Genomic DNA, 55,002 nt, shown 5'->3' with positions numbered 1-55,002 from the left:
ACGTCGTTGGCGGAGGCGTCGTCGATCGGGGTGCCCAGGAAGATGATCCGCTCGCTGAGCAGCTTCGAGTACGGGTCCATGGTGCGCGTGCCGTCGGAGGTGCGCTCGGTGAACTCCGGAAGGACATAGCGGGCCGTCGGTTGCGGCATGACCGCTCCTCTCCTCTGTTCTCCTCTGTAAAAAATGTACAGGACGTACATCCCGTTAGAATGGGAGCATGGCCTACGAAATTCCGGTGACGCAAGCCCGTGCGGAGCTGGCGGATCTGATCAACCGCGTCGTCTACGGCAGCGAGCGGGTGGTCGTCACCCGGCACGGCAAGCCGCTGGTGGCCCTGGTGTCCGCTGCTGACCTGCAGCTTCTTGAGGAGCTGGGGCGGCGGGAGCAGGGTGCGGAGGGCGAGCAGGTGATCAGCACGGTGTCGTCCGTGCGGCCGCTGTCGTCCGCTCCGGGCGAACGGCGGCGGTTCGGCATCGCCGCGGAACACCGCGACCCGGCCGCCGGGGACCGGCGACCGGGTCGGGAGAGGTGAGGCGCGGTCCGCGCTGACGATGTGTCAGCCCGGGCCGGCCGTACGGGCGGCCCGCTCAGGAGCTGAGCTCCCACACGGCGTGGGCGATGGCGTCGGTGTTGGTGTCCAGCGCCTTCTCGTCGATGTTCTTCGCGGTGTCGCAGGACTGGTGGTAGCAGGGGTCGAACGGCTTGCCCGCCTCGCCACCCCAGTTCTTCGCCTGCTCGGGGGTCTTGGTGTAGTCGGCCCCGGAGAAGAGGCCGCCGACCGGGATCCCGGCGTCCTTGAAGGACGCGTGGTCCGAGCGGCCGTCGCCCTCGGTCTCGATCTCGGTGGCGATGTTCTTTGCGGCGTACCAGTCCTTGAAGACCTTCTCCAGGCGGGTGTCGTCGTCGTAGACGAAGTAACCCGGGTTCGGCGAGCCGATCATGTCGAAGTTCAGGTACGAGTCGATCTTCGACTTCTCGGCGCCGAGGCCGCTGACGTAGTGCTGCGAGCCGACCATGCCGTCCTCTTCGTCGCCCCACCAGGCGAAGCGCAGGTGCTTGGCGGGCTTGAGGTCCGCCTTGGCGACCGCGAGGGCGACCTCCAGGATGCCGGCCGAGCCGGAACCGTTGTCGTTGATGCCGGGGCCCGAGTCGACCGAGTCCACATGGGCCCCGGCCATCACGGTCTTGTTCTCGTCGCCGCCCTTCCAGTCGGCGATGAGGTTGTAGCCCTTGGCGCCGTTGTTGTCGAACTCCTGGACCTGGGTGGTGAATCCGGCCTGGTCCAGCTTGCCCTTGATGAAGTCGACGGACGCCTTGTGGCCCGGCTGTCCATGGGCGCGGTTGCCGCCGTTGGCGTCGGCGATCGACTGCAGCTGGTCCAGGTCGGCCTGGACGGCCTTGACGTCGATGTCCGGTGCGGCGGCCGGTGCGGGGCCGGCATGGGCGCCGGCCGCGGTGAGCAGGGTGGCGGCCACGGCGGCGACCGTACCTGCGGCGAGCGAGGCCCGGCGTATGCGGGGGGAACGGGACACGGTGAGGCTCCGATACTTGTGTGGGGGGTCGGCGCGGAGCTGATGAACGCGCCGTTTTGACGCGCCCATGAGGATCGCGATCACCTGCGAGATCGTCAAGAGCGCATACCGGACAGGTGTGTTCGCGGAGCGGCGCGTGCAGCGATTGCGGAGGGCTTGAGGTGGTTTGCCCCTCGGTCGTGTCGCCCGTTTCCCGGGCCCGGGTGTACCGCCGGGGTGCGGAATGCGCCACGCGCTGCCGTGCGCGGCCGGGGAGTCGCGGCCGTTACGGCGATTCCGGAGTGTGTATTTCCACGCGGTAACAGGCGGTGGTGCTGTTGTGTTACGCGGGGCGCGGGTCAGGGTGCCGAAGCGCCCCCGGGCGTAACGTCGTGGAAATCCCGCCGAACTAGCCTCCGGGTGTGGGGCTTTTTGATGGCCAACTGCTGGAAGTCGGTTTGCTCCTCCTTTAATTACTGCGTGGTACACCTGCTCTTACGGGTGTGCTCACGCCCGTGACCTGGGTGGATGCGTCCCAGGCGGGAAAACTGTGAGGTGGAACGTATGCAACTGACCCCGCATGAACAAGAGCGGCTGATGATTCATGTGGCGGCAGACGTGGCCGAGAAACGGCGCTCCCGCGGACTGAAGCTGAACCACCCGGAATCCCTCGCCCTGTTGACCGTGCACATCCTCGAAGGCGCCCGCGACGGCTCTTCCGTCGCCGAACTCATGTCCTCCGGCCGCAAGGTCCTCACCCGCGACGAGGTGATGGAGGGGGTGCCGGAAATGCTGCACGACGTACAGGTCGAGGCCACCTTCCCCGACGGCACCAAGCTCGTCACCGTTCACGAACCCATCAACTGACCGCGGGGGAGCCCACGATGATCCCGGGACAGATCTTCCACGCCGACGAGCCGGTGCGCCTCAACGAAGGCCTGCCCCGTACGCGTCTGACCGTCCTCAACGCCGCCGACCGCCCCGTCCAGGTCGGCTCCCACTACCACTTCGCCGAGGCCAACCCCGGCCTCGACTTCGACCGTGCGGCCGCGCACGGCAAGCGGCTGAACGTCGCGGCCGGCTCCGCCGTACGCTTCGAACCCGGCATTCCCGCCGAGGTCGAACTCGTCCCCATCGGGGGCGAACGGATCGTCCCGGGCCTGCGCGGCGAGACCGGAGGTCCGCTCGATGGCTGAGCTGACCCGCCAGGCCTACGCCGGTCTCTTCGGCCCGACCGCCGGCGACCGGATCCGGCTCGCCGACACCGACCTGGTCGTCGAGATCACCGAGGACCGTTCGGGCGGGCCCGGCCGGGCCGGTGACGAGGCGGTGTTCGGCGGCGGCAAGGTGATCCGCGAATCGATGGGCCAGTCCCGCGTCACCCGCGCCGAGGGCGCCCCCGACACCGTGATCACCGGCGCCGTCGTGCTCGACCACTGGGGCATCGTCAAGGCCGACGTCGGCATCCGCGACGGCCGGATCACCGCCCTCGGCAAGGCGGGCAACCCGGACACCATGGACGGTGTCCACCCCGGCCTGGTCATCGGCCCGGAGACCGAGATCATCGCCGGCAACGGCAAGATCCTCACCGCCGGCGCCATCGACACCCACGTCCACTTCATCTGCCCCCAGCAGGCGGACGAGGCGCTGGCCTCCGGCCTCCGGCGTCACCACGATGATCGGCGGCGGCACCGGACCGGCCGAGGGCAGCAAGGCGACCACCATCACCCCCGGCGCCTGGCACGTCGCCCGGATGCTGGAGTCGATGGACTCCCTGCCGGTCAACGTCGGACTCCTCGGCAAGGGCAACACCACCTCCCTCGCCTCGATGCGCGACCAGCTGCGGGCCGGCGTCCTCGGCTTCAAGATCCACGAGGACTGGGGCGCCACCCCCGCGGTGCTCGACGCCTGCCTGACCGTCTGTGAGGAGAGCGGCGCCCAGCTGGCCATCCACACCGACACCCTCAACGAGGCCGGCTTCCTCGGCGACACCCTCGCCGCCATCGCCGGCCGCTCGCTGCACGCCTTCCACGTCGAGGGCGCCGGCGGCGGCCACGCCCCCGACATGATCGCGATGGTCTCCCAGCCGCACGTGCTGCCCGCGTCCACCAACCCCACCCGGCCGCACACCGTCAACACCGTCGAGGAACACCTCGACATGCTGATGGTCTGTCACCACCTCAACCCGGCCGTCCCCGAGGACCTGGCCTTCGCCGAGTCCCGGATCCGGCCCTCCACCATCGCCGCCGAGGACATCCTGCACGACCTCGGCGCCATCTCGATCATGGCGTCCGACGCCCAGGCCATGGGCCGGATCGGCGAGGTCGTCCTGCGCACCTGGCAGACCGCGCACGTCATGAAGCGGCGCCGCGGCGCGCTGCCCGGCGACGGTGACGCGGACAACCACCGCGCCCGCCGCTATGTCGCCAAATACACCATCAACGCGGCCGCCGCCCAGGGCATCGACCACCTCGTCGGCTCCGTAGAGGACGGCAAGCTCGCCGATCTGGTGCTGTGGGACCCGGCGTTCTTCGGCGTCCGGCCGCAGCTGGTCATCAAGGGCGGCCAGATCGCCTACGCGCAGATGGGCGACGCCAACGCCTCCATTCCCACCCCGCAGCCGGTCCTGCCCCGCCCCATGTTCGGCGCCACCGGCCGGGCACCGGGCAGCAACTCGGTCAACTTCGTCGCCCCGCAGGCCCTCGCGGACGGCCTCCCCGAGCGCCTGCCGCTGGCGAAGCCATACGAGGCGATCCGCAGCACCCGCGGCGTCACCAAGGCCGATATGCGCAACAACGACGCCCTGCCGCGGGTCCAGGTCGACCCCGACACCTTCACGGTGACCATCGACGGTGAGGTGGTCGAACCCCGGCCCGCCGCCCAACTCCCCATGACCCAGCGGTACTTCCTCTTCTGACCGGCCGCCATGAGACCCCCGGAACCGCCGACCACCCCGACAACCCCGAAACCCCCGCCACCCCCGACGCACACCACGGACCACTGATGACCCGCGCAGCGCTGCTCGTCCTCGCCGACGGCCGGTTCCCCGCCGGAGGGCACGCCCACTCGGGCGGCGCCGAACCGGCCGTCGCCGCGGGACGCATCACGGACGCCGCCACCCTGGAGACCTTCTGCCAGGGCCGGCTGCACTCCGCCGGCCTGGTCGCCGCCGGGCTCGCGGCCGCGGCCGCGGCCGGCTGCGATCCGCTCCTCCTGGACGACGCCGCCGACGCCCGCACACCCGTACCGGCACTCCGCCAGGCCGCCCGGCGGCTCGGCCGGCAGATGATGCGGGCGGCCCGCGCCGCCTGGCCCGGCGCCGCCCTCGACGCGCTCGCCGCCGCCCGCCCGCGCGGGGCGCACCAGCCCGTCGTCCTGGGCCTGACCGCCCGGTCCGCGGGCCTGACGCCGCTCGATGCCGCGTACGCCGTGGCGTACGAGACCCTCAGCGGCCCGGCCACCGCGGCCGTCCGGCTGCTCGGCCTGGACCCCTTCGACGCCACCGCCGTGCTCGCCCGCCTCGCCCCCGACCTCGAACAGGTCGCACAACAGGGCGCCGAGGCCGCGGCGCGCGTCGCCACCGAAGGGGCCGACGCCCTGCCCGCCGCCTCCGCGCCGCTGCTCGACATCACCGCGCAGGCGCACGCCGCCTGGCCGGTACGGCTCTTCGCCTCCTGACCCGCCCGGCACCCCGCCGGACCCCGGGCCGCCCCCCCCGGGCGGCCGTACGACCGACATACCGGAGTTGACCCATGCACCTCGACCACCACGAGACCTTCCCCGAGCGCTACAGCTACAGCGCGGCGGCCGTACGCTCCGACGGGTCCCGCCGCGCGCTGCGCATCGGCCTCGGCGGCCCGGTCGGCACCGGCAAGACCGCCACCGTCGCCGCGCTCTGCCGCGCCCTGCGCGACGAGCTGTCCATCGCCGTCGTCACCAACGACATCTACACCCGCGAGGACGCCGAATTCCTGCTCCGCGAGGCGGTGCTGCCGCCGGAGCGGATCGCGGCGGTGGAGACCGGGGCCTGTCCGCACACCGCGATCCGCGACGACATCTCCGCCAATCTGGAGGCGGTGGAGGACCTGGAAGAGGAGCTCGGGGCGCTGGACCTGGTGCTGGTGGAGTCGGGCGGCGACAACCTCACCGCCACCTTCTCCAGGGGCCTGGTCGACGCGCAGATCTTCGTCATCGACGTGGCCGGCGGCGACGACATCCCGCGCAAGGGCGGCCCCGGCGTGACCACCTCCGATCTGCTGGTCATCAACAAGACCGACCTCGCGCCGTACGTCGGCGTCGACCTGGACGTCATGGCCCGGGACGCCGAGGCGCAGCGCGGTGCACTGCCGGTCGTCTTCACCGCGCTGAAGTCGGAGAACGGCGTCAAGCCGGTGTCGGACTGGGTCCGGACCCGGCTGGCGGAGTGGACCGCGGTCCCGGCGTGACCCCCGCGCCGCCCCCGCGGACCGCGCCGCCCCGGCAGACCGCGCCGCCCCCGCAGACGGCATCGCCGCGGCGGACCGCGCCGCCGCGGACCACGGCCGGGCGGACCGTGCCGGCGCCGGCCGCCGCCGTACCCCCGGTCGCGGGCCTGCGCGCCACCGCCCGCATCCTCGCCCGGGCCGGCGTGCACAGCGGAACCCGGCTGCCGGTGCTCGACGGCGACGGCCCGCTCGCCCTGCGCCGCGTCCGTTCGGGCACCGGCGAGGCCCGGGTCTGCGTGGTGGGCGCCATGAGCGCCCCGCTCGGCGGCGACCGGCTGGCCATCGAGGCCACCGCCGAGGCGGGCGCCGCGCTGCACATCACATCCGCCGCGGCGACCGTGGCGCTGCCCGGCCGCACGGCCGTACCCGCGGCCTACGACGTGCGCCTGACGGCCGGCGACGGAGCGCGGCTGGACTGGCTGCCGGAGCCGCTGATCTCCGCCGCGGGCAGCGACCTGCGGATGACCACCACCGTCGAACTGGCTCCCACCGCCCGCCTGGTGCTGCGCGAGGAGCAGGTCCTGGGCCGCAGCGGCGAGCGGACCGGAGCGCTGCGCAGCCGGCTCACCGTCCGCCGCGCCGGCCGTACCCTGCTCGACCAGGAGACGGCGTACGGGCCCGGCGTCCCCGGCTGGGACACTTCGGCCGTCCTGGGCGGCCACCGCGCGGTCGGCCAGCTGCTGATCGTGGACCCGGAGCTGGCGGCGAGACCGGCCGAGGTGCGGCTGCTCGGCGACGCGGCGGCCGGGCGGCCGGACGGCGGTGCCGGGCAGGGCGTGCTGGCCCCGCTCGCCGGCCCCGCCGTGCTGGCCACCGTCGTGGCCCCGGACGCGCTGCGGCTGCGGCGGCTCCTCGACGAGGCGGCCGCCCGGAGCGGCACCGCCGGCTGAGCCCTACACCTCCAGATCGGGTTCGAGCCGGGCCAGCCGGTGGCGGGCCATGGCGAGATTGGCGCGCTTGCGGTCCAGCACCAGGTACAGGAAGAGCCCGTTGCCGCTCTTGCCGGTGAGCGGGCGGATGATGTGGTACTGCGTGGACAGGGTGATGAGCATGTCCTCGACGGTGCCCTGGAGTTCGAGCAGCTCCATGGTGCGCATCTTCGCGCGGATCACATCGGTGTTGCCGGCCGCGGCGACGTTGAGGTCCACTACCTGGTTGTCACCGAGGGTGGCGAGCGCCATCCCGCTGGTGTAGTCGACGAGCGCGACACCTATGGCGCCCTCGATGGTCGACATCGCCTCGGCGAGCGCGGATTCCATATGCGTCATGGGAGGTTCAGCCCTTTCGGTTCTTTTCTTGGACAGTGTTCCGGTATGCCCGCTACGGCGGTTGTGGCCGGCGCTGTGGCCGCGCCCGGCGCTGGTCGTCGTGCCGGGTCCGTCGCGCGGCGGGTGCCTCCCGGAGGCGGGCGGGCGCCGCGTCATCGCGGTGCGTCCGAGTCGACCAGCGCGCCGATGCGTTCGGCGGCCCGCCTCGCCTCCAAGTGGAGCCGTCCCACGTTGGTGTCCGGGCCGGCGACGGCGGTGAGGACCGCCCGGCGGCCGGCCGCGTAGGCCGCGACATAGCCACCGGTGCCCCGCGTCAGGGACTCCTCGAAGCCGCCCTGCCCGGTCGCCTCGGTGAGGCGCTTGGCGACCCCGATGGCCGCGGCGGTCAGCGCGGCGAGACCCTCCGGTTCGATGTCCGCCAGCTCGTGGGCGATCACCATGCCGTCGGCGCTCGCCACCATCCCGCCCTGGAAGTGCCGCACCTGATCGCGCAGCGCCAGTAGTTCGTCCCGTAACCGGGGCTCGATCGTCATCAGTCTCCTTCTCACGGCACGCCGCACGATGGCGCGCCTCATGCGGTGCGGGGTCCTCGGTCGCGAGGGTTCACAGGTTCTCCTCCAGAGCCGTGCGCAGCCGGACGAGGAGGGCGATGTCCGGATCGGTGATACGCGTGAGGTCGGGCAGCTCCGGTACCGAGGGGTGCCAGGCCACCGGACGGGGCTGACCGGCGGCGGGCGGCGACTGCTCCCGCAGCCCCGCACCGGGCCGCCGCCGGGGGAGCGGCCGTGCCGCCTCCGGCATACGGACCAGCCCGGCCGCCGCGAGCCGGCGGACGTCCAGCAGCGTCACGAACGCGGACTGGCCCAGCGCACCGGCGAGTTCGCAGGGGGTGCGCCGGCCGTCGGCGCGGTCCAGCAGCCGTCGCTGCCGGCCCGTGGCAGGGACGTCACCGGGCGGGCGCACGGGGACCACGGGCGCGGTGTCGGCCGCCGCCCAGGGACGCAGCTGGTCCAGCAGGGCCCGGCGGCGGGCCGTGGCCCGCAGCAGGGCGGCGGCGCTGATCCGGCGGACGACGCCCAGCCAGTGCCCGGTTCCCGGGGTGAACGACGTGTCCTCCGGCGGCAGCGGCAACGCGAAGAAGGCCGCGTCGAGCAGCGCCGCGAGGTGGCAGATCTCCAGTTCCCCCTGGGTCAGCCAGCCCTCGCTGACCAGGAACCGGCCGCCGCACCGCTGCGGGCCCGCGGTCTCGGCGGCATGCTGCCAGCCCTGCGGCGGCACCTTGCCGGCCGCGGTGAGCCGTACGCCGAGCCCCGGCGCGGCGGCGTCCTCGACGTAGGTGACCGCGCCGTCGAGGAGGTAGACACAGCCGTGCGGGCCGCGCAGGGCGCCGGTGACGCGCTCGGCGGCGCACCGGTCGAGCAGCCCGCCCGGCGCGGGCCGGCGGGAGAAGGCGGGTGCGGGCCGGAGGGGGGAGGCCGGTGCGGGCGGGCGGGAGAAGGCCGGTGCGGGCGGGCGGGAGAAGGGGGGCAGGCCCATGGCTGGTTCCTTAACCGTTGGTGCGAGGTGGCGGAGCGCGGCGGTCAGGAGGTGACCAGCTCCGCCGCCAGATCGCGCAGCCGCAGCCGGGCGACGGCGAGATTCGCCTGCGCCCGGTCCAGCCAGAGGTAAAGGTAGGTCTGGCTGTCGAAGGCGGTGTGCACGAAACGGATCAGGTGGTAGCTGCCGGCGGCCGTGATGATGAGGTCCTCCAGTGCCGGGCCGGTGGTGCCCGCGGTGTCGAACGTGGCGTTGCGCGCCACGGCCTGCACGACCTCGGCGGTCTCCGCGGCGGCCGCGTCGGGATCGCCGTGCGGTGCCTGGCCGACCGTGCCGAGCGTCAGGCCGCTGGTCCAGTCGATCAGGCCGGCGCCCAGGACGCCCGGAATCCGCATCGCCTGGGACAACACCTGATCGATACCCGGCACTGCGGAGCTCCTTCGCGACGGCCTGAACGGGCGCTTGAACGGGCGCGAAAACGCCGAAGCCCTCCCCGCGGCGGTGTGTGGGAGAGCCTTCACGGAAGGTTACTGAAGGGGTGCGTTTGGCACATGCCTCCGGGACGAGTCCGGTGCAATTGACGTGTTCTCGCCCCTCCTTGGCGCTCCGGCGGCCAACACACCGTGCTCCGGCCCGCCCGCCGGCCGCCCGTCGACGGGCGGCCGGGCCCGGTGGCGCACCCACTCCGCCTTCCTCAACTGACTGGTGTCACTGGCGAGTTGGATATTCCGCAGGTGCGGTACGCGTCATGTGGCACCGCGCACCGTCGTCCGCGCGGCTTGGCCGGAATCTGCGGGCTCGGCCCGCCATCTCCGGCCGTTCCGCACGGGCCACCGGCGAACCGAAAACCTACAGCTTGGTAAAGAATTGCCGTCCGAACCTGTTCAGAAGGGGAGGCCGGAGGCCAGGATTCCCCCGTAGGCCGTGATCAACACAGCCACAAGTGGCCACCGAGCAGGGGGAAACCACCACGTGAGAAGAACAGCAGCGCTCGGCGCCGCCGGCACCCTGGTGACCGGCGCGCTCCTCACCGGAGCGATAGCCGCCCCGCCCGCCAGCGCGGGCCAGCACCCGAAGAACGGAACGGCCGAAGCGCGCGGCGTACAGACCGCCGCCGCCCGCGCGGCCGAGAAGGGCATCGACTGGCAGGACTGCCCCGCCGACTGGGGCCTGAAGTCTCCCGTCCAGTGCGGCTATGTCACCGTCCCGGTCGACTACGCCCGGCCCGACGGCCGCACCATCAAGATCGCCGTGGACCGGGCGGTCAGCACCGGCGGCAAGAAGGAGCGCCAGGGCTCCCTCCTCTACAACCCCGGCGGCCCCGGCGGTTCGGGCATGAGGTTCCCCAACCGCATCACCACCAAGAGCCCGGTGTGGGCCAAGATCGCCAAGGCGTACGACTTCGTCGGCTTCGACCCGCGCGGTGTGGGCCACTCCGCGCCGATCTCCTGCGTCGATCCACAGGAGTTCGTGAAGGCCCCGAAGGCCGACCCGGTGCCGGACACCGAGGCCGACAAGCGCGCCCAGCGCAAGCTCGCCAAGGAGTACGCGAACGGCTGCCTGGAGCGCAGCGGCGACCTCCTGCCGTACATGACGACCGAGAACACCGCCCGCGACCTGGACGTGATCCGCGCCGCGCTGGGCGAGCGGAAGCTCAACTACCTGGGCGTCTCCTACGGCACCTACCTGGGCGCCGTCTACGCCACGCTCTTCCCCGACCACGTCCGCCGGATGCTGTTCGACAGCGTCGTCAACCCGGCCCGTCACAAGATCTGGTACCAGGCCAACCTCGACCAGGACATCGCCTTCGAGACCCGCTGGGGCGACTGGAAGAAGTGGGTCGCCCGGCATGACGCCACGTACCACATCGGTGACACCCCCGAGAAGGTCCAGGCGGCCTGGGAGCAGCTGCGCGCCACCGCCAAGAAGCACCCCATCGGCGGTGTCGTCGGCCCCGCCGAGCTGACCGGGTACTTCCAGAACGCGCCGTACTACGACTCCATGTGGGCCCCGGTCGCCGAGGCCTGGAGCGCCTACCGCGCCGGCGACAGCAAGCCGCTGGTGGAGAACGCCGGACCGGACCTCAAGGACACCGCCGGCAACATCGCGGCGGAGAACGGCAACGCCGTCTACACCGCCGTCGAGTGCACCGACACCAAGTGGCCCACCAGCTGGCGCAAGTGGGACCGTGACAACACCCGCATCCACCAGCGGGCGCCGTTCATGACCTGGTCCAACGCCTGGATGAACCTGCCCTGCGCCACCTGGCCGGTCAAGCAGCAGCGCCCGGTCGAGGTCAGGACGGGCAAGGGCCTGCCGAGCGTGCTGATCGTGCAGAGCGAGCGGGACGCGGCCACGCCGTACGACGGTGCCGTCGAGTTGCACAAGCGGTTTGCGGGCTCCCGTCTGATCACCGAGCGGGACGCCGGATCGCACGGCGTCACCGGAGAGGCCAACTCCTGCATCAACAAGCGGGTCGACGCCTACTTCGTCGGAGGGAGGACCGACGCCGCGGACGTGACCTGCGCTCCGCACGCGACGCCGGAACCGTCCAAGGACAAGGACAAGGCCAAGGGCAAGACCGCAGCCAAGGTGACCGCCAAGGCCGCCGCCGGTCTGCCGGCCGTGCCGTGACGTCCCGGTGGTGACCCGCCGTCGCGCCCGGCGGTGACACCGGGGGCGTGATGGCGGAGAGGAATGGAAGGGGCGGCCGGAATGCCCTCGCGGGCACACCGGCCGCCCCTTCGCCTGTGCGACGGGTCAGGGCCCGGTACCGCGCGTCAGGCCGTCAGACCCTCGGCATGCGCCGGTGCCTGAGCCTGACCCTGACCCTGGGCCTGCGCCCTGGCGTCGACCGCGTAGATGTCGACGTACTCCTGGCCGGACAGGGTGAGGATGGCGTACATGATCTCGTCCGTGGCGGCGCGCAGGACGAAGCGGTCGTCCGCCATGCCCTCGTACCGCGAGAAGCCGAGCGGTGCGCCGAAGCGGATGGTGATCCGCATGAACCGCGGCAGCAGCCGGCCGGTCGGCTGCGCCTCGAACGTGCCGATCATCGCGCACGGGATGACCGGCACCCCCGTCCGGATGGCCATCGACGCGACCCCGGTGCGGCCCTTGTAGAGCTGGCCGTCGTGCGAGCGGGTGCCTTCCGGGTAGATCCCCAGGAGCTGGCCGTCGCGCAGGACGGAGAGGCCCGAAGAGATCGCGGCCTGGGAGGCGCGGCCGCCGGAACGGTCCACCGGAATCTGTCCCAGCCCGCGGAAGAACGCCGCGGTCAGCCGCCCCTTCAGCCCGGACCCGGTGAAGTACTCGGATTTGGCGAGGAACGTCACCCGGCGCGGCACGACCACCGCCAGGACGAAGTGGTCCGCGAACGAGAGGTGGTTGCCCGCGATGATCGCGGCCCCGTCCTCCGGCAGATGCTCCAGCCCCTCGATCCGCGGCCGGAATATCAGTCGCAGCAGCGGCAGGAGGACGTACTTCACAACCTGGTAGAACACGGGGGGCGACTCCCTCTTCCGTCGGATCGTTCGGTGGCTACGTCGTTCCAGGTCACGAGGGCTCTCGGGACGGGCGTGAGGCTATGGGCAACCCTCGCGGCCGGTCACCACCTCCAGTCGGATTCCGGCACCTCGGCTCCACTGCCGGTGCGCTCCCTTCGCCACTCCTGAATGACCTTGAACTGCCCCTGAAAGAACCTGAGTTGGGGCGTGCGCCGAGCAGCGGAGACGCCCGGCGCCAGGGTGTCCGGGGCCCGGGGCGGGGGCGATGACATGGCTCGAAAGAGCGGACCGGCCCGCTGGTGGGGGGCGTCGGCGGCTCCCTCGCCCGGCCGAGTCCGTACGGGCGACAGCGCGGCGTGGCCGCTTGCGCCCCGGGGACGGGCGAGGTGGCCTGAATTCACCGAGCTTTCCCCAGGGCCTCTCCGACGGGTCGGAGCCGGAACGGCCCTGGGGGGCAAAGGCCCTGGGGCAGAGCCGGACAGGCCCTGGGGCCGACGTTCTCAGGGCCGAGCGTTCTGAAGGAGACATCGATGCCCGTCAGCCGCCGACGCCGAGCCGTCCGTGCCACCGTGCCCACCGCGGTGTCCGTCACCGTGTCCGCGGCGCTGGCCGGCACGTTCTGCGCCGCCCCGGCCGCCGCCGTCCCGCCTCCGCGGCCCGACGCCACGGGACAGGAGGCGCTTCAGGCACAGGCCGCGGCCGCCTTCGCACCCCAGCCGCCCGGCACCGACCAGGGACTGCTGCTGACCGTGTCCGGGGACAGCAGCACCTGGATCCGGGGCGTACGGCTCGGCTGCCCCGACACCTATGGCAGGCATCCGCACGCCCTCGCCGCCTGTAACGCGCTGACCTGGGCGCGCGGGGACATGGACGCGCTGCCCGGCGAGCCGCACCCCTGCACCAAGCAGTACGACCCGGTCACCGTCAGCGCGACCGGCAGCTGGCGCGGCGGCCCGGTGAACTGGCGCAAGGAGTTCTCCAACGCCTGCATGATGGACGCCGCGACCGGCGCCGTCTTCCGCTTCTGAGCCCGCTTCCGAGCACGGACGGCAGGCCCGTCATCCTGCCGCCCCGTCGTCGTCCTGCCGCCCGTCCGTCCGGCCGTCCTGTTCGCCGGTCCGTTCCTACGAGCCCACCGGGCGGTCAGACCGGTCTCGCCGCGACGACCCCGAGCGTCACCAGCGCCAGCACCACCCACGAGAACCAGACCCAGCCGTTGGCGCCCATCGCCACGGTGTACGCGGTGGCCACCACCAGCCCGCTCACCGTGAGTACGGCCATCGTCCTGGCAGATCCGGGCATACCCGCCACCTCCTCACGGCAGCCCGCGGCGCATATGCCACGGGCCGCGGCCATGGGGGACCATCGTCCCCGGCCGCGGCCCGTACCGCCAGACGGTCGCCCCGCCGTGAGAAGCGCCCTACCGCCCCCGGGCGTGCAGGGAGGCGAGGTAGGCGTTGTATTCGGCCAGTTCCTGGTCGCCGTTGCGGTCGGCGGCCCGGTCGGCGCGCCGTGACACCCGCTCCTCGGACTTGCGCCACTGGTAGATCAGCGCGATCAGCACCACGACGGACGGGATCTCGCTGAACGCCCAGGCGATGCCGCCGGCCGCCTGCTGGTCGGCGAGCGCCTCGATGCCGAGCGAGGCCGGCGGGTTCACGAAGGTGTCGACCATCGGCTCCGACGCCATCATCAGCGCGATGCCGAAGAAGGCGTGGAACGGCATCCCGGCGAACAGCTCCAGGATCCGCATCACATAGCCCGGCCGGTGCGGTCCCGGGTCGACGCCCATGATCGGCCAGAAGAAGACCAGTCCGACCGCGAGGAAGTGCACCATCATCCCGATGTGCCCGGCCCGGGACTCCATCAGGAGGTCGAACAGCGGGGTGAAGTACAGGGCGTAGAGGCTGGCGATGAACATGGGGATGGTGAACGCGGGGTGGGTGATCACCCGCATGTACCGGCTGTGCAGCAGCGCCACCAGCAGTTCGCGCGGGCCCCGGCGGCCGCGCCCGGCGGTCGGCAGGGCGCGCAGCGCCAGCGTCATCGGCCCCCCGAGCAGCAGCAGGATCGGCGAGAGCATGCTGACGATCATGTGCTGGACCATGTGCACGCTGAACATCGCCATGCCGTAGTCGTTGAGCTTGGTGCACATCGCCAGCGCCACCGTCACCACGCCCAGGACCCAGGCCACGGTCCGGCCCACCGGCCAGCTGTCCCCGCGCCGCCGCAGCCGGACCACCGCCCAGCCGTAGAGTCCGAGCCCCAGCAGGCAGCCGACGAGGAAGACCGGATCACCCCCGAACTCCAGGCCCCGCGTCAGCGTGAACGGCGGCAGATCCATGTTCATGCCGTGCCCGCTGTGATCCATCCGCTCACTCCCGATTCGTACCGATGCTCCGGCCACAAGAGTAGAACCGCCCCCGCCCGGGCCACGCGGCAGGGGCTGCCTGCCGGTGCCGTGGCCAGGAGCGGCGGGCACGCGTACGCCCGCGGTGCGGGACCGCGGGCGTACGGCGAGGCGAGGGCAGGCGCCGGGGAGGGGTCAGGCGGGCTGGGTCGCGGCGGCGATCCGCTCCTGGCGCAGCGCGTCGTACCAGTGGTCGTCCACCGGCGGCAGCGCGTTGACGTCCAGTGCCAGCTTGATGAGAAGGTCGGCGATGTGCGGGTTACGGGCCATCACCGGGCCGTGCATGTACGTCCCGAAGACCGTGTCGTTGTACGCGCCCTCGTAGCCGTCACCGACGCCGTTGCCGTTGCCGAACCGCACCTTGGCGAACGGCCGGGCGGTCCGGCCCAGATGCGTCACGCCCTGGTGGTTCTCGAAACCGGTCAGCGGCGGCAGCCCCAACTGCGGGTCGATATCGGCGAGTACGTCGCCGACGCAGCGCTCGCCCTCGCCGCGGGTGCTGACCACGTCCAGCAGCCCCAGGCCCTGCTGCCGCTCGCCCAGGTCGTTGATGAACTCATGGCCCAGGATCTGGTAGCCGGCGCACACCGAGAACACGATCGCGCCGTTGGCGACCGCGCGGGACAGGCCGCCGTCCCGGATCAGCCGCTCGGAGGCCAGCCGCTGCGGCCGGTCCTCGCCGCCGCCGATCAGGTAGATGTCACCCGAGGTGGGGATCTGCTGGTCGGAGCGTACGTCCAGGCGCTGTACGTCCAGTCCGCGCTGGCGCGCCCGCCGCTCCACCACCAGGGCGTTCCCCTGGTCGCCGTAGGTGCTCAGCAGGTCCGGGTAGATCCACACCAGGCGCAGGCTGTTGTCACTCATGCTTGCTCGTCCTTGTCCGTGAAGGTCGGTGGATCCCGGTCAGTTGCCCACGCGGCGGCGCAGGTCCTGGAAGGCGGTGTAGTTGGCGATGACCTCGATCCGGCCGGGCGGTGCCAGCTGCACCGCCTCGTCGAGGCTGTCGCACACCCGGAAGTCCAGGCCCGCGACCTCCAGCCGCACCGCCAGGTCCAGCTTGCGGTCGCCGAGCACGTAGATCGGGTGCCCCGCCAGCCGGGTGTAGTCGACGTCCCACAGCCAGGAGGTGTCCGTGCCGTCCGCGCCGCGCGCGTTCACCGACATGATCACCGGGGTCGGCGGCGGGTCGATCAGCGAGAACGTCTCCAGCCAGCCGGCCGGGTTCTTCGCCAGCAGCAGCCGCAGCTCCCGCTGCTGGAACGTGACCACGTCGTAGCGGCCGGCCACCGCCTGCACGGAGAACATCCGCTCCAGCGCGACCTGCGGCGGCACCCCGAAGGCGGCGGCCACCGCGGCGGAGGTGGTGGCGTTGGCCTTGTTGGCGCGGCCCGGCAGCTGCAGCTTGATCGGCCAGGCGCTGCCGTGCGGGTCGAGGACGTGGTCGCCGGAGAGCGCCCAGCTGGGCGTGGGGCGGCGGAAGCCGCACTCGCCGCAGAACCAGTCCTCGCCCGGCCGCTGCATCACCCCGCCGCACGACGGGCAGGACCAGGCGTCGTCCTTCCACTCCTGCCCGGCCGCCACCCACACCACGTTCGCGGACCCCGAGGCGGCCCAGACGATCAGCGGGTCGTCGGCGTTGGCGATGATCAGCGCCTTGGAGCCGGACAGGCCCTCGCGCCACTTCTCCGCCAGCATCCGGGTCTCGGCGGCGCGGTCGAGCTGGTCGCGCGAGAGGTTCAGCAGCGCTATGGCCTTCGGCGTCACATCGCGTGCCACCCCCGCGAGGTACTTCTCGTCGACCTCGATGACGCCGTACTTGGCGTCCGAGCCGCCGGCCAGCGCGGAGGTGATGCCCGCCGGCATATTGGCGCCGAGCGCGTTGGAGACCACCGGTCCGCTGGCCCGCAGCGCCTCCGCGATCAGCCGGGTCGTGGTCGTCTTGCCGTTGGTCGCCGACACCAGTACGACGTCCAGGTGCCGTGCCAGCCGTGCCAGCAGGTCGGGGTCGAGCCTCAGTGCCACCCGGCCACCGATCACCGATCCGCTGCCGCGGCCCGCCGCGCGCGACACCGCTGCCGCGGCCTTGCCCGCCGTCACGGCCAGCTTGGCCCGCGGCGACAGCGGCTCCGTGTTGCCTGCCATCGTCCTTGATCCTCCTTGCGTCCGGCGCCCGCCCGTCGTGCGGCCGCCGGTGGAACGCCCCCTCCGAAGCCGATGACCTGACCGGCCGGAGGCATCGGTCGGGGATCAGCCTATCGAGATCCGGCCGTGGGCCCGAACCCCGCCACCCGTGAGGCGACAACTACGGCCGGTACCGGACGCCGAGCGTCCCGTCCTCCGGGCGGACGACGGGACTTCCGGCACCGGCCCATCGGGTGCGGGACCGTACGCTGGAGCCCATGCGTCCCCGCACCATTCCCGGCAGTTCCGGCCGTATCCGCCCCCTGCGCCTCCTCGGCGACCCCGCGCTGAGCGGCCCCTGCCAGGAGGTCACCGCCTTCGACGGCGAGCTGGCCCGGCTGATCGAGGACATGTACGCGACGATGTACGCCGCGCGCGGTGTCGGCCTGGCCGCCAACCAGATCGGCGTCCCGCTGCGGGTGTTCGTCTACGACTGCCCCGACGACGAGGACCGCCGTCACCTGGGGCACCTGGTCAACCCCCGGCTCGTCGAGGCCGACGGCCCGGTCGTCCGCGGGCCCGAGGGCTGCCTCTCGCTCCCCGGCCTTGAGGCCGGCACCCCGCGTCACGACCGTGCCGTGGTGAGCGGATTCAGCGCGTCCGGCGAGCCGCGGACGGTGACCGGCACCGGGTTCTTCGCCCGCTGCCTGCAGCACGAGTGCGACCACCTCGACGGCGGTCTGTACATCGACCGCCTCACCGGACTGCGCCGCCGCCGGGCGCTGCGCGCGGCGGCCAGGGCCCCGTGGGCGGCGGACGGTGGCCGGGCGGCGGCGGTCGGCGGCTGAGCGGCCGGGCCGCCGTGCCGGGGGCGGAGGGGGCGGCTTGCCGGAGACGGCCGCCGCCTGACCGCCGCCGGCCGGGCCGGTACGTCCGCCGCCGGCCGCTCAGGATCCGGCGCCGCCCGTGCGGTCCTCGACCGAGGCCAGCTGCCCCCAGAGCAGATCGGTGAGCTGCCGGACCAACTCCTCGCGGGAGCACGGCCGTTCGCGCAGCCACCAGTCGCCGGCGCCGTGCATCATGCCGACGATGCCGTGCCCCCAGACGCGCGCCTTCAGCTCGGCGTCCGCTCCCAGGTCGAGCCGGTCGGTGATCACCTTGGCCAGCTCCTCGCCGAGCCGGCGCAGCAGCGGGGCGGAGTGCCGTCCGACGTCGAAACCGGACTCCGAGGGGTTGTCCTCCTCGGAGGGGTGCATCAGGAAGCGGTACACCTGCGGACGGGCCTCGATGGCGAGCAGATAGGCGTCGAGGGTGGCCTCGACCCGCTCCCGGCGCAGGACCGGTGCGTCCAGTGCGGTCCGCAGGTTGGCCAGCAGGGCGTCGGTGTGCCGTACGGCGAGGGCGCGGTAGAGCCCGCCCTTGTCGCCGAAGTGCCGGTAGAGGATCGGCTTGGTGATGCCCGCCTCGGCGGCGATGGCGTTCATCGACGCGTCCGGGCCGTCGCGCAGCACAATCCGCTCGGCGGCCTCCAGCAGCTCCCGCCGCCTGCGCTCGGCCGCCGCCTGCCGGGCGCTGTCGTGCTCTGTGCTCTCCATGATCGTGCTCCCCACCCATTGTGAATCCGTGGCGCTGGCGCAACGTAACACCCGATCTTCCCCCCGAATCCGCCGCAGGGGGAGTTGACATCCCTTACTGGCGAGTAACACACTTCACGTTACCGCTAGTAACACCTGTACCGCCCGCAGCGCTGGAGGGGACATGGCCGAGTTCACCATGGAGCTCAACGACGAGCAGAAGGAAGTCCGTGACTGGATTCACGGCTTCGCCGCGGACGTCATGCGCCCCGCCGCCGCGGAGTGGGACGAGCGCGAGGAGACCCCCTGGCCGGTGATCCAGGAAGCCGCCAAGATCGGTCTGTACTCACTCGACTTCTACGCCCAGCAGTTCTTCGACCCGACCGGCCTCGGCATCCCGATGGCCATGGAGGAACTCTTCTGGGGGGACGCGGGCATCGCCCTGTCCATCGTCGGCACCGGCCTGGCCGCGGTCGGTGTGCTCGCCAACGGCACCGAGGAGCAGATCGGCACCTGGGTCCCGCAGATGTACGGGGACGCCGACGACGTCAAGGTCGCCGCCTTCTGCTCCTCCGAACCCGACGCCGGCTCCGATGTCTCCGCCATGCGCACCCGCGCCGTGTACGACGAGGCCGGTGACGCGTGGGTGCTCAACGGCACCAAGACCTGGGCGACCAACGGCGGTATCGCCGACGTCCATGTCGTGGTCGCGGTCGTCGCCCCCGAGCTGGGTTCCAAGGGCCACGCCTCCTTCATCGTCCCGCCGGACACCCCGGGGCTCACCCAGGGCCAGAAGTTCAGGAAGCACGGCATCCGCGCCTCGCACACCGCCGAGGTCGTCCTGGAGGACGTCCGGGTGCCCGGCCACTGCCTGCTCGGCGGCAAGGAGAAGCTCGACGAGCGCCTCGCCCGGGCCCGGGAGAAGGCCGAGGCGGGGGGCGAGAGGGTGAAGAACGCCGCGATGGCGACGTTCGAGGCGTCCCGTCCGGCCGTCGGCGCCATGGCGGTCGGCACCGCCCGCGCCGCCTATGAGGAGGCGCTGGAGTACGCCAGGACCCGTGAGCAGTTCGGCCGCCCGATCATCGGCAACCAGGGCGTCGCCTTCCAGCTCGCGGACATGCGGACGCAGATCGACGCGGCGCGGCTGCTGGTGTGGCGCGCCTCCTGGATGGCCGCCGCCGGCAAGAAGTTCGAGAGCGCCGAGGGCTCGATGTCCAAGCTCTTCGCCGGCGAGGTCGCCAAGAAGGTCACCGCGCAGGCCGTTCAGATCCTCGGCGGCAACGGCTTCACCCGCGAGTACCCGGTCGAGCGGATGCACCGCGACGCCGCCATCTACACGATCTTCGAAGGCACGAGTGAGATCCAGCGGCTGGTGATCGCCCGGGCGCTGTCGGGCATGCCGATCCGGTAGGGCGTCCGCTCCGGCCGCCCTGCGGGCGCGTCCCCGGGGAGCGGCAGCCGGAACCGTGTCCCCGCAGGTCAGAGGGTGAGACGTCCCAGCATTTCACCATTCGCCGGGCAGGCCTGGCAGACGTGACCGCCCACCCCGCACTCTCGGGTTGCCGGTCCGGAGACACGGCCCCGCGGACGGCTCGGCCGTCCCGCACCCGCCGTGGCCCGGGCGGACCGGATCGGCACCTGTGCGCCGGCCGCGCCAGGTGCCGTCCTACGACCCTGAAGGGGAACACATGCGACCGAACACTGTCATGAGGGCACTCGTCGGCGTCACCGCGGTGGCCGGGATCGCCGCCGGGAGCCTGACGGATGCGGGCGCCGCCTTCGCGGCATCCGCGCCGGCCTCGCCGCCGGCGGTGAGTTCCGAGGCCGCCCACCCGCTCGCGGTGGTCAACCTCGGTCTGAACGCCAAGCAGGCCAAGAAGGTCCAGGGCTGGCTGAAGAAGTACTGGGGCTACCGGGGTGCGATCGACGGGCAGCTGGGCACCAACAGCTGGAAGGCGTTCCAGCGCAACCTCAAGGCGCACTGGGGCTACAAGGGCAAGATCGACGGAGCCGTCGGGCGCGAGACGGTAAAGGCGCTGCAGCGCCTGCTGAAGAACAGCTGGGGTTACAAGGGCAAGATCGACGGAATCGCGGGAGCGGGAACCAAGGCCGCGTTCAAGCGTTTCGCCAACGCCGCCTAGGCACGTCCGGCGCAGGGCCCGGCGCCCTCGTCCTCCGTGGTTTCCGGTAAGCCACCGAAGTCTTCCGTAAGTCGTAAGCCACTGAACGGCCGCCGAGCCGCGCACCGGGCACTCGCCTGGTGCGCGGCTCTTCGCATGTCCGTCCGCGTGCGCCCGGCAGCCCCTCGCCGGCCCGTCACCCCTTGACGGGGCATGGGGTGCACTCTACCTTCTGCTTCCATAAAGCAAAATTTTAATTCCGAGATGTGGAATTACTGGAGTGTGTGCAGTGCAGTGCGGTGCAGTGCCTCCGGCTCTTCGCCGGAACCAGCCCGTGACAGGTCGACGCAGGAGTACTCGATGCCCCGAATGACAGCCGCCCGTGCCGCGGTGGAGATCCTCAAACGCGAAGGCGTCACCCACGCCTTCGGAGTGCCCGGCGCCGCGATCAACCCCTTCTACGCCGCGCTCGAGAGCGCGGGCGGGATCGATCACACGCTGGCCCGCCACGTCGAGGGCGCCTCGCACATGGCCGAGGGCTACACCCGCGCCCGTCCGGGCAACATCGGTGTCTGCGTCGGCACGTCCGGTCCGGCCGGCACGGACATGATCACCGGTCTCTACTCCGCGACCGGTGATTCGATCCCCATCCTGTGCATCACCGGCCAGGCGCCGACCGCGGTGATCCAGAAGGAGGACTTCCAGGCCGTCGACATCGCCTCGATCGCCAGGCCGGTCACCAAGGCGGCGACCACGGTGATGGAGGCGGCGCAGGTGCCCGGCGTCCTCCAGCAGGCCTTCCACCTCATGCGGTCCGGACGCCCCGGCCCGGTCCTGGTCGACCTCCCGCTCGATGTCCAGCTGACCGAGATCGACTTCGACCCCGACACCTACCAGCCGCTGCCGGCCTTCAAACCGGCCGCGACCCGGGCCCAGATCGACAAGGCGGTCCGGCTCCTGCTGGAGTCCGAGCGTCCGCTGATCGTCGCCGGCGGCGGTGTCATCAACGCCGACGCCTCCGAGCTGCTGGTCGAGTTCGCCGAGCTCACCGGAGTACCGGTCATCCCCACCCTGATGGGCTGGGGCGCCATCCCGGATGATCACGAGCTGAACGCCGGCATGGTCGGCCTGCAGACCTCGCACCGCTACGGCAACGCGACCTTCCTGGAGTCCGATTTCGTGCTGGGCATCGGCAACCGCTGGGCCAACCGCCACACCGGCCAACTGGACCTGTACACCCAGGGCCGGAAGTTCGTCCACGTCGATATCGAGCCGACCCAGATCGGCAGGATCTTCGCCCCGGACTACGGCATCGCCTCGGACGCCAGGGCCGCGCTGGAGCTGTTCGTCGAGGCGGCCGAGGAGCTGCGGGCCGCCGGGAAGCTGCCCGACCGCAGCGCGTGGGCCGCTTCCGCCCAGGAGCGCAGGGCCCGGCTGCAGCGCCGTACGCACTTCGACGACATCCCGATGAAACCGCAGCGGGTCTACGAGGAGATGAACAAGGCCTTCGGTCCGCAGACCCGCTACGTCACCACCATCGGCCTCTCCCAGATCGCCGGCGCGCAGATGCTGCACGTCTACCGGCCGCGCCACTGGATCAACTGCGGTCAGGCCGGCCCGCTCGGCTGGACGATCCCGGCCGCGCTGGGGGCCGCCACCGCCGACCCCGAGGTGCCGGTCGTCGCGCTCTCCGGCGACTACGACTTCCAGTTCATGATCGAGGAGCTGGCCGTCGGGGCCCAGCACAAGATCCCCTACGTCCATGTCCTGGTGAACAACGCGTACTTGGGCCTGATCCGCCAGGCACAGCGCAACCTCGACATCGACTTCCAGGTCAACCTGGAGTTCGAGAACATCAACTCGCCGGAGATCGGCGTCTACGGCGTGGACCACGTCAAGGTCGCCGAGGGGCTGGGCTGCAAAGCCATCCGGGTCACCGACCCCAACGAGCTGGGCGCCGCCTTCGAGGAGGCCGGGAGGCTGGCCGCCGAGCACCGTGTCCCGGTCGTCGTCGAGGCCGTCCTGGAGCGGATCACCAATATCTCGATGGCCGCCGGGGAGATCGACAAGGTGAACGAGTGGGAGGAGCTCGCGACCGAACCGGGCCACGCGCCCACCGCGATCCTGCCGCTCAAGTCCTGACACCGGGGCCGGTCCGGATCGCGGGGTGGGCGGAGTGACGACCGTCACGCCGGCGCCATGGAACGGACACTCGTCGTTCACCGTTCAAATGGGTGAGGGCGTTGCGGAACATCCTCACCCGAGCAGCCCCGGCCGGTTCCCCCCGTCTGGCCGGGGCTTCCGCATACCCGGATGCGCCACGCCGCCCGCGGCGGTACCCGAGGTGCGCGAGGGCGGAGCCCGGCGCACGCTGGAGGCATGACCGCGCATCCGCCTGTCATCGTGCACCCCCCGACGCCGTCGGGCGGCCGCCGGGTGACCGTGCACGGGCAGATCGTCGGCCTCGCCCACGGCCGTGGCGATGTCGCCGAATTCCTCCGCCGCGCGGGATTCGCCCAGCCGGCCGAGGACATCCGGCTCGACGACCCCGCCCTCGTCGAATGGCGGGGCGGCTCACTGGACGACTGGCCGATGCCCTAGTAGGTCGTGTCGCGGGGCAGGCGGGCTCAGAGCACCGAACCGCCGGTGACGTCGATGCGCTGGCCGGTGATCCAGCGGGAGTCGTCGGAGGCGAGGAAGGCGGCGACATCGGCGATATCGGCGGGCCGGCCGATGCGGTTGAACACCGAAGTGGCCGCCAGCGCCGCCCGCCCCTCGGGCGTCGCCCGGTGGGACTCGGTCACATGGGTCTCGACCCAGCCGGGGGCGAGGGTGTTCACCGTGATCCCGCGCCCGCCGAGGTCCTTGGCGAGGGTGAGCGTGAGGGTGTCCACCGCGCCCTTGGAAACGCTGTAGGCGACGTTCGACGGGTGCGCTCTGCTCGTCACCGCCGACGAGATGTTGATGATGCGTCCGCCGTCCCGCATCCGGCGCAGACCGTGCTGGATGATGAAGAACGGTGCCTTGGTGTTGATCGCGATGGTGCGGTCGAACTCTTCCTCCGTGGCCTCGCCGATGCGCCCGGAAAACCGGGTCGCCGCGTTGTTCACGAGTATGTCGAGACCGGGTCCGGCGCCGTACGCGGCGAGTTCGGCGTCAAAGGCGGTGAACAGCGCTTCGGCGTCACCGGGTACCCCCAGTTCCGCTTTTACCGTGAATGCCCGTCCGCCGGCGGCTTTGATGCTCGCGAGCGTTTCCCCGGCCTCGGTGTCGCTGTTGTTGTAGTGAATGGCGACCAGTGCACCGTCCTGAGCGAGGCGCTGGGCGATGGCCCGGCCGATGCCCCGGCTGGATCCCGTTACCAGCGCGGTCTTTCCGTTGAGGTCACCCATGATGGTGCGTCGGCCTTTCGTTGTCCGCGGCGGGCGTGCTGCCGCCGGTCACTGTCGATGAAGTGGTGGTCGTGATGCAACGCGGCACGAACCGGCGCGCGCCGGGTGCCGCGGAGAAGGAGGGGGTGGTGCGGTGCGTCGCGGAGAAGGAGGCGGTGCGGTGCGTGCGGCGGGCGTTCAGCCGCGTCCGGCCGGCGCCGTGAGGGTGGACACGAACACCGGCTCGCCGTCCTGAAGGCCGGTGACCTCCACCGTCGTGGTGCCGGGCGACGCGGACGGCACGCGGCGGGCCTCGATGACGCAGGGGGTGCCGTGCTCGGCGTAGCGGTGGAACTCGGTGCCCAGGGCGTACGGGACGAAGCTGTCGGGCGCGGTCAGGGCGTACGCGGCCTGCTGTGCGGCATCGATCAGCGCCATACCGGGGACGTGGTCGTTGGCCGGGTTCACGACCGCGGCATGACCGGGCGCTATCCGCAGCAGCCAGCGATCGGGCCGGTCGGTGGGGGAGAGCAGGACGTCGCGCTCGGTGGCGCTGCCCGTCAGCCGGGGCGGTACGCAGGGGGGAACCGGGGCGGCGCTGTGCCGGGCGGTCAGCCGCTCACCGCGGATCCGGCGGTAGACGGCGGGGGAGGTGACGGTGACATGGGAGTACCCGGTCGCGACGGTCCGGCCCGCCGAGCGCACCGTCATGTCGAAGCGGCCTTCGGTCAGCGCGCCGGCGCGCATCCGCAGATCGCTGCAGGCGACGTCGATCGTCAGTGAGGTGGGGCCGCCGTCGCCGGCGAGCCGCTCGGGGTGCGTGGTGAAGACGAGGTCCCCGAGGATGAAGTGATGGCCCACCGGTACGCCGAGTTCGGCGTGCGAGAGGAGCAGCCCGGCCTGACGGATGGTCTCGGCGGTGAGGATGAGCGGGTGGCGGCTGTGGTCGGGGGCGAAGTAGCCGTGGTCGTGGGGCCACCGGGCGGTGAGCGAGAAATGGCGGTCGTCCACCCGATGCCAGGAAGTGACCAGAATGTCGTCGAGGACGGGACGGTGCACGAATGCGCCGGGAACGCGGGCGTCGGAGCGCATCGCCTCAGCGGCCGGCTCGTTCTCGTCCAGGCACAATTGATGTGGGGACCTGGGCTGAACCGCGCCGCTGACGTGCATCGTGTCGCTCATGACTGCCCCCAGGCGTCTCTATGGATCTTACGGATCTATGGTCGAGGTCTTGCGCTGATAAGATACGTACTATCCGGTTTTATTTTCAATGCCGCACTCACGGAAAGAGGAAATAAGCTGATCGGGCGGTGACTTGAACTCTACTGAGCAGTTGCGGAACTTGACGATTTCGAGAGAACAGGAGACGTCCTGTGGCACAACAGGACCGCGCGATCCGGACCCGGCGGCTGATCCTGGAGGCGGCGGCAGCGGTCTTCGACGACTGCGGGTATGACCGCGCCACCATCGCCGAAGTTCTTGAACGCGCCGGTGTGACGAAGGGCGCCCTGTATTTCCACTTCGCCTCCAAGGAGCAGCTCGCGCTCGCGGTGCTGGGCGAGCATGTGCTGGACATCGCGGTGGAGCCGCAGCAGGTCAAACTCCAGGAATTCATCGATGTGGGGCAGGTGCTGGCGTACCGGCTGCGCAACGACCCGATCCAGCGCGGCGCGGCCCGGCTCGCCGTCGAGCAGGGCTCCAATCACCTGGACCGCAAGCAGTCGATGCTCTCGTGGGCCGCGTTCATCGAGGGGCTCCTGATCGAGGCGCGGGGCCGCGGCGAAATCCTGGAGAGCATCGATGTACGCGACACCGCGGAGCTGTTCGTCGGCGCCTTCGCCGGGGTGCAGATGATGTCGCACACCCTGTCCAACCGGGAGGATCTCGGCCGCCGGCTGGCCGTGTTCTACGAACACACCCTGCCCAGCATCGCGGTGCCGGCCATCCTCGCCAAGCTCAAGCTGGACCCGGGGCGCGGGGAGTGGCTGGATGCCGTGCTGCAGGAGCGCGCGGCCGCGCAGGCGGAGTCCGACGCCGGTGTCGGAGCGGTGGCGAGCTGACGCGTCCAGGTCGCCGTTCGGGGGCATTCGGCCGTTCCGGAGCCTGAAATCGGCCGTTCCGGACGGTGAAACGGACCGTACGCGCGGTGTGGGTGCGGCGCCCGCTCACGGGGCGGAGCGCCGCCGCTGCGGGCAGCGGGGTGGACGAACTCACCGGGAGAATCCGGCGGTTGCCGTGCCAGGCGTCCTGTCGAATGCCACGTCAAAGGTGACGATCGCGGCGCCTCCCGCCTCATGACGTCATTTCGGTTGTTTGCGGACAAGTGGGCCGAAGTCGGTGGTGCCGCGTCCGTGCCGTGGGGGATTTCTGCGAGTCTGAGCGGCGCACACGGAGTCCCGGCTGGTCAAGGAGGTGCCGGGGCACCGGCGTGCCGGGCGCGCCCACTCATTAGTGGTGTGTTAGTGCCTCGTTAGCGGTCCGGCAGCGCGCGGGGCCACTCTGGAAGTACAAACGGACGGACCGTACGCACCCATACGAGAGCTCGCACCCACCAGACGAGGGGGACACCCATGTCGCTCACCACCAGGACACCAGGCCGCGGCCGCCGTGTCGCCGCCGGTTCGCTGATCGCCGTCGCCGCGCTCACGCTCACCGCCTGCCAGGACGGGACCACCGGCGCCGCGTCCCGCCCCTCGTCGGCCGCCGCCCCCGCCACCTCCCAGGACGGCGCACAGCAGGAGGCGCAGGGCGGCACCCGGAACGGCGTACGGGGCGGCACCGAGCCGACCGGCGCGAAGGACCGGCCGTCCTCGGCCGCCGCCGAGCAGCCGTCCGCGAACGCCGCGCCCTCCGGCGGCAGCACCTCGAGCGGCACCCCGAACGCCACCGAGTCACATGCCTCGTCCATGACGGCGTCGGACCGCTGCACCGCCGCCGACATGTCGCTGCGCCTCGGTGACGCCGACATCGGCGCGGGCAACATCCGCTACCCCCTCGTCTTCACGAACAAGGGCAAGAAGGCCTGTACGCTGCGCGGCTTCCCGGGGGTCTCACTGATCAAGCGGGACGGCTCGTCCGTCGGCGCGCCCGCCACCCGCGAGGGCGGCCGCGGCGAAGCCGTCCGGTTGCAGCCGGGGCAGAGCGCGTACTCCGTGCTGCACACCCTCAACGACGGGGTCTCGGACACCCCGTGCTGGGCCGAATCGCAGCTGGTCTTCGTCTACCCGCCCGGCTCCAAGGAGTCGATGACCACCGGCAGCCACGGGCTGCGGGTCTGCGGCGGACGGTTCGACGTGACCGCCGTGACGCCCGGATCGCCCGGCTGACAGCCGGTCAGAACCCCTGCGGGCGCCCGTCCATGACAACGGGCGCCCGCCGCGTGCGCCCGGAATCGGCCGTCGGCCCGGCCGGGCGATGACAAGCCCCGTCACGCCCGCTGACCTCCGCGCTCATGGCGGCTACGGTGTCCGCGGGGCGCCCCGGGCGCAGGGCCGGTGGACGGTGCGCGCCGAGCGGATGCGGGGCGGGCGAAGCGGGGGTGCGGCGTGAGCGAGCGTAGCGAGAGAACCGGTGAGAGGTGCGCGCTCGGCGCATGCGGAGCCTCGCGAAGCGAGGGTGCGGCATGAGCCGGTTGACGATCGCGATGCACCATGTGCGGGCCGCGCTGAGCGGTGCCGGGCGGCTCGGCATCGACACCGTGCCACTGCTCCAGACCGCCCGTATCCCTCCGCTGCTGCTCGCCGACGACCGGGCCCGGGTCACGGCCGAGCAGTTCACCCGCCTGGTCAGGGCCCTGTACCGGGCCACCGGTGACGAATTCCTGGGCCTGGGGCCGCAACCCAGCCGCCGCGGCACCTTCGCCATGATGTGCCACGCCTGCCTCGGCTGCCCCGACCTCGGCTCCGCCCTGGACCGTGCGGCCCGCTTCTACCGGCTCTTCCCCGGCGGCCCCGACATGGCGGTGGAGACCCTCCCCGCCCCGGGTGACGCCGGCGCGGCGGCGGTCTTCGCCGTCCGCACCGACCTGTGCCGCTACGACGAGGGCGACTTTCTCTCCGAGTGCCTCCTGGTCATCTGGCACCGGCTCTCCAGCTGGCTGGTCGGCCGCCGTATCCCGCTGCGCTGGGCGACGTTCGCCTATCCCGCGCCGCCCCATGCCTCCGAGTACGACACGCTGTTCGGCTGCCCGGTGTACTTCGGCGCCGGGCGCACCGCGGCCGGCTGGGACGCCCGCTGGCTGGCCGCGCCCGTCGTACGGGACGAGGCCGCGCTGGCCGCGCTGCTGCGACGGGCCCCGGCGGACCTGCTCAGCCGCCGCGACTACGGGACGACCGTCGCCGAACAGGTGCGCCGTACCCTCGTCCAGGCGCTCCGGGCCGGTCCCCCGGCGCGGCTGCCCGAGGCCGGTGAGGTCGCCGCCCGGCTGGCCGTCAGTCCGGCGACGCTGCGGCGGAGGCTGCACGCCGAGGGCACGTCGTACCAGCGGCTGAAGGACGCGGTGCGCCGGGACGCGGCGATCGCCTCGCTGGCCGCGGGGCAGGAGCCGGTGGCCGAACTGGCGGCGCGGATCGGCTTCTCGGAGGACACCGCCTTCCACCGTGCCTTCCGCCGGTGGACCGGGACCACGCCCGGCGCCTACCGGCCCCGCGCACCTGAGACGCGGGGTCAACGAAGCTGAGCGTTCCGGTCAGTTCCTCCTTACCCGCGAGTCACTACGGTCGCCTCGACCACCCGGCACGCGTGCCGCCCGGCATACGTGCCAGCCGTCCGTTGGGAGAGCCGTATGCGCCCACGCTCCACCGCACTCGCCACCGCCGCCGTCCTGTCGCTCACCCTCGGCCTCGCCGGCGCCGGCCCCGCGTCCGGGCAGTCCGCCGCGCCCGCGGCGAGCCGCCCGGGCGACATCGTCACCGCCGCCCCGACCTCCTTCCACCCCCTGCCCGGCCAGCCGACCGGCACCCGCGCCTGGCACCTCACCTACCGCTCCACCACCGCCAAGGGCACCCCCAACACCGTCTCCGGGACGGTCATCGTCCCCGTCGACGGCAGGAAGGGCCCCCGCCCGCTCGTCACCTACGCCGTCGGGACCGTCGGTCTCGCCGACTCCTGCGCGCCCTCGGCCGGCTTCCCCAAGGGCACCACCATGGAGGCCAACCTCATCCAGCAGCTCACCGCCCGCGGCTGGGCCGTCGCGGTCACCGACTACGAGGGCCTCGGCACCCCCGGCGACCACACCTACACCGTCGGACGCGCCGAGGGACAGGCCGTCCTCGACGCCGCCCGCGCCGCGCAGCGGCTGCCCGGGGCACGCGCGGCCGGAGTCACCGAGGACTCCCCGGTCGGCATCATGGGCTACTCCCAGGGCGGCCAGGCGACCAGCTGGGCCGCCGAACTGCACCGTTCGTACGCGCCCGAGCTCGACGTCAAGGGGACCGCGACCGGCGGCGTCCCGGCCGATCTGCGCACGGTCGCCGACGCCAACGACGGCAACATCGGCGCCGGGCTGATCCTGATGGCCGCCACCGGTCAGAATGCCGCCTTCCCCGAACTGCGCCTGGACAAGTACCTCAACGCCAAGGGCCGCCACTACGTCGACTTCATGAAGAAGAACTGTGTGGCCGTCAACACCGTCGCCGGTCTCTTCAAGAGGATCTCCGACGTCACCGTCGAGAATCCGCTGGACGCACCCGACTGGCAGCGCCGGCTGCGGGAATCCCGCCTGGGCACCCGGAAACCGGACGCCCCGGTGTTCCTCTACCACGGGACCGTCGACGAACTGATCCCCTACGGGGTCGGCAGGCGGCTGCGCGACGACTGGTGCGCCAGGGGCGCCACCGTCCGGTGGGCCTCGATCCCGCTCGGCGAGCATGTCCTCGGTGCGATCGTGGGCTCCGTACCGGCTGCCGACTGGCTCGCCGGCCGCTTCGCGGGCCGGCCGGACGGCGGGAACTGCGGCTGAGCCGGCACCGGCCGGCACGGGCGTACGCGGCGGGTGCCCGGCCCGGCACGTACGCCCTTACCCTGCGTACGCCCGTGCCCGGTGAGGTGCCCGGCGTCCGGTGCGCCCGGTGCCCCGCCCGGCCGGCCGCTCCCGCTCAGACCTTCTTCAGCAGCTCGGACCCGAACCAGTCGCGGGAGTGCCGTACGCCGGGCAGGACGAAGAAGTAGCCGCCGCCGGTCGGCGTGATGAACCGGGCCAGCGGCTCGTTCTCCAGACGTCGCTGCACGGTCGCGAACTGCCGCTCCGGGTCCTGCTGGTAGCCGCAGAAGACCAGGCCGAGGTTCATCCGGCCGTTGGGGTCGAAGCCGTCGTCGTAGTTGTAACTCCGCCGCAGGAAGCGTGAGTTGTCGGACTTCGGCGTCCGTGGGTTCGCCAGCCGGATGTGCGCGTCGAGCGCGATCCGCCGGCCGTGCGGGTCGCTGCGGTAGTCCGGCGCGTCGGTCTCCCGGGTGCCGTCCAGGGGCGCGCCGCTCGCCTTGCGCCGCCCGAACATTCTCTCCTGGTGCTCCACCGGCACCTTGTCCCACTTCTCGACGTGGAAGCGGATCAGCCGGAGCACCTGGTAGCAGCCGCCCAGCGCCCAGTCCGGCTCCCCGCACGGCGGGGTCACCCACATCAGCCGTCTCATCTCCCGGGCCGAGGCGGTGTCCGGATTGACGATCCCGTCCTTGAAGCCGAGGAAGTTGCGCCGCGCCCCGGTGGGTCGGGACGGATTGAGGAAGGCGTCCGTCCGCCAGCGGGGCCGGAGCAGCCCGTCCGTCTCCCGCGCCAGATCGCGCAGGACGTGGACGATGGCGTCCGGGTGCTCCGCACAGACCTGCACCGACAGATCGCCGTGGCAACGCGCCGGAACCAGCCGGTCGTTGGGGAAGGCCGGCATCGCCTTCAGATGCCGGGGCTTGTGCCCGGAGAGCCCGTACCGGTCGTCGAAGAGCGAGGCCCCCACCCCGATCGTGACGGTGAGCGAGTCCGGGGTCTGCGGCTGGGAGGCGACCAGCTCGTCCCTGGGCTTCACCCCGGCCGTCAGCGCCCGCACCCGGTGGGTGAGCACCTGGAACAGCTCCACCAGGCCCTCGCGGTTCTCGGCCAGCACATCGAACCCGACGAACCCGGCGAACAGCTGCTGGGGGGTGATGACGCCGGCCTGATGGCGGCCGTGGAAGGGGACCTTCTCGGGCGGCCGCCGCCGGTCGTCGTCGCGCCGCAGGCCCGCCGGACGCTCCGCCGCGGCGGCCTCCCCGTGCGGGCCCGCGCCGGCCGCCACGCCGGTGGCCGCCACTCCCGCGAACCCCGCCGCACATCTGAGGAAATCCCGGCGCCCGTCGTCCCGTACGGGGACACACCCGCCGCCGTCCCGATCACGTCTCATCGTCCCGCCATCCTGACCGCCCTGAGTGCGTCATCCGGCACCCGCGTGCCGGCACATACCTGCGCGCCATGCTCGCCGCTCGGACCGGGAGGGACGGGAACAACACGGCCTCGGCGCCGGATATCACGCGCGCAGCCCGGCCGGTCGCCCGAACGGCCCAGCGGACCGGCTCCCCGCGCGACAGCACCCCGCCGGCCTCCTAGCGTCGGCCCTGTGACCTGCACGGACACGGCCCCGGCCAGGGCTCGGTGCAGCGCCGGCCCGGCTCGCCGCCCACCAGGCACGACAGGCACCGCCCGCGAGCCCATGGACCCCCGCACATGAACGCATTCACCGACGAGAGCGGAGCCACCGCCAAGGGCACCCGGCCCGACGAGGCCACGACGGACGGCCGGGGGCCGGAGAGCGACGGGCACCCGCCGGCCGACGGGGCGACCGGGGCGATACCCGCCGAGGAGCGCCCGGGCGGCGCCGAACCGGCCGCGCCCGCGCTGCGGATCGCCAGGGGGCACGCCGAACCCGAGGAGCTCGCCGCGGTCACCATCGTCCTCTGCGCCCAGCTCGCCGCCCTGCAGGTCCTCGCCGACCAGCACCGGGCCGAGGAGCGCCCGGCCGACCGGCGGCGCCCCAGAGGCCACCGGGCGGGCCGCTCCGCCTGCTGGTCGGGCTGCTGGACGTGCAGCTGACGCGGCCCGGCGGCCGGTCGGCAGATCGTCAAGCGGAAGTCACCGCGCGCAAATATGATGAACCGGGCCGGACGGGCTCCGCCAGAGCCCCCATCAGGCCAGGTCAGGAGGCCTACGCGAGGATCCGCCGCAGGGCGTGCGCCCCGCGGCGGCCGATGCACCGACGCACCTGGGAGCGATTCATGCCGCGGCGCCGTCCCCCGCGGTCGGCCAGCGCCGACGACCTGCTGGCCACGCTCGGACGGCTGACCGCCCAGGCCCGGGAGGGCGCCGAGAAACAGCGCGCCCGGGTGGAACTGGCCGAGGCGCTGCAGCGCGAGATGCTGCCCACCCGGCTGCCCGAAGTGCCCGGGCTGCGCACCGCCGCCACCTACGCGCCGGCCCGGCACGGCCTCGACATCGGCGGCGACTGGTACGACGGCTTCCCGCTGCCCGACGGGTCGCTCGCGTTCTGCATCGGTGACGTCCAGGGCCATGACGTGGAGGCGGCCGCCTTCATGGGACAGATCCGCCTCGGGCTGCGGGCCGTCGCCGCACACGCCGCCGACCCCGGGGAAGTGCTGAGCCGCGCCAACGACCTGCTCCTCTCGGTGGACTGCGGGCTCTTCGCGACCTGCACCTTCGTCCGCTTCGACCCGGCCGGCTGGGAGATCTCCCTCGCCCGGGCCGGGCACGTACCCGGCGTCTGGGCCACCGTCGACGGCCGCTCCCGGCTCGCCGACGAACCCGGAGGCGTGCCGCTGGGCATCGTGCCCGGCGAGCGGTACCCCGTCACCCGCCGCCGGCTGACCGTGAGCGGGACGCTGGTGCTGCTCACCGACGGGGTCATCGAGGGGCCGTCGTTCCCGATAGAGGACGGGCTGAACCAGGTCACCCGGCTGGTCGGCGCCAACGCCGGCGGCGCACCGGACGCGGTGGCCGCCGCGGTGATGAGCGTGGCCGAACTGACCGGGCACGTCGACGACTCCGCCGTGATGGTGCTCTGCTTCGAGGGCGACGGGGGAGAGCACCGGGTGAAGCGCGGGACGGGAACGCGTGTCGTGGTCGCCGACCAGCGGCCGCCGTTGTGTGATGGCTGATGTGGTGCGCACCGAGGAACTCCGCCGACTCGCACCGGCAGCCCTGACGATCTGCGTCCTCGCCGCCGTCTACTACGTGTCCGCCAAGGTCGGGCTGCTGGAACAGGTGGTCATCGCGGGCGCCAGGGTCACCCCCTTATGGCCGCCCACCGGCATCTCCCTGAGCTGTCTGCTCCTGGTGGGCATGTGGACCTGGCCGGGCATCGCCCTCGGCACCCTGCTCGTCGTCGCCTCGCTCGGCCCGCTCGACGCCGGGGTGCTGGGCACCATGACGGGCAACACCCTCGCCCCCGTCTGCGCCTCGCTGATGCTCCGGCGGGTCGGTTTCCGGACCGAACTCGACCGGCTGCGCGACGGGGTGGCCCTGGTCGCCCTGGGCGCCTTCGTCGGGATGCTGATCAGCGCCACGGTGGGCAGCGGGACGCTGCTGCTCTCCGGCGACCTGCCGGCCGGCGTCTTCTGGCCGACCTGGGCGGCCTGGTGGGTGGGCGACGCGATGGGCATCCTCGTCGTCACCCCGCTGCTGCTCGCCCTCCGTTCCCTGCGCAGTCCCTGGGACGTCCCCATGGTCCGGTGGGCCGAGGCGTCGGCGCTGCTGATCGCCGCGCTGGTGGTCGCCCTCACGTCCGTGCACAGCGAGCTGTCGCTGCTCTTCCTGGTCTTCCCGCTGATCGTGTGGGCGGCGCTGCGCTTCCAGCTGGGCGGCGCGGCGCCCTGTGTGCTGCTGGTGTCCGTACTGGCGATCTCGTCGGCGACCACCGGCACCGGGCCGTTCAAGGGCCACAGCCTGCTGGAAGCGATGATCAACCTGCAGGCGCTCAACGCGTCCGCGGCGCTCACCGCGCTGCTGCTCTCGGCGATCGTCACCGAGCAGAACGCCATCCGGCACAAGGTCGAGCAGGCCTGCCGCGAACTCGCCGATGTGGTGGACCGCCTGGCGCCGGGGGAGAGCCGGCGCCGCTGGCCCCGGGAGGGCGACGCCCCTGACACCCCCTGACCCCTGACGCCTCCTGACACCCCTGACCCCCGATACCGCGCCCCGGACCGCCGCGCGCCGCCGTCAGTCCCGCAGCAGCTCTCCCAGGTCGTAGCCGACCGGCTCCGCCAGCTGGGCGTAGGTGCAGCTCTCCGGCGTACGGTCGGGGCGCCAGCGGCGGAACCGGACGGTGTGCCGGAACCGGCTGCCCTCCATGTGGTCGTAGGCGACCTCGCACACCCGCTCCGGGCGCAGCGGCACCCACGACAGGTCCTTGCCGCCGCTCCAGCGGCTCGGCCCGCCCGGCATCCGCCGGGACGCGTGGGCCGCCTCGTCCGTCCAGGCACCCCACGGGTGGTCCGCGGCCTCGTCCATCCGCAGCGGCGCCAGCTCCTCGACCAGCGCGCGCCGGCGCGCCATCGGGAACGAGGCGCACACCCCGACGTGCTGCAGCTGCCCGGAGTCGTCATGGAGGCCCAGCAGCAGGGAGCCGACCACCGGCCCGCTCTTGTGCAGCCGGTAGCCCGCGACGACACAGTCGGCGGTCCGGGCATGCTTGACCTTGAACATCACACGCTCGCCCGGCCGGTACGGCAGATCGAGCGGCTTGGCGACCACCCCGTCCAGACCCGCCCCCTCGAACTGGGTGAACCAGCGCCGCGCCAGCTCCCGGTCCGTCGTCGCGGGGGCGGTGTACACCGGCGCCCGGGCCGGCCGCAGCGCCCCGATCAGCGCCTCCCGGCGCACCGTCTGCGGCGCGTCCAGCAGCGCGTCCGGGCCGAGAGCCAGCAGGTCGAAGGCGACGAGGGAGGCGGGAGTCCGCTCGGCGAGCGTCCGGACCCGGGAGTCCGCCGGGTGGATGCGCTCCAGCAGCTCCTCGAAGTGCAGTCGGCCGTCATGGGCGATGACGAGCTCGCCGTCGACGACACAGCGCCGCGGCAGCTGCGCCCGTACGGCGCCGGCCACCTCGGGGAAGTAGCGGGTGAGCGGCTTCGTCGTACGGCTGGCGATCTCGACCTCGTCGCCGTCCCGGAAGACGATGACCCGGAAGCCGTCCCACTTGGCCTCGTACTGCATCCCGGCGGGGATGTCCGCCACCGGCTTCGCGAGCATCGGGGAGACCGGGGGCATCACAGGCAGGTCCATACCTCGATCCTCGGGGCCGGACACGCTTCCCGCGCGCCGGCCCGGACCCGTCCCGTCCGGGCGAAAGCCGCCCGGCGCGCGCCGAAGCCGGCCGGAACCTAGCGTGGAGGCATGGCCGGAGGCGGAGCTGTCGAGCTGGACGTCGCGGGGCGCGCGGTGCGCCTGTCGAACCCCGACAAGATCTACTACCCGGAGCGCGGCTTCACCAAGCTCGATGTCGCGCAGTACTACCTCGCCGTCGCGGACGGGGTGCTGCGGGCCCTGCGCGACCGGCCCACCACCCTGCAGCGCTTCCCGGACGGCGTCGACGGCGAGTTCTTCTACCAGAAGCGGGCCCCCAAGGGCCTCCCGGACTGGCTGCCCACCGCCCGTATCACCTTCCCCAGCGGCCGGTTCGCCGACGAGATCTGCCCCACCGAGCCCGCCGCCGTCCTGTGGGCCGCCAACCTGGGCTGCCTGACCTTCCACCCGTGGCCGGTACGCTGCGCCGACACCGATCACCCCGACGAACTGCGGATCGACCTCGACCCGCAGCCCGGCACGGATTTCGCGGACGCCGTCCGCGTCGCCCGTGAACTGCGCGGTCTGCTCGCCGAACACGGCCTGCGCGGCTGGCCCAAGACCTCTGGCGGCCGCGGGGTGCACGTCTACGTACCGATCCGGCCCCGCTGGACGTTCACCGCGGTCAGACGGGCCGCGATCGCCCTGGCCCGGGCGATGGAGCGGCGGATGCCGGAGCTGGTGACCTCGGCGTGGTGGAAGGAGGAGCGCGGCGCGAAGGTCTTCGTCGACTACAACCAGATGGCCAGGGACCGGACCATCGCGTCGGCGTACTCACTGCGTGCCCGGCCGCGGGCGACCGTCTCCACCCCGCTCCGCTGGGAGGAGCTGCCGGACGCCGAGCCCGAGGACTTCGATCTGCGCACGGTCCCGCCGCGCTTTGCCGAACTGGGCGATGTGCACGCCGACATGGCGGACCACGCCTTCGGCCTGGAGTCGCTCCTGGAGCTCGCGGAGCGGCACGAGGCGGAGGACGGGCTGGGCGATCTGCCCTATCCCCCCGACCATCCGAAGATGCCGGGCGAGCCGGCCCGGGTCCAGCCGAGCCGGGCCCGTAAGCGCTGACCCGGACCGGGACCGGCCCGGACCGGGACCGGTCCCGGGCGCGGGTACCGGCGCACGGCTGGGTACGAACGGGGCAATCGCCGGGTCCGTCGGAGTGGCCCTGCGCGGGGTCCGTGGAGGGTGCGACACTGCGCGGTACTCATCCGATTGTCAGATTTCCTGTCATATGGGAGAGGTCATGCGCAAGTTCATAGGACGTTCCGTCGCGGCCGCGGCGCTTGCCTCCGCCATCGTCGTCCCGCTCGCCGGTGTGGCCTCGGCCGTTCCCGAGAAGCCGGTCAGCCACCGCGACGACGGCGGTCAGCAAAGCGCCGACGAGTCCGGTATCGACTCCTTCGATGGGCTCCGAGCCGGCCTCAACAGCCTCCTGGGGCTCTGAACGGCCGTAGCACGGGCGGGCCGCCGCGGCACTGCGTCGCGGCGGCCCGGTGCGTGTCATCCGGCGGCGGTCTCCCGCTCGGCCTGCCGGCGCAGCTCCTTCTTGTCCGGCTTTCCGGCGTCGGTCAGCGGCAGTGCCTCGACGAAGGTGATCCGGGCCGGTTCGTACATCGCTCCGCGCTCGGCGGACACCATCTCGCGGAGCTGCTGTTCGTCGACCGTGCCCTCGGGCGTCCGCACCACCACCGCGTGCACCCGTTCCATCCGGTCGGCGTCACGGACGCCGAACACCGCGCTCTGCAGGACCTGCGGGTGCGAGTTCAGCAGGTCCTCCAGTTCGGTGGTGTACACATGGCCGCCGACCACGACGATCATGTCCTTGATCCGGTCAACGATCGTCAAGTAGCCCTCGGCGTCGAGGAATCCGATGTCGCCGGTGTGCAGCCAGCCGTCCCTCAGGACCTCGGCGGTCAGCTCGGGCTGCTTCCAGTACCCCTTCATGATCATCTTGGACCGCACGCAGACCTCGCCGTGCCCGCCCACCGGCAGATCCCGGCCCGACTCGTCGCGGATCGCCACCTCGACGTCGTCCAGCACCTTGCCCGCGGAGCGCAGCCGGTCGGGGCGGGACAGGTCGTGCTCCTCCTGGCGCAGCACGCTGATGCCGCCGGCCTCGTTCTGCCCGTACCCCTGCATCAGCACCGGGCCGAACCGCCGTACCGCGTCGGCGATCCGGGTCGGCGACGCCTGGCAGCCGCCGTATGTCACGGTCCGCAGGCTGGAGGTGTCGGTGTGCTGCGCGTCCGGGTGGTCCATCAGCTGGTAGAGCAGCGGCGGCAGCAGGAACATGTCGGTGATGCGCTCGCGTTCGATGGCGGCGAGCACCTCGGCCGGGTCGAAGTCGTCGAGCAGGACGACCGTGCCGCCCGCGGACAGCGTGTTGTCGGCCAGCAGCCCCGCGGCGTGCGCGAGGGTCGTGCAGACCAGCTGCCGGCGCTCGGCCCCGTCGTCGTCCGCCAGTACTCCGCTGAACCAGCGGGCCTGCTCGAAGGTGGTGCAGATGCCCTTGGGGTGGCCGGTGGTGCCTCCCGTGTGGCGGATGGTGCAGATGTCGTCCGGTCCGGCGAGGCTGTCGAACGGCGCGTCGGACTGCCCGGCCGCCAGCTCCAGCAGGTCCGTGCCCAGCTTCGCCGGGCCGAGCACCAGGACGTCCGGCACCGGTGCCAACCCCGTGACTTCGGCGGCCCGTTCCGCGTAGCGGGGGTCGATGACCAGGGCGCGGGTCTCCACGTCGCGGACGATGGCGGCCTGGGACTCGGCGGACAGCTTGTTGTAGAGGTGATTGACCCGGGCGCCGACCAGATTGGCCGCGTAACGGGCGGCCAGGGCCTCCGGGAGGTTGCCGCTGAGCAGGGTGACGGTGGCTTCCGGGCCGACGCCCTGGGCGCGCAGCGCCCGCGCCATCCGGTACACCAGCGAACGGAACTCGCCCGCCGTTACCCGGCGTCCTTGGTGGACCACGGCTTCATGTGCGGGGTCTGCGCTAAGGACATCGAGGTTCTCCTCCATGTAGGTACGGAACGTCCGGTCATCTATGGACATGATGGTGGGCTTCCTCCTGACGCCGGCGGCCGAGGTCGCTGCCGCCGGGGTGCGCGATATTTAGTTGCTGGAGGCAACAAAGGTAGGATAGTCGCTGGAGATCGACATCCCAAGTCGGATTCCGCGGCCCAGACGCCGCCCACCACCCCTCCGGCGCGCACCCCACTTGCGGCGCTCCATGGGCACTGTCGCTCCATGGATCCTGCGGCGGGTGCCCGCATCCCGTAAGGGGCGGTCGAACAGATCCCCTAGGGGACGCGAGGGCCCCTGTGGGGCCACAACAGGCCGGGGGTGGGCGGGTATTCCCTGGGGGCGGCTGTGTATTCCTGTGGTTTTCCGGGGCCGGCCACGTCGGGCGACGCGTACCTGGTGCACTGAGCCGCAGCCGGGGTCCGGGCACTGAGGCGCGGCTGGGTTCCGGACTCCGAGGCGCGGCCGGGGTCCCGATACCGGACCGCGGCTGGGTTCCGGGCTCCGGGGTGCGGCCGGGGTCCGGGGTGCGGCCGGGTCGGAGTGCGGCCGGGTCGGAGTGCGGCTGGAAGTCGTGGAACTCCGGCCGGATTCCTCGTCCCCCGATATCGCCAACTCGGTCGCCGGTCCGGGGAGGGCGGCGGATAATGCTCCCTCGCGCACGGGGCGCCCCTGCCCTGCGGTTCTCGCTCTCCCTGCGGGGCCGTCCCGTGTGGAGGGATGATGGGGGACAGCGGCGAGCACGGCGAGAATCGGCCGATGTACGGAGAGCGCCATGGCTGTCGGTCAGCGGTGACCGGCGGAAGGAGTGCCTGGATGGGTGCGACCGACGCGATCCCCGACGGCGCTGCCTCGGTCGGGGCCACGCCGGGGCGGCCCGGCGGCCTGCTGGACGTACTCGGCGTGGCCGCCGTGATGCTGGACGCGAACGGGCGGATCGCCCTGTGGAGCCCCCAGGCCGAGCAGCTCTTCGGCTGGACCGCGCGGGAGGCGCTGGGCCGGCCCGCAGCCCAGCTCCTGGTCGCACCCGAACACATGGAGCTGGTACTGCGGCTGTTCTCGCAGGTCATGGCCGGCGGCGAGAGCTGGGCCGGGGTCTTCCCGGTGCGGCACAAGGACGGCGGCACACGGCTCGTCGAATTCCGCAACATGCGGCTGCTCGACGAGCACGGCGAGTCCTACGCCCTGGGTATCGCCACCGACCAGGCCGTACTGCGGCGGGTGGAGCGGGATCTGGCGCTGTCGGTACGCCTGGTGGCCCAGTCGCCGATCGGCCTGGCGGTGCTGGACACCGGGCTCCGGTACGTCATGGTCAACCCGGCGCTGGAGCGCATCAACGGCCTCCCCGCCGACCGGCACATCGGCCGCCACGTCCGCGAGGCCCTGTCCTTCCTGGACACCGAAACCATCGTGTCCCGGATGCGGGAGGTCCTGCGGACCGGCCGGCCGCTGCTCGACCAGTTCACTGCCGGCGGCACCGCCGCCGACCCCGCCGCCGACCAGGCCTGGTCGGTGTCGTACTACCGGCTGGAGGACCCCCACGGCCGGGTCCTGGGGCTGGCCACCTCCGTCGTGGACATCACCGAACAGCACCGGGCCGCCGCCGACGCCGCCCGCGCCCGCCGCCGGCTGGCCGTCATCGCCGACGCCTCCGCGACCGTGGGCACCACCCTCGACGTCGACCAGACCGCACGTGAGCTGGCCGACGTCATCGTGCCCGAACTGGCGGACCTGGCCACGGTCGACGTCCTCGACTCCGCCCTGGACGGCCGGCGCACCGCCGCGCCGTCCCACGGCGGAGCCGTCCGCTTCCATGCCCTCGCGGCGTCCGCCGCCCACCCGGCGGACGCCCTCCGCGCCACCGGCCCCACGGGCGGTCTCGTCTCCTACGGGGGCGACCGGCTCGTCACCCGCTGTGTGACCGAGTCCCGCCCGGTGCTCGTCGCCCGGGTGGCGGAGGAGGACCTGGCGCACATAGCCGCGGACCAGGACGGCGCCGCCTGCCTCGGCCGGGCCGGAGTGCACTCCTACCTGGCCGTGCCGCTGATCGCCCGGGGCGAGGTGCTCGGGGCGCTCTCGCTGTACCGCGCCCGCAACACGGTGCCGTTCGACGAGGACGACGCGGTGCTCGCCGTCGAGCTGGCCGCGCGGGCGGCGGTGTGCATCGACAACGCCCGCTCCTACCAGAGCGAACGCCGCACCGCGCTCACCCTCCAGCGCCACCTGATGAACCACCGGCCGCCGCAGCCCACGGCCATGGAGATCGCCTACCGCTACCAGCCGGCCCAGGCGGCCAGCGAGGTCGGCGGCGACTGGTTCGACGCCATCCCGGTGGCCGGCGACAAGACGGCCCTGGTCGTCGGCGACGTCATGGGCAGCGGCATCAACGCCGCCGCCACCATGGGCCAGTTGCGTACCACCGCCCGCGCGCTGGCCGACCTCGACCTCGACCCCGCCGAGGTGCTCCGGCACCTCGACCACATCGCCGCCGGCCTCGACCCGGCCTTCGCGACCTGCCTGTACGCGGTCTACGACCCGCACCGCAGCCTGTGCCGGATCGCCGTCGCCGGGCATCTGCCGCCCGTCCTGGTACGCGCCGGACAGCCGCCCGAGCTGCTCGACCTGCCCACCGGTGCCCCGCTCGGCGTCGGCGGGGTGCCTTTCGAGCAGACCACGATTCCGCTGCGCGACGGCGACCGGCTGGTCCTCTACACCGATGGCCTGATCGAGACCCGCGAACAGGCCATCGACGCCCGCCTGGACACGTTGCTCACCCTCCTCGCCGTGCCGGGGCCCGAGCACGACCTGGAAGGCCTCTGCGACCGGCTCCTGGGCGAGCTGCGCGACGCGCACGGCCACGACGATGTCGCGCTGCTCATCGCCCGGGTCCGGGCGAACCGGGTTCCCGCGAAGGGGAGATGAGCGCGTTGCGGGGGAGTGGCCGGCGGAATCCGTAGCCGCACAGTTCGCCGCGAAATCCGCTTTGGCGGCACGTATTCGCCATGGATACGGGTTCATGTGGCGTCTTCTGCTGCGGATTTCGTTGTCTCGCACTCTTGACGAGGTCTTGACGGCAGTCGACGGCAGGGGTTGTATTCGGTCACCACAGCGGCGCCTGCGGTGAGCCGGGTTCCTCCCGCTTCGCGGCGCACGTCCCGCAGCGCGGTCCCCGCCGCCGCCAGGATCGATGGGATACGGATGACGAACACCCCCCAGCTGACCCGGTCGATCGGTGTGGTCGGCGGCACGCTGCTCACGTTGTCCTGTCTGACCCCGGCGTCCTCGCTGTTCGTGATCGTGCCGGACTCGTTCGCCGGACTGGGCACGGGTACCGCCCTGACCATCGCCGTCGCGGGCCTGCTCTGCGTCGGGGTGGCCTTCGCCTACTCCGAGCTCGGCACGCTGATCCCCAGCTCCGGCGGTGAATACGCCATGGTCGGCACCCTCATGGGCCGTCTGGCGGGGTGGCTGGTTTTCGTCCTCTCCCTGATCGTCGTCATGATCGTGCCGCCCATCATCGCCCTGGGCACCGCCGACTACCTGGCCCCGGTCATCCGACTGGATCCGCAGTACACCGCCGCCGGCGTGCTGCTGCTGGCCACCGTCATGGGGCTGCTCGACCTGCGCGCCAACGCCTGGCTCACCGGCATCTTCCTCGTCCTGGAGATCGTGGCCTGCGCGGTCGTCGCCTTCCTCGGCTTCAGCCACACCCGGCGCCCCGCGTCCGTACTTGTCCAGCCCGTCATCGACGCCGGCAACGGACAGAGCACGGCCGTGACCGCCGGCCTGATCGTCACCGGACTCGCCTCCGCGCTCTTCATCCTCCAGGGCTTCTCCACCGCGGTGTACCTCGCCGAGGAGATGGAGAACCCGCGCCGCAACGTCTCCCGCACGGTGCTGTGGACGCTCGCCATCGGTGCGGCCGTCGTCCTGGTCCCCGTCGTCGCGATCACCCTCGGCGCCCCTGACCTGGAGACCCTCGGCGCCGGTGACATCGCGGGCATGGTGCGGGAGTGGAGCAACTCCGGCACCGGCGTCTTCGTGAGCCTCTGCATCGCCCTGGCGATCGTCAACGCGGCGATCGTGATGGTGATTCAGAACTCCCGTGTGGTCTTCGCCTCGGCCCGTGACGCGGCCTGGCCGACCGCGGTCAACCGCGTCTTCTCCCACGTCGGACGGCGCTTCGGCTCCCCGTGGGCGGCCACCCTCGCGGTCGGGGTCCCCGGGGCCGCGCTGTGCTTCGTCCGCCTCGACACGCTCAGCGAGGTCACCGGCGTCGCCGTCGCCGCGATGTACGCCTTCGTCGCCCTGGGCGCCCTGGTCGCCCGCCGGGGCGCGCTCAAGCACCGGATGGCCTGGCGGATGCCGCTGTGGCCGGCGCTCCCGGTGCTGCTGATCGCGGTACTCGTCTGGGTCCTCGGCCGGCAGAGCACCAGAAGCCTGGTCATCACCGGCGCCATCGTCGCCGTCGCCGGGCTGTACTGGGTGTGCTATCTGCGTCCGCGCCAGGACACGCACTGGGTCATCTCGGTCCCCGAGGACGGCCGGGCCCCGGCCGGGACGTCCGCCGGGCAGCCTGCGGAGGCGTCCCCGGCGTCCTCTGCGGACGCGGCGCCGGCGTCCACCTCCGGGTGAGGCGGCTGGCGCAGCCCCCGGGAGCGGTGCGCGGCGGGCCGCCGGGCAGCCCCGTCTACCGGTCCGCCGGCCTCGTCAGTGCCACGGCGTCCAGGAGCAGGCAGACATGGTCGACGGCGTCGCGGCCGGCCGGGCCCTCGGCCGTCTCCGCGTCGTCGAGGAGCCCGGCCGCCCTCCGCAGCAGCTCCGGCAGCCGGTCGCCGGCACCGTCCGGCGGTGCCGCGTGCGCCAGGACCGACCGGACCTGCTCACCCGTCAGCGGTGCGCCGGTCTCGAGGAAGCGGAACAGCGCGCGGGCGACCTGCCGGTCGGTGCCGCCGGGCTTCCACCGTCCCCGTGCGTGGCTGTCGATGAGCGCCGCCGCGTCGGCACGGATCTCCTCGGGAACATGCATGCCCACGAACGTCTCACACCGCCACCGCGGGCCACCGGGCCGCCGGCCCGCCCCCGGCCGCACCCGCGCGCCGGCTCCCCGCGTCCGGTGACCCCGTCTGACCAGGCATGTTGTGCCGAGCGCCAGATCGCTCGGCCGATCTGGAACCGCCGGACGCGACATCAAACCTGTGGGGAGAGTTACATACCCGGTCCCGTACCCGGGCGCCGTGCGGGCGGCGGGCACCGTACGGTCCGCGGCGGCGGTAAAACCTACCGCCGGGACTTCCCGCCCTCTGGCGCCCGGACCCGGATCACGGGACCATCCTCGAACAGCCCGTGAGGCCCCGGCACGGGCCTGAGCTGCTGCTGCGCTCCGCAGCGGGCAGCTCGCCCACCGTAAGCGGGAGGTGTAGAAAGAGGACATGGCCGGACGCTACGGCCGCCCGCGTTCCGTTCCGAGGATGCGAACTGTCGCAGGCCAGGTCTTTCTCCTGCAGGTCGCGATCGTGGTCATGCTCGTCGCCGCAGCCATGGCGGCGCTCGTGCTGCAGTCCCGGTCCGACTCGGAGCGCGAGGCCCGCCACAGATCCCTCGCCGTCGCCCACGCCTTCGCCGCCGCGCCCGGCCTCGACGAAGCGCTGCGGAGCCCCGACCCGACCGCCGCACTGCAACCGCGGGCCGAGACCGCCCGCAAGCTCTCCGCCGTCGACTTCATCGTCGTCATGAACACCCGGGGGATCCGCTACACCCACCCGATCCCGGACCGGATCGGCAAGCACTTCGTCGGCACGCTGGGGCCGGCGCAGCGCGGCGGTGTCGTCACCGAGAAGATCACCGGCACCATCGGGCCCCTCGTCCAGGCCGTGGTCCCGGTCCTCGGCAAGGACGGCAAGATCGTCGGGCTGGTCTCCGCCGGGATCACCATCGAGAAGGTCAGCGGCGTCGCCGACCAGCAGTTCCCGCTGCTGTTCGGTGCCGCGGCCGGCGTCCTCCTCCTCGCCACCGGCGGTACGGCGCTGGTCAGCCGGCGCCTGCGCCGCCAGACCCATGGCCTCGGACCCGCCGAGATGACCCGCATGTACGAGCACCACGACGCGGTGCTGCACGCCGTACGGGAAGGCGTGATCATCGTCGGCGGGGACGGCCGGGTGCTGCTCGCCAACGACGAGGCCCGCCGGCTGCTCGGCCTGCCGGAGGACGTCGAGGGATGCCGGATCGCCGACCTCGGTCTCGACCCCGGCACTGCCCGGCTGCTGGCCTCCGGCCGCGCCGTCACCGACGAGGTCCACCCGGTCGGCGAACGGCTGCTGGCCGTCAACCAGCGCTCCACGGACCAGGCCGGCGGCCCGCCCGGCAGTGTCACCACGCTCCGGGACACCACCGAGCTGAGGGCGGTCACCGGCCGGGCCGATGTCGCCCGCGGGCGCCTGAAACTCCTCTACGACGCCGGCGCGGAGATCGGCACCACCCTCGACGTGGTCCGCACCTGCGAGGAGCTCGCGGAGTTCGCCGCGGCCCGGTTCGCCGACATCGTCACCGTCGACCTGGCCGAGGAGGTGCTGACCGGCGCGGAGCCGACGCCGTCCCTCGCCGCCGGCGTCGAGATGCGGCGTACCGCGGCCGTCGGCCTCCCCCCGGACAGCGGCCTGTATCCGGTCGGCAAAACGATCCGCTTCGACCCGGCCACCGAGCTCGGCGCCGGGATCACCAGCGGCCGGCCGGTCCTCGAAACCGACCTGGCCGCATACGGCGGCTGGCAGCGGCAGAACCCCGAGCGCGCCCGGAAGATCGTCGCGCACGGTATCCACTCGATGACCGCCGTCCCGCTGCGGGCCCGCGGCACCCTCCTCGGCGTGGTCATCTTCTGGCGCTCCCGGGACCCCGCGCCGTTCGAGGACGAGGACCTCTCGCTCGCCGAGGAACTGGTCGCCCGCGCCGCGGTGAGCATCGACAACGCCCGCCGCTACACCCGCGAGCACACCATGGCGATCACCCTGCAGCGCAGCCTGCTGCCGCGTGCCCTGCCCGAGCAGAACGCCGTCGAGGCCGCCTACCGCTACCTGCCCGCCCAGGCCGGGCGCGGCGGACTCGGCGGCGTCGGCGGCGACTGGTTCGACATCATCCCGCTGCCCGGCGCCCGGGTGGCGCTGGTCGTCGGCGATGTCGTCGGGCACGGCCTGCACGCCGCCGCCACCATGGGCCGGCTGCGCACCGCCGTCCACAACTTCGCGAACCTGGATCTGCCGCCCGACGAACTCCTCTGGCACCTCGACGAACTCGTCACCCGGATCGACCAGGACGAGGGATCCGGCGGCGCCGCGGCCACGGTCACCGGCGCCACCTGCCTCTACGCCATCTACGACCCGGCGTCCGGCACCTGCGCCATGGCGCGCGCCGGCCACGTCCAGCCCCTCGTCCTGCGGCCGGAGGGCACCGCCGAGGTCGCCGAGGTACCCGGCGGCCCGCCGCTCGGCCTCGGCGGTCTGCCCTTCGAGACCTGGCAGCTGCGGCTGCCGGAGGACAGCCGGCTGATCCTCTTCACCGACGGACTCGTCGAGGACCGCCACCGCGCTTTCGACGAGGGGATGGCGCTGCTCACCCGCACCCTCGCCGGCCACCCCGAACGGACCCCGGAGGAGATCTGCGACGCCGCCCTCGGCGCGCTGCTGCCGGAGCGCCCCAGCGACGACATCGCGCTGCTCGTCGCCCGCACCCGGGTACTGGACGCCGCACAGGTCGCCGACTGGGACGTGCCGCCCGACCCCTCCGCCGTGGCCCGGGTACGCGCCATGGCCGTGCGCAAGCTGACCGAGTGGGGGCTGACGGACGCGGCGTTCACCACCGAACTGATCCTCAGCGAACTGGTCACCAACGCCATCCGCTACGCCTCCGGCCCCATCCACGTACGGCTGATCCGCGACGCCTCGCTGATCTGCGAGGTCTCCGACCACAGCAGCACCTCGCCGCATCTGCGCCGGGCCGCCACCACGGACGAGGGCGGCCGGGGCCTCTTCCTGATCGCCCGGCTCGCGGAGCGCTGGGGGACCCGCTACACCGGCGGCGGCAAGGTCATCTGGACGGAGCAGTCCGTCTGACCGCGGGGCCGCACGACGCCGGGCGTCATGGAAGTCGGTCGTGGAGACCATGTACCGGGTGAGCGCCCGGCAGAAGACCGCCGTCGCCTTGTCCCGGCCGATGCCGTGCACGTCGGTGCCGCAGGACTCCTCCGACCAGTAGCCGACGGCGTGTTCGAGCTCGTCGAGGGACGGCTTGTCCAGGCGGCGCAGGAACTTCTGCGCCAGGCCGAGCAACTCGCCCATCAGGTGGTTCGGCGGGTTCGGGGGGAACGGGAAGCGCGTACGGAGAAGGGGGCGCCGGGGCTAGGAGCCGTCGCGCTGCGGGGTCTGCGGGTCCGCCGGAGCGGCCGCCGCGAAGAGCTCCTCCAGGGACGCGTCGGCGCGCTCACCGCCCCGTACGGCTTCGACGACGGCCTGGTGGAAGCTGCGGCTGGCCTCTTCGGAAGGACAGGGGACGGGGCTGCCGGCCATGGTGTACCAGTCCGAGGACCCGGTGTGCTGTACGGCCACGTGGGCCAGGTCTTCCGACCAGGTCGTGTGGATGGTCAGGTCGCCGTTGAGTACGCCGATCTCCTCGGTGCGCACCGTGTCGGGAAGCGCGTGGATTCCGACGGTGGTCCAGGATGCCCAGGTCATGGTGTTCCCCTCGGCGACAGGGGCCTCGGCGGGCGGCCGGGCGCGGTGCCTCAAGTCTGGCACTTGCGGTGTGGCGGCGCACCGTATGCGGAGCCTTGAATTCCGGACGTTTCCGGCCCGTGACCTGGAGGGCGTCCGCGGTCACACCGGGGAGCCGGCGGTCCGGCCGGTACCGCGCCGACCCGGCCCCCGGCTGCGCCCATGGGTCGTTTCCCCTTCAAAGAAACCGGCCGCTGCCGGCCCGCCCGCCCCGACGGCGCCGGGCTGACCGCCGTCGGCGGCCCGGCCCGGCGAACCGAGGCGGGGGCCCCGGCCGGAGACCGGGGGAGGGGCCGCCGACTCGCCGAAGTGCTGTGCCGGCTACCGGACTTGGGCAGCGCCGTGCTCGGTGTGTTCCTGAACGACGGCACGTACGACGGGCAGTTCGGCCGGTGACGGGGCAGGCGGCAGGGCCGGTGACAGCGGCCCTGCCGCCTGACAGGGTGGGTCGGGGGATGGCGGAGTTCAGTCGATGACGGAGTGGAAGAACGTGACCCCGGCGCCGAAGGCCGCGCCGCCCACGAGGGCCGCGGAGGCCAGGGTGCCGCCGTTGCACCAGGTGAGGACGCCGGCGCCGAGGGCCGTGAGGACGCCCAGCAGCAGGATGACGGCGGCGCGCTGACTCAGCAGAGCTGCTTTGTCGTTCAGTGCGGATCTGTTGTCGGACACATCAACTCCCAACTGCGCGGGAGCGAGGAATCGCTCGGCGGATGCTGATGCTGGGCTCGATCTTCTCATCCGTCACCGGGCGCAGCCGGTAACACACGACGAAAACCCGGGAGTTTCCCCTGTTTTGGGCGGATTCCGGGCGGCCGGGCCCGGCGAGGCAGGGCCATGTGTGCGGAGCGGGTGCCCGTGTCGCCGGCCGCGCCGTGCCGTCCTGGCGATAGCGTCGTCGGCGGACCGGCGGACCGGCGGACCGGCGGACCGGCGGACCGGCGGACCGGCGGACCGGAGCAGCGGAAGTGGCGAGAGCACGGGAGGTGGGCCATGACCACCTGGTCCACCGTGCTCTTCGCCCTGCTCGCGGCGGTCAGCAACGCGCTGGCCACCGTGCTGCAACGGCGCGCGGCGCGTACCGTCCCGCTCTCCCGCCGGCTGCGGCTCGGCCTGTTCGTCGATCTGCTGCACCACGCCGCCTGGCTCGGCGGGATGCTCGGAGTGCTCGCCGCCGCCTGCTTCCAGGCACTGGCGCTCTCGCGCGGCGCGCTGTCGATCGTCCAGCCCCTCTTCGTCCTCGAACTTCCGCTGGCCCTGCTCATCGGCCGGCTGGTGCTCGGCGGACGGATCCCGCGCGCCGGCCGGCGCGGTGTGGCGCTGCTCGTCGTCGGACTCGGCTCCGCCCTCGCCGCCGCCGCGCCCACCATCGGCACCGACCGGGCCCCGTTCGACCGCTGGATCCCCGCCCTCGCGGTCTGCGGCGGGGTGATCGTCACCACGGCGGGCGCCGGACTGCGCCGCGGCGCGGGCGGCGTCCGGGCGGCCTGCTTCGCCGCATCCGCGGCCGTCGCCTACGCCCTCACCGCGGCCCTGCTGAAGGACGCCACCTCCCTCTGGCAGGCCGACGGCCCCGCCCGGTTCTTCGCCTCGTGGCAGACGTACGGCTTCGCGCTCACCGGGGTGCTGGCCCTCCTGCTCTTCGAGAACGCCATGCAGTCCGGTCCGCTGACCGCCTCCCAGCCGGTCCTCACCCTCGGCGACGCGCTGGTGAGCCTGTCGCTGGGCGTCACCCTCTTCGACGAACGGGTCCGGGCCGGCTGGTGGCTGGTCCCCGAGGTGCTGGGCCTCGGTCTGGTCGTGTGGGGCGCCGTACAGCTCTCCCGGGGCGCCCTCGCCCAGGACCTGGCGGGCGCCGCACAGGGCCGGACGGCCGAGCCCGCAGGTGACCGGCCGCCACAGTGATCGTTCCCAGTCCGTGAACACCGATCCCATCACGAAGACCGCCACGGCCACCGCGCTGACCTTGTCCACCCTGGCCCTGTCCGCCGTACCCCTGTCCGTCCTGGCCCCGGCCGGGCCCGCGTACGCCGACGGCGGCACCATGCCCGATGTGACCGGCAGGACCCTGGTCACCGCCTACCAGGCCCTCGACTACGACACCACGATCCGGTTCACCGACGGACGCGGCGCCCGCCGCCTGGTGCTCTGGCCGGGGTCCTGGAAGGTCTGCGGCCAGAGCCCGCGGCCGGGCGCCCCGATGGACGGCCGGAAGGTCACGCTCACCGTCGTCAAGCACCGCGAACGGTGCGGGACCGGCACCGGGTGAGCACCGCGGCCCGACGCACGGCCCGGGAGACCACCGCGTACGGCCGGGTCCGGCAAGGGCGCCGGACCGTACCGGTTTGGCGGAGCCGCCCCGGGCTACGTACAGTTCCGCCGAAGCTTGCACGGACAACTTCCTGTACAGGCATCGTGACCAGGACGTACGACCCCAGGAAAGCGGCAGCGGCGATGACGGTGACCGAAGCAGGCCGGACCGACGGCGCGGGTATCGACGCGGAGCGGATGGCGGTCTGCCTCAGCGTGCTCGAGGAACTGGACGCGCTGCCGCTGGACCACCCCGACGCGATCACCATACGGCGCGCCACCGCCGGCATCTACCGCACGGTCAAGCAGCGCCGGCGGCAGGAGCGCCGGGCGGCGAAGACCGCCAACGACCGCGCCGTGACCGCGGCCACCGCCACCGGCGCGCCCGGCCGGATCGACGACGAGACCCAGGGTCTGGCCCTCACCACCTCGGTGACCACGGAGATCGCCGGCATCCTCGAGCGCCCCCGGTGCTGCTATGTCTGCAAGTCCCGCTACACCGAGGTCGACGCGTTCTACCACCAGCTGTGCCGGACCTGCGCCGAGGAGAACCGGGCCCGCCGTGACGCACGCACCGACCTCACCGGCCGGCGCGCGCTGCTCACCGGCGGCCGGGCGAAGATCGGCATGTACATCGCGCTGCGGCTGCTGCGCGACGGCGCCCACACGACGATCACCACCCGCTTCCCGAACGACGCCGTCCGCCGCTTCACGGCGATGCCGGACAGCGCGGAGTGGCTGCACCGGCTGAAGATCGTCGGGATCGACCTGCGTGACCCGGCCCAGGTCATCGCGCTCGCCGACGAGGTGAGCGCGGAAGGCCCGCTCGACATCCTGATCAACAACGCCGCGCAGACGGTGCGGCGGTCGCCGGAGGCGTACGCCCAGCTGGTCGCCGCCGAGTCCGCCCCGCTGCCCGCCGGTGAGCTGCCCGCCTCCCTCGTCCTCGGGCACTTCGGCAGTGGCACCCCCACGGCCCTGCCGGCGTCCTCGTCGGCCCGGTCCGGCGCGCTGAGCGCCGACGAGGTGACCGCGCTCGCCCTGACCACCGGCTCCGCCTCGCCGGCCCGGATCGAGGCGGGTACCGCCATCGACGCGGGCGGCCTGGTGCCGGACCTGCACGCCACCAACAGCTGGATCCAGAAGGTGGACGAGGTCGACCCGGTGGAGCTGCTCGAAGTGCAGCTGTGCAATATGACCGCGCCGTTCCTGCTGGTCAGCAAGCTCCGCCCGGCGATGGCCGCCTCCCCGGCCCGCCGCAAGTACGTCGTCAACGTCTCGGCGATGGAGGGCCAGTTCAGCCGCGGCTACAAGGGCCCGGGCCACCCGCACACCAATATGGCCAAGGCCGCGCTGAACATGCTCACCCGCACCAGCGCCCGCGAGATGCTGGAGACCGACGGCATCCTGATGACCGCCGTCGACACCGGCTGGATCACCGACGAGCGGCCGCACCCCGAGAAGATGCGGCTGGCGGCCGAGGGCTTCCACGCCCCGCTCGATCTGGTCGACGGCGCGGCGCGGGTCTACGACCCGATCGTCCGGGGTGAGCGGGGCGAGGATCTGCACGGCTGCTTCCTGAAGGACTACGCGCCGATGGCCTGGTGACCGCCGGTCGCTCGCCCTTCGGCTGGGCCCGCCGTCAGCGCCCCGCCCGTCCCCGGCGGGCGTGATGCCGCTCCAGTACGCGCAACCGCTCGCCGCGGCCGCCTGGTTGACGAACACCGGGCGCACCCGGCTCAGCACCGGTCCGCTCCAGTGACTCCACCGTGGGGTTCACCGTCACGGCCGCCGACCCTGCGCCCGGGGGCGGAGCCGGGTCCGGCGGTCGCCGAAGACGGCCGGAAGGCGGTGCGCCACCGGGGCCGTTCCGACCACCGGCGGACCGCCGCGGGTGGGCGCGTACCCCGTCCGTTCCCGGGGAGCGCCACCCGGTCAATCGTGGTGTCATCGAAAGCGAGGCAAGCAACGCTCCTGAGACGGGAGGAACCATGGCCGGCAAACTCACCGCGCGAGACATCATGACCGGCGGTGCGCGCTGCGTGGGCGCGCATGAGTCGCTGTACGACGCGGCCAGGATGATGCGTGACCTCGACGTCGGATGCCTGCCCATCTGCGGCGACAACAACAGGCTCACCGGCGTGATCACCGACCGGGACATCGTCGTCACCTGCTGTGCCGACGGGATCGACCCGGCGACCGTACAGGCCGGCACCCTCAGCGGCGACCTGCACTGGATCGACGCCGACGCGGAGGCCACCAAGGCACTGGAGATCATGGAGAGCAACCACATCAAGCGGCTGCCGGTGATCGACGTCAAGGGCGGCCACCAGCTGGTCGGCATGATCACCGAGGCCAACATCGCCAAGAACCTCAACGACAAGCAGATCGCGGAGTTCGCCACCGGCGTCTACGCGACCGCCTAGGCCCTGTCGGCCCGATCCTCCCGGGCGGGCCTTCTCCGCCTGTTCCCGGGGTCGGGCCCCCTCGCACGACGGCACCGCCGGCGCCGTGGCCCCGCCCGCACCGCGCGGGCAGGCCGTCCGCGGCGCCACGGACGGCCTGCTACCCACGCCTGGGAATACCCGGGTATTCCGCATGCGCTTCACCGGCGCCTGGCCGGGTTTTCCTCGCTGCTCGATCGGTCCGTTTTCTGTGCGGAGTTGCGGGTGCTCAGTTGTGGTGGGATTTCGGTACGGCCAGTCGCATTCCGGGGAGAATGAGGTCCGGATCCGCGCCGATCGTCGCGCGGTTCACCCGGTAGAAATCCTGCCAGCGGAATCCGCGTACACAGGCGATACCGCTCAGGGTGTCCCCGGAGTTGACGACGACCGAGCTGCCGGAGAGCGGCGGCCGGTGCACCTTGTACCGCTTCACGGGGGCCTGCGGGCGCCGGACGCGTTCCCGGGCCGCATGGGCCTCCCGCTGCGGCGCGCGGCGCGGGGGTGAGACGCGCGGGGCCCGGTGCGGTGTGGCCGAGGTGAGCCCGAGCCGCGCCGAGCAGGCCGGCCAGGCACCCCACCCCTGCCGGGCCAACACCCGCTCCGCCACGTGGATCTGCTGTGCCCGGCTGGCCTGCGCCGCCCGGGACCCGTACGCCCGGCCGCCGTAGGACCGCCAGGTCGAGTGGGCCAGCTGCAGCCCGCCGGAGAAGCCGTTGCCGGTATCGATGCGCCAGTTCCCCCCGCTCTCGCACCCGGCCAGCCGGTCCCAGGTGCCGCTCGGCGCGGCCTCGGCCGGCTGCTCGGCCGCGACGTTCAGTGTGCCGGCCGCCAGCAGTACGGCCGCCGCCGTGATTCCGCGCACCCCGTACCCCCGGAATTCACTCCGGGCGGTCGACTCCGATTCCTGAGGAAATTCCATGCGTGTGCTCCCGTCGTCCGCCGCGCGGTTTCCCGGCGGCTGTTGAGGAAACCCGGCGCTTTACGGTCCTCGTATCCGAGTGGGTCCCGGAACGCGATTTCCGTGCGGCGCCGTGAATTCGACGGGGATGAGACAACCACGCACCGAGTTCGCATCGGCAGAGCGCGCGGTAGCGCTGTCCCGGCTCGGCCTGCCCCCTTGTCTCCGGAGCACGGGCATGCCTGCCCACGGCGCGCCCGCTCCGAGCGGCAGGGGCGCATCCGGCACCTCGTCCGCGCAGGGCGCTCCGCGGCCGGACGATCACCGGCGCCGTCCGGGGGGTCCGCCCAGCGCATCCACCGCGTTCGGTGCACGCGCTGCGCAGTACCGCACGCACCGCGCACGGACCTTTGGGGAGTGCAACGTCTCGTCCCGCCCCGCGGGCGAGAGTGCAACAACCCGTCCGTCCGGGCGAGTTCGGAACGGCCGTTACGGGTGCGAAACGGATCGATGCCGGCGATCGGGAGGGAACCGCACCTTCCGGGCGGATCGCGAAGGCCTGCTGACACCCCGTCTCCTCCGTTGCGTATGCGAACGACCGCTTTTCGAACGGGAGTTACTGGTCATTAAACCTTCTATGAGTGTGGCGTTGATCACCCCTGAAGGAGGAAAGTGCAGGTGGGCGCACAGTCTGCAATTGATCGATCACTTTGTGCTGATTCTGTGCGAAGCCTGATTAACCCCAGGGGCCCCTCTCGTCGGTGAGAGGGGCAAGGAACGCGACTCCTGTTCCGTCCCACCCGCAACGACGTGGGTGGCAGCAACTCACATGAAGGGAGGGCTCGTGGAGCACTTGGGGCACTCATGGCCCTGGTACGCGCTGGCACTGCTCGGCGTCTACCGGTTGACCGCCACAGGACTCGACGCCCTTGTCCGGCACGTGGTGCGCACCGCCTCGCAGACGCGAGCGGAGCACCACCACGCCACCGTCGCCACCATTGCACCCCCGTGGTGCGGCACCCTCACCCCGGACCGCCCGTGGCACGGCGCGCCACCGGAGGCCGCCGTCCCGCCCCCGCCGCGACCACAAGCGGGCCACTGCTGTGAGGAGACCCGGTGAACGAGCACTCTCCCCTGGCCAGCCCGACCGACCTGCCGCTGGACTTCGAAGTCTTCTTCCAGCGTGAACAGAAGGCCCTCCTCGCCCTCGCCGCCTCCCGCCTCCGGGACCGCCGGGACGCGGAGGAAGCCACCCTGGAGGCCGGCTGCCGGATGTACACCAAATGGGAGCGCATCCTCGCGCACGACAATCCGAAGGCCCTCGCGTACACCATCCTCAACGGCGTCATCGCCGACTTCTACCGACGCGAGATCCGCAACAGCCGCGTCCAGCCGTATGCCGACCCGCCCGACACCGCCTACCTCCAGGAGCTGCGCAGCTACGAGCCGCTCGACCGCGCACTGGACGAACTGGAGTCCACCGCGCCGCTCCAGGCCAACTCCGTACGCCTGCGCCACCTCGCGGGCCTGTCGTACGACCAGATCGCCGAGCGCCTGGGCACCACCCCCGGCGCCGTGAAGGTCAGCACCAGCATCGGGCTGCAGCGGCTCAAGGAGATCATGACGCACGGTTCCCGCGGGACCGGAAAGGACAAGTGATGGTCGAAGACCTGCTACGACGCCAAGCCGAGGCCTTCAGCAGGGAGTTCGCCGACCACGACCCGGTGGCCTTCACCCAGCTGCTGGCCGCCCGGATCGCCGACGGCACCGGCCGCGACCGTGACCCCGTCACCCGCCGGATGATCGGCGGCATCCGCCCCGCACCGGTGCGCCCGGCGCCCACCCGCGGCCGCCGGCGCCGCCGGCCCACCCCCATTCTCGACCAGGCGACCGCCCCCGCGGCCGTTCTCACGGAGGCCCGGCGGCTGTGCCACGTCGTGCTCCGCTCCAAGGACATCGACACCCTCGGGGCGTTCGCCGCCGACTACGACGCGGCCGGCGCACGCACCTTCGCCTGCCTCCTCTACACTCTCGACAAGTGGGACAGCGCCCTGTACTGGTGGCGCTTCGCGGCCGGCGCCGGCGACGAGCTCGCCGCGCACCTGCTCGCCGTGCACCACGCCGCCGTCGGCCGCACCACCGACGCCCGGCTCTGGCGGACGATCGCCCGGATGATGGGGTTCGCCCCCGACCGCCACCTTCCCGTCCCCGTCAGAGGCACCTCGGAGCCGGCCCAGGAGTTCGCCCGCACCTGGGACGGGAGCCTGCAGACCTTCCTCCGGCAGAAGCATCTGCCGCGAGAGCTTGCGCTCGGGTGACTTCCCACGTTGTCGGCCGTCCCGCCGCGGGTGTTTCTCG

54 protein-coding genes and 2 pseudogenes (1 of these 56 only partly in view) are annotated in these 55,002 nt (G+C 72.3%); 34 read left to right on the top strand and 22 right to left on the bottom strand.

The features are described 5' to 3' along the window. Positions 1–149 carry the 5' portion of an ATP-dependent Clp protease proteolytic subunit gene (locus AZE13_RS28165; protein ID WP_066937989.1) on the bottom strand. The gene continues 487 nt to the left of window position 1, outside the view, so only the first 149 of its 636 coding nucleotides appear in the window; the start codon lies at positions 147–149; the stop codon falls past the left edge of the window. A 68-nt stretch (positions 150–217) separates the two neighbouring features. On the opposite strand from AZE13_RS28165, the gene AZE13_RS28160 reads away from it, so the two are divergent. Next, the gene (locus tag AZE13_RS28160) at positions 218–532 is read left to right on the top strand and encodes a type II toxin-antitoxin system Phd/YefM family antitoxin (protein WP_066937986.1); all 315 of its coding nucleotides are present in this window, start codon (positions 218–220) and stop codon (positions 530–532) included. 55 nt (positions 533–587) lie between these two features. On the opposite strand, the gene AZE13_RS28155 is transcribed toward AZE13_RS28160, so the two are convergent. Next, on the bottom strand, positions 588–1,532 hold the full coding sequence (locus AZE13_RS28155; protein ID WP_066938105.1) for a M28 family metallopeptidase: 945 nt from the start codon (positions 1,530–1,532) through the stop codon (positions 588–590). Between the two features lie 543 nt (positions 1,533–2,075). On the opposite strand from AZE13_RS28155, the gene AZE13_RS28150 reads away from it, so the two are divergent. The 6 genes and pseudogenes from AZE13_RS28150 (at position 2,076) to AZE13_RS28125 (ending at position 6,885) form a co-directional block, all read left to right on the top strand. Beyond that, entirely contained in the window at positions 2,076–2,378 is a 303-nt protein-coding gene (locus AZE13_RS28150) for an urease subunit gamma (RefSeq protein WP_066937979.1), read from the top strand. Positions 2,379–2,395: 17 nt separating this feature from the next. Then, positions 2,396–2,707: an urease subunit beta gene (locus AZE13_RS28145; protein ID WP_066937978.1), complete on the top strand. Its 312-nt coding sequence runs from the start codon at positions 2,396–2,398 to the stop codon at positions 2,705–2,707. Beyond that, positions 2,700–4,428 (top strand): annotated as a pseudogene (locus AZE13_RS28140) (urease subunit alpha). Before AZE13_RS28145 ends, AZE13_RS28140 begins: the two are co-directional and overlap by 8 nt. A gap of 86 nt (positions 4,429–4,514) precedes the next feature. Then, positions 4,515–5,189 (top strand): urease accessory protein UreF, encoded by a 675-nt coding sequence (locus tag AZE13_RS28135; protein ID WP_066937975.1) that lies wholly within the window; start codon positions 4,515–4,517, stop codon positions 5,187–5,189. Positions 5,190–5,263: 74 nt separating this feature from the next. Beyond that, the gene (ureG, locus tag AZE13_RS28130) at positions 5,264–5,956 is read left to right on the top strand and encodes an urease accessory protein UreG (RefSeq protein ID WP_066937973.1); all 693 of its coding nucleotides are present in this window, start codon (positions 5,264–5,266) and stop codon (positions 5,954–5,956) included. A 107-nt stretch (positions 5,957–6,063) separates the two neighbouring features. Continuing rightward, positions 6,064–6,885 (top strand): urease accessory protein UreD, encoded by an 822-nt coding sequence (locus AZE13_RS28125; protein ID WP_066938102.1) that lies wholly within the window; start codon positions 6,064–6,066, stop codon positions 6,883–6,885. A 3-nt stretch (positions 6,886–6,888) separates the two neighbouring features. On the opposite strand, the gene AZE13_RS28120 is transcribed toward AZE13_RS28125, so the two are convergent. From AZE13_RS28120 to AZE13_RS28105, 4 genes are all read right to left on the bottom strand, one after another. After that, entirely contained in the window at positions 6,889–7,263 is a 375-nt protein-coding gene (locus AZE13_RS28120) for a hypothetical protein (RefSeq protein WP_066937970.1), read from the bottom strand. A gap of 152 nt (positions 7,264–7,415) precedes the next feature. Next, the gene (locus tag AZE13_RS28115) at positions 7,416–7,796 is read right to left on the bottom strand and encodes a roadblock/LC7 domain-containing protein (RefSeq protein ID WP_066937968.1); all 381 of its coding nucleotides are present in this window, start codon (positions 7,794–7,796) and stop codon (positions 7,416–7,418) included. Between the two features lie 70 nt (positions 7,797–7,866). After that, complete coding sequence (locus AZE13_RS28110) at positions 7,867–8,799, bottom strand: hypothetical protein (RefSeq protein WP_258528034.1); 933 nt, start codon at positions 8,797–8,799, stop codon at positions 7,867–7,869. A gap of 44 nt (positions 8,800–8,843) precedes the next feature. Further along, positions 8,844–9,227 carry a hypothetical protein gene (locus tag AZE13_RS28105; RefSeq protein ID WP_066937966.1) on the bottom strand — a complete coding sequence of 128 codons (384 nt, stop codon included), beginning with the start codon at positions 9,225–9,227 and terminating at the stop codon, positions 8,844–8,846. Between the two features lie 544 nt (positions 9,228–9,771). Here AZE13_RS28105 and AZE13_RS28100 point away from each other — a divergent pair. Then, positions 9,772–11,433, top strand: coding sequence for an alpha/beta hydrolase (locus AZE13_RS28100; protein WP_066937964.1), 1,662 nt, complete (start codon positions 9,772–9,774; stop codon positions 11,431–11,433). A 146-nt stretch (positions 11,434–11,579) separates the two neighbouring features. On the opposite strand, the gene AZE13_RS28095 is transcribed toward AZE13_RS28100, so the two are convergent. Further along, positions 11,580–12,302 (bottom strand): lysophospholipid acyltransferase family protein, encoded by a 723-nt coding sequence (locus AZE13_RS28095; protein WP_066937961.1) that lies wholly within the window; start codon positions 12,300–12,302, stop codon positions 11,580–11,582. A gap of 533 nt (positions 12,303–12,835) precedes the next feature. Between AZE13_RS28095 and AZE13_RS28090 the strand changes: the two genes are divergently transcribed. Then, positions 12,836–13,333 (top strand): SSI family serine proteinase inhibitor, encoded by a 498-nt coding sequence (locus tag AZE13_RS28090; RefSeq protein ID WP_066937959.1) that lies wholly within the window; start codon positions 12,836–12,838, stop codon positions 13,331–13,333. 115 nt (positions 13,334–13,448) lie between these two features. Here AZE13_RS28090 and AZE13_RS37155 read toward each other — a convergent pair whose 3' ends face one another. The 4 genes from AZE13_RS37155 to AZE13_RS28075 form a co-directional block, all read right to left on the bottom strand. Next, positions 13,449–13,607 carry a hypothetical protein gene (locus AZE13_RS37155; RefSeq protein WP_181690467.1) on the bottom strand — a complete coding sequence of 53 codons (159 nt, stop codon included), beginning with the start codon at positions 13,605–13,607 and terminating at the stop codon, positions 13,449–13,451. 118 nt (positions 13,608–13,725) lie between these two features. Then, positions 13,726–14,676 (bottom strand): cytochrome c oxidase assembly protein, encoded by a 951-nt coding sequence (locus AZE13_RS28085; RefSeq protein WP_066937957.1) that lies wholly within the window; start codon positions 14,674–14,676, stop codon positions 13,726–13,728. 174 nt (positions 14,677–14,850) lie between these two features. Further along, complete coding sequence (locus AZE13_RS28080) at positions 14,851–15,579, bottom strand: type 1 glutamine amidotransferase (RefSeq protein WP_066937954.1); 729 nt, start codon at positions 15,577–15,579, stop codon at positions 14,851–14,853. 39 nt (positions 15,580–15,618) lie between these two features. Continuing rightward, entirely contained in the window at positions 15,619–16,857 is a 1,239-nt protein-coding gene (locus AZE13_RS28075; RefSeq protein ID WP_066937951.1) for a Mur ligase family protein, read from the bottom strand. 257 nt (positions 16,858–17,114) lie between these two features. Here AZE13_RS28075 and def point away from each other — a divergent pair, with 257 nt between their 5' ends. Then, the gene (gene def / locus AZE13_RS28070) at positions 17,115–17,684 is read left to right on the top strand and encodes a peptide deformylase (protein WP_066937948.1); all 570 of its coding nucleotides are present in this window, start codon (positions 17,115–17,117) and stop codon (positions 17,682–17,684) included. Between the two features lie 99 nt (positions 17,685–17,783). Here the strand turns inward: def and AZE13_RS28065 are convergent, their stop codons facing one another. Next, on the bottom strand, positions 17,784–18,431 hold the full coding sequence (locus AZE13_RS28065) for a TetR family transcriptional regulator (RefSeq protein WP_066938097.1): 648 nt from the start codon (positions 18,429–18,431) through the stop codon (positions 17,784–17,786). Between the two features lie 163 nt (positions 18,432–18,594). On the opposite strand from AZE13_RS28065, the gene AZE13_RS28060 reads away from it, so the two are divergent. The 4 genes from AZE13_RS28060 to AZE13_RS28045 all read left to right on the top strand — a co-directional run bounded on the left by AZE13_RS28060 (position 18,595) and on the right by AZE13_RS28045 (position 23,131). Next, the gene (locus tag AZE13_RS28060; protein ID WP_066937942.1) at positions 18,595–19,821 is read left to right on the top strand and encodes an acyl-CoA dehydrogenase family protein; all 1,227 of its coding nucleotides are present in this window, start codon (positions 18,595–18,597) and stop codon (positions 19,819–19,821) included. Between the two features lie 277 nt (positions 19,822–20,098). Continuing rightward, positions 20,099–20,551 carry a peptidoglycan-binding domain-containing protein gene (locus AZE13_RS28055; protein WP_066937939.1) on the top strand — a complete coding sequence of 151 codons (453 nt, stop codon included), beginning with the start codon at positions 20,099–20,101 and terminating at the stop codon, positions 20,549–20,551. Positions 20,552–20,890: 339 nt separating this feature from the next. After that, on the top strand, positions 20,891–22,672 hold the full coding sequence (gcl, locus tag AZE13_RS28050; protein ID WP_107288479.1) for a glyoxylate carboligase: 1,782 nt from the start codon (positions 20,891–20,893) through the stop codon (positions 22,670–22,672). 237 nt (positions 22,673–22,909) lie between these two features. Next, on the top strand, positions 22,910–23,131 hold the full coding sequence (locus AZE13_RS28045; protein WP_066937929.1) for a hypothetical protein: 222 nt from the start codon (positions 22,910–22,912) through the stop codon (positions 23,129–23,131). Positions 23,132–23,157: 26 nt separating this feature from the next. On the opposite strand, the gene AZE13_RS28040 is transcribed toward AZE13_RS28045, so the two are convergent. Further along, on the bottom strand, positions 23,158–23,922 hold the full coding sequence (locus tag AZE13_RS28040) for an SDR family oxidoreductase (protein ID WP_066937927.1): 765 nt from the start codon (positions 23,920–23,922) through the stop codon (positions 23,158–23,160). A gap of 177 nt (positions 23,923–24,099) precedes the next feature. Beyond that, entirely contained in the window at positions 24,100–25,083 is a 984-nt protein-coding gene (locus tag AZE13_RS28030) for a ScbA/BarX family gamma-butyrolactone biosynthesis protein (RefSeq protein WP_079124443.1), read from the bottom strand. Between the two features lie 191 nt (positions 25,084–25,274). On the opposite strand from AZE13_RS28030, the gene AZE13_RS28025 reads away from it, so the two are divergent. The 4 genes from AZE13_RS28025 to AZE13_RS28010 all read left to right on the top strand — a co-directional run bounded on the left by AZE13_RS28025 (position 25,275) and on the right by AZE13_RS28010 (position 29,860). After that, positions 25,275–25,961, top strand: coding sequence for a ScbR family autoregulator-binding transcription factor (locus AZE13_RS28025; RefSeq protein ID WP_066937923.1), 687 nt, complete (start codon positions 25,275–25,277; stop codon positions 25,959–25,961). A 510-nt stretch (positions 25,962–26,471) separates the two neighbouring features. Continuing rightward, the gene (locus AZE13_RS28020) at positions 26,472–27,227 is read left to right on the top strand and encodes a DUF4232 domain-containing protein (RefSeq protein WP_066937922.1); all 756 of its coding nucleotides are present in this window, start codon (positions 26,472–26,474) and stop codon (positions 27,225–27,227) included. Positions 27,228–27,523: 296 nt separating this feature from the next. Next, positions 27,524–28,579, top strand: a complete 1,056-nt coding sequence (locus AZE13_RS28015) for an AraC family transcriptional regulator (RefSeq protein ID WP_066937921.1) — start codon at positions 27,524–27,526, stop codon at positions 28,577–28,579. Between the two features lie 105 nt (positions 28,580–28,684). Continuing rightward, positions 28,685–29,860 (top strand): lipase family protein, encoded by a 1,176-nt coding sequence (locus tag AZE13_RS28010; RefSeq protein ID WP_066937918.1) that lies wholly within the window; start codon positions 28,685–28,687, stop codon positions 29,858–29,860. Positions 29,861–29,996: 136 nt separating this feature from the next. Here AZE13_RS28010 and AZE13_RS28005 read toward each other — a convergent pair whose 3' ends face one another. After that, positions 29,997–31,271 (bottom strand): Dyp-type peroxidase, encoded by a 1,275-nt coding sequence (locus AZE13_RS28005; protein WP_066937912.1) that lies wholly within the window; start codon positions 31,269–31,271, stop codon positions 29,997–29,999. A gap of 320 nt (positions 31,272–31,591) precedes the next feature. Between AZE13_RS28005 and AZE13_RS35880 the strand changes: the two genes are divergently transcribed. The 3 genes from AZE13_RS35880 to AZE13_RS27990 all read left to right on the top strand — a co-directional run bounded on the left by AZE13_RS35880 (position 31,592) and on the right by AZE13_RS27990 (position 34,033). Beyond that, on the top strand, positions 31,592–31,957 hold the full coding sequence (locus AZE13_RS35880) for an acyl-CoA carboxylase epsilon subunit (protein ID WP_107288477.1): 366 nt from the start codon (positions 31,592–31,594) through the stop codon (positions 31,955–31,957). Positions 31,958–32,139: 182 nt separating this feature from the next. Next, positions 32,140–33,036, top strand: coding sequence for a PP2C family protein-serine/threonine phosphatase (locus AZE13_RS27995; protein WP_079124451.1), 897 nt, complete (start codon positions 32,140–32,142; stop codon positions 33,034–33,036). A gap of 1 nt (position 33,037) precedes the next feature. Then, positions 33,038–34,033, top strand: a complete 996-nt coding sequence (locus AZE13_RS27990) for an MASE1 domain-containing protein (protein ID WP_066937907.1) — start codon at positions 33,038–33,040, stop codon at positions 34,031–34,033. A 63-nt stretch (positions 34,034–34,096) separates the two neighbouring features. Here AZE13_RS27990 and AZE13_RS27985 read toward each other — a convergent pair whose 3' ends face one another. Next, a complete protein-coding gene (locus AZE13_RS27985) occupies positions 34,097–35,158 on the bottom strand; it encodes an ATP-dependent DNA ligase (protein ID WP_066937906.1) in 1,062 nt (353 codons plus the stop codon). Positions 35,159–35,269: 111 nt separating this feature from the next. Between AZE13_RS27985 and ligD the strand changes: the two genes are divergently transcribed. Both ligD and AZE13_RS27975 read left to right on the top strand, forming a co-directional pair. Then, positions 35,270–36,283 (top strand): non-homologous end-joining DNA ligase, encoded by a 1,014-nt coding sequence (ligD, locus tag AZE13_RS27980; RefSeq protein ID WP_066937905.1) that lies wholly within the window; start codon positions 35,270–35,272, stop codon positions 36,281–36,283. A gap of 178 nt (positions 36,284–36,461) precedes the next feature. Beyond that, positions 36,462–36,662 (top strand): hypothetical protein, encoded by a 201-nt coding sequence (locus tag AZE13_RS27975; protein ID WP_147264739.1) that lies wholly within the window; start codon positions 36,462–36,464, stop codon positions 36,660–36,662. 56 nt (positions 36,663–36,718) lie between these two features. Here AZE13_RS27975 and AZE13_RS27970 read toward each other — a convergent pair whose 3' ends face one another. Further along, complete coding sequence (locus tag AZE13_RS27970; RefSeq protein ID WP_066937902.1) at positions 36,719–38,263, bottom strand: AMP-binding protein; 1,545 nt, start codon at positions 38,261–38,263, stop codon at positions 36,719–36,721. Between the two features lie 786 nt (positions 38,264–39,049). Between AZE13_RS27970 and AZE13_RS27965 the strand changes: the two genes are divergently transcribed. After that, positions 39,050–41,155, top strand: coding sequence for a SpoIIE family protein phosphatase (locus AZE13_RS27965; protein ID WP_066937899.1), 2,106 nt, complete (start codon positions 39,050–39,052; stop codon positions 41,153–41,155). A 276-nt stretch (positions 41,156–41,431) separates the two neighbouring features. Further along, entirely contained in the window at positions 41,432–42,868 is a 1,437-nt protein-coding gene (locus AZE13_RS27960; protein WP_079124442.1) for an APC family permease, read from the top strand. A gap of 55 nt (positions 42,869–42,923) precedes the next feature. On the opposite strand, the gene AZE13_RS27955 is transcribed toward AZE13_RS27960, so the two are convergent. Beyond that, entirely contained in the window at positions 42,924–43,262 is a 339-nt protein-coding gene (locus AZE13_RS27955; RefSeq protein ID WP_066937898.1) for a hypothetical protein, read from the bottom strand. A 403-nt stretch (positions 43,263–43,665) separates the two neighbouring features. On the opposite strand from AZE13_RS27955, the gene AZE13_RS27950 reads away from it, so the two are divergent. Continuing rightward, positions 43,666–46,338, top strand: a complete 2,673-nt coding sequence (locus tag AZE13_RS27950; RefSeq protein WP_066937897.1) for a SpoIIE family protein phosphatase — start codon at positions 43,666–43,668, stop codon at positions 46,336–46,338. Between the two features lie 18 nt (positions 46,339–46,356). On the opposite strand, the pseudogene AZE13_RS38455 reads toward AZE13_RS27950, so the two are convergent. Both AZE13_RS38455 and AZE13_RS27945 read right to left on the bottom strand, forming a co-directional pair. Continuing rightward, positions 46,357–46,581 (bottom strand): annotated as a pseudogene (locus AZE13_RS38455) (M4 family metallopeptidase); the annotation flags it as partial. A 42-nt stretch (positions 46,582–46,623) separates the two neighbouring features. After that, positions 46,624–46,956 carry a hypothetical protein gene (locus AZE13_RS27945; protein WP_066937896.1) on the bottom strand — a complete coding sequence of 111 codons (333 nt, stop codon included), beginning with the start codon at positions 46,954–46,956 and terminating at the stop codon, positions 46,624–46,626. 201 nt (positions 46,957–47,157) lie between these two features. On the opposite strand from AZE13_RS27945, the gene AZE13_RS27940 reads away from it, so the two are divergent. After that, positions 47,158–47,391 (top strand): hypothetical protein, encoded by a 234-nt coding sequence (locus tag AZE13_RS27940; RefSeq protein ID WP_066937895.1) that lies wholly within the window; start codon positions 47,158–47,160, stop codon positions 47,389–47,391. 69 nt (positions 47,392–47,460) lie between these two features. Here the strand turns inward: AZE13_RS27940 and AZE13_RS27935 are convergent, their stop codons facing one another. Next, the gene (locus AZE13_RS27935) at positions 47,461–47,664 is read right to left on the bottom strand and encodes a hypothetical protein (protein WP_258528033.1); all 204 of its coding nucleotides are present in this window, start codon (positions 47,662–47,664) and stop codon (positions 47,461–47,463) included. Between the two features lie 321 nt (positions 47,665–47,985). Here AZE13_RS27935 and AZE13_RS27930 point away from each other — a divergent pair, with 321 nt between their 5' ends. From AZE13_RS27930 to AZE13_RS27915, 4 genes are all read left to right on the top strand, one after another. Continuing rightward, positions 47,986–48,897, top strand: a complete 912-nt coding sequence (locus AZE13_RS27930) for a DMT family transporter (RefSeq protein ID WP_066937892.1) — start codon at positions 47,986–47,988, stop codon at positions 48,895–48,897. A 13-nt stretch (positions 48,898–48,910) separates the two neighbouring features. Then, the gene (locus AZE13_RS27925; RefSeq protein WP_258528032.1) at positions 48,911–49,261 is read left to right on the top strand and encodes a PASTA domain-containing protein; all 351 of its coding nucleotides are present in this window, start codon (positions 48,911–48,913) and stop codon (positions 49,259–49,261) included. Positions 49,262–49,446: 185 nt separating this feature from the next. Beyond that, the gene (locus tag AZE13_RS27920) at positions 49,447–50,910 is read left to right on the top strand and encodes an SDR family oxidoreductase (protein ID WP_066937889.1); all 1,464 of its coding nucleotides are present in this window, start codon (positions 49,447–49,449) and stop codon (positions 50,908–50,910) included. A gap of 383 nt (positions 50,911–51,293) precedes the next feature. Beyond that, positions 51,294–51,728: a CBS domain-containing protein gene (locus AZE13_RS27915; RefSeq protein ID WP_066937886.1), complete on the top strand. Its 435-nt coding sequence runs from the start codon at positions 51,294–51,296 to the stop codon at positions 51,726–51,728. A gap of 247 nt (positions 51,729–51,975) precedes the next feature. Here AZE13_RS27915 and AZE13_RS39110 read toward each other — a convergent pair whose 3' ends face one another. Beyond that, positions 51,976–52,665 carry a transglycosylase family protein gene (locus AZE13_RS39110; RefSeq protein WP_066937883.1) on the bottom strand — a complete coding sequence of 230 codons (690 nt, stop codon included), beginning with the start codon at positions 52,663–52,665 and terminating at the stop codon, positions 51,976–51,978. An 823-nt stretch (positions 52,666–53,488) separates the two neighbouring features. On the opposite strand from AZE13_RS39110, the gene AZE13_RS36460 reads away from it, so the two are divergent. From AZE13_RS36460 to AZE13_RS38440, 3 genes are read left to right on the top strand one after another with little or no spacing between them, the layout of a single operon-like run. Continuing rightward, positions 53,489–53,764, top strand: a complete 276-nt coding sequence (locus AZE13_RS36460; RefSeq protein WP_147264738.1) for a hypothetical protein — start codon at positions 53,489–53,491, stop codon at positions 53,762–53,764. Then, positions 53,761–54,303 carry an RNA polymerase sigma factor gene (locus AZE13_RS27905; protein WP_079124441.1) on the top strand — a complete coding sequence of 181 codons (543 nt, stop codon included), beginning with the start codon at positions 53,761–53,763 and terminating at the stop codon, positions 54,301–54,303. Before AZE13_RS36460 ends, AZE13_RS27905 begins: the two co-directional genes overlap by 4 nt. Continuing rightward, on the top strand, positions 54,303–54,962 hold the full coding sequence (locus AZE13_RS38440; protein WP_258528031.1) for a hypothetical protein: 660 nt from the start codon (positions 54,303–54,305) through the stop codon (positions 54,960–54,962). Before AZE13_RS27905 ends, AZE13_RS38440 begins: the two co-directional genes overlap by 1 nt. Positions 54,963–55,002: the final 40 nt, after the last annotated feature.

It is taken from the genome of Streptomyces sp. NBRC 110611, assembly GCF_001590865.1.
GTDB lineage: Bacteria > Actinomycetota > Actinomycetes > Streptomycetales > Streptomycetaceae > Streptomyces.
The sequence above is the reverse complement of the archived record's forward strand: the minus strand, read 5'-3'. Positions and strand labels throughout refer to the sequence as shown.

Coding starts and splice junctions, on each gene's coding strand:
- AZE13_RS28160 (WP_066937986.1), top strand. CDS start 218: ATGGCCTACGAAATTCCGGTGACGCAAGCCCGTGCGGAGCTGGCGGAT.
- AZE13_RS28150 (WP_066937979.1), top strand. CDS start 2,076: ATGCAACTGACCCCGCATGAACAAGAGCGGCTGATGATTCATGTGGCG.
- AZE13_RS28145 (WP_066937978.1), top strand. CDS start 2,396: ATGATCCCGGGACAGATCTTCCACGCCGACGAGCCGGTGCGCCTCAAC.
- AZE13_RS28135 (WP_066937975.1), top strand. CDS start 4,515: ATGACCCGCGCAGCGCTGCTCGTCCTCGCCGACGGCCGGTTCCCCGCC.
- ureG (WP_066937973.1), top strand. CDS start 5,264: ATGCACCTCGACCACCACGAGACCTTCCCCGAGCGCTACAGCTACAGC.
- AZE13_RS28120 (WP_066937970.1), bottom strand. CDS start 7,263: ATGACGCATATGGAATCCGCGCTCGCCGAGGCGATGTCGACCATCGAG.
- AZE13_RS28115 (WP_066937968.1), bottom strand. CDS start 7,796: ATGACGATCGAGCCCCGGTTACGGGACGAACTACTGGCGCTGCGCGAT.
- AZE13_RS28110 (WP_258528034.1), bottom strand. CDS start 8,799: ATGGGCCTGCCCCCCTTCTCCCGCCCGCCCGCACCGGCCTTCTCCCGC.
- AZE13_RS28090 (WP_066937959.1), top strand. CDS start 12,836: ATGCCCGTCAGCCGCCGACGCCGAGCCGTCCGTGCCACCGTGCCCACC.
- AZE13_RS37155 (WP_181690467.1), bottom strand. CDS start 13,607: ATGCCCGGATCTGCCAGGACGATGGCCGTACTCACGGTGAGCGGGCTG.
- AZE13_RS28085 (WP_066937957.1), bottom strand. CDS start 14,676: ATGGATCACAGCGGGCACGGCATGAACATGGATCTGCCGCCGTTCACG.
- AZE13_RS28080 (WP_066937954.1), bottom strand. CDS start 15,579: ATGAGTGACAACAGCCTGCGCCTGGTGTGGATCTACCCGGACCTGCTG.
- AZE13_RS28075 (WP_066937951.1), bottom strand. CDS start 16,857: ATGGCAGGCAACACGGAGCCGCTGTCGCCGCGGGCCAAGCTGGCCGTG.
- def (WP_066937948.1), top strand. CDS start 17,115: ATGCGTCCCCGCACCATTCCCGGCAGTTCCGGCCGTATCCGCCCCCTG.
- AZE13_RS28065 (WP_066938097.1), bottom strand. CDS start 18,431: ATGGAGAGCACAGAGCACGACAGCGCCCGGCAGGCGGCGGCCGAGCGC.
- AZE13_RS28060 (WP_066937942.1), top strand. CDS start 18,595: ATGGCCGAGTTCACCATGGAGCTCAACGACGAGCAGAAGGAAGTCCGT.
- AZE13_RS28055 (WP_066937939.1), top strand. CDS start 20,099: ATGCGACCGAACACTGTCATGAGGGCACTCGTCGGCGTCACCGCGGTG.
- gcl (WP_107288479.1), top strand. CDS start 20,891: ATGCCCCGAATGACAGCCGCCCGTGCCGCGGTGGAGATCCTCAAACGC.
- AZE13_RS28045 (WP_066937929.1), top strand. CDS start 22,910: ATGACCGCGCATCCGCCTGTCATCGTGCACCCCCCGACGCCGTCGGGC.
- AZE13_RS28040 (WP_066937927.1), bottom strand. CDS start 23,922: ATGGGTGACCTCAACGGAAAGACCGCGCTGGTAACGGGATCCAGCCGG.
- AZE13_RS28030 (WP_079124443.1), bottom strand. CDS start 25,083: ATGAGCGACACGATGCACGTCAGCGGCGCGGTTCAGCCCAGGTCCCCA.
- AZE13_RS28020 (WP_066937922.1), top strand. CDS start 26,472: ATGTCGCTCACCACCAGGACACCAGGCCGCGGCCGCCGTGTCGCCGCC.
- AZE13_RS28015 (WP_066937921.1), top strand. CDS start 27,524: ATGAGCCGGTTGACGATCGCGATGCACCATGTGCGGGCCGCGCTGAGC.
- AZE13_RS28010 (WP_066937918.1), top strand. CDS start 28,685: ATGCGCCCACGCTCCACCGCACTCGCCACCGCCGCCGTCCTGTCGCTC.
- AZE13_RS28005 (WP_066937912.1), bottom strand. CDS start 31,271: ATGAGACGTGATCGGGACGGCGGCGGGTGTGTCCCCGTACGGGACGAC.
- AZE13_RS35880 (WP_107288477.1), top strand. CDS start 31,592: ATGAACGCATTCACCGACGAGAGCGGAGCCACCGCCAAGGGCACCCGG.
- AZE13_RS27995 (WP_079124451.1), top strand. CDS start 32,140: ATGCCGCGGCGCCGTCCCCCGCGGTCGGCCAGCGCCGACGACCTGCTG.
- AZE13_RS27985 (WP_066937906.1), bottom strand. CDS start 35,158: ATGGACCTGCCTGTGATGCCCCCGGTCTCCCCGATGCTCGCGAAGCCG.
- ligD (WP_066937905.1), top strand. CDS start 35,270: ATGGCCGGAGGCGGAGCTGTCGAGCTGGACGTCGCGGGGCGCGCGGTG.
- AZE13_RS27975 (WP_147264739.1), top strand. CDS start 36,462: ATGCGCAAGTTCATAGGACGTTCCGTCGCGGCCGCGGCGCTTGCCTCC.
- AZE13_RS27970 (WP_066937902.1), bottom strand. CDS start 38,263: ATGTCCATAGATGACCGGACGTTCCGTACCTACATGGAGGAGAACCTC.
- AZE13_RS27965 (WP_066937899.1), top strand. CDS start 39,050: ATGGGTGCGACCGACGCGATCCCCGACGGCGCTGCCTCGGTCGGGGCC.
- AZE13_RS27960 (WP_079124442.1), top strand. CDS start 41,432: ATGACGAACACCCCCCAGCTGACCCGGTCGATCGGTGTGGTCGGCGGC.
- AZE13_RS27955 (WP_066937898.1), bottom strand. CDS start 43,262: ATGCATGTTCCCGAGGAGATCCGTGCCGACGCGGCGGCGCTCATCGAC.
- AZE13_RS27950 (WP_066937897.1), top strand. CDS start 43,666: ATGGCCGGACGCTACGGCCGCCCGCGTTCCGTTCCGAGGATGCGAACT.
- AZE13_RS27945 (WP_066937896.1), bottom strand. CDS start 46,956: ATGACCTGGGCATCCTGGACCACCGTCGGAATCCACGCGCTTCCCGAC.
- AZE13_RS27940 (WP_066937895.1), top strand. CDS start 47,158: ATGGGTCGTTTCCCCTTCAAAGAAACCGGCCGCTGCCGGCCCGCCCGC.
- AZE13_RS27930 (WP_066937892.1), top strand. CDS start 47,986: ATGACCACCTGGTCCACCGTGCTCTTCGCCCTGCTCGCGGCGGTCAGC.
- AZE13_RS27920 (WP_066937889.1), top strand. CDS start 49,447: ATGACGGTGACCGAAGCAGGCCGGACCGACGGCGCGGGTATCGACGCG.
- AZE13_RS27915 (WP_066937886.1), top strand. CDS start 51,294: ATGGCCGGCAAACTCACCGCGCGAGACATCATGACCGGCGGTGCGCGC.
- AZE13_RS39110 (WP_066937883.1), bottom strand. CDS start 52,665: ATGGAATTTCCTCAGGAATCGGAGTCGACCGCCCGGAGTGAATTCCGG.
- AZE13_RS38440 (WP_258528031.1), top strand. CDS start 54,303: ATGGTCGAAGACCTGCTACGACGCCAAGCCGAGGCCTTCAGCAGGGAG.